Source organism: Aestuariivirga sp., from assembly GCF_041738905.1.
Lineage (GTDB): Bacteria > Pseudomonadota > Alphaproteobacteria > Rhizobiales > Aestuariivirgaceae > Aestuariivirga.
In genome coordinates, this window is sequence record NZ_JBGSOZ010000184.1 from 1 (window position 1) to 41,667 (window position 41,667).

A 41,667-nucleotide genomic window follows, 5' to 3' on the forward strand; every position below is an offset into this window, starting at 1 on the left:
CAGGCGCCTGAGCCTGGTCGAGCGGCCAGCGGGCGCGGGCGGCGACGCCCAGATCATCGACAAGACCAAGCGCCAGGCGTTCGGCTCCGGCCCAGGCGATCATGGCGGCATTGTCGGTACACAGCCTTGGCGGCGGCACGATGAGGTCGAGGCCGTGGCGCTCGGCCGCTTGCTCGAACACCGTCTTCAGCTTCGCGTTGGCCGCGACCCCGCCTGCCACGATCAGGGCTGGCCTTTCGACGGCTGGATGAGCTTCGCGGAAGAGTGTTACGGCCATCTTGAGCCGGTCGGTCATGGTCTCGGCCACCGCCGCCTCGAAGCTCGCGCAGATATCGGCGACATCCTGATCCGTCAGGGTGCCCAGATCATTCACCGTCTCGCGGACCGAGGTCTTGAGGCCGGAGAAGGAGAAATTGCAGTCCTTGCGGCCCTTCAGCGGGCGCGGAAACGCGAAGCGCTCCGGGTTGCCACGGCGTGCAAGCGCCTCGACCTGCGGCCCGCCCGGATATCCGAGCCCCAGAAGCTTCGCCACCTTGTCGAAGGCCTCGCCCAGCGCATCGTCAATCGTCGTGCCCAGCCGATGATAGCGGCCGACACCCTCGACGATCTGGAACTGGGTATGGCCACCGGAGATGAGCAGCAGGAGATAGGGGAAATTCACCTTCTGCAGAAGCCTTGCCGTCAGCGCATGGCCTTCGAGGTGGTTCACCGCCAGCAGCGGCTTGCCGTGAGCAAGTGCTATGCCCTTGGCCATGGTGAGACCGACGATGACGCCGCCCAGGAGCCCAGGCCCGGCTGTCGCCGCGATCCCATCGAGATCGGCGAATCCCGGGCCCGCTTCCTCCATTGCCCGGCTCACCAGCTTGTCGAGGTGCTCGATGTGGGCGCGGGCCGCAATCTCCGGCACCACGCCCCCATAGGGCGCATGGTCTTTCAACTGCGAGAGCACGATGTTGGAAAGGATTTCACCTTCGCCCTCCGCATCGCGGCGGATGACGGACGCCGCTGTCTCGTCGCAGGATGTCTCGATCCCGAGAATGTATGTGTGGCCTTGCTTCATGGAACGGGTGACGGCACCGGGGTTTGCGGCTAAAGATGCCCGACCCTGTAGCATCCGCCGGAACAGACTTGCAAATGCCGAAGCTGAAGATTGGTACCCGTGGCTCTCCCCTCGCCCTCTACCAGGCGAACGAAACGAAGAGCCGCCTCATGGCCGCCCACGGGCTTTCTGACGATGACATCGAGATTGTCGTCATCACAACGACCGGCGACCGCGTGCGCGACCGGCCATTGGCTGAGATCGGCGGCAAGGGCCTTTTCACCAAGGAAATCGAGGAGGCGCTGTTCGAGGGAAGCATCCACCTCGCGGTGCACTCGATGAAGGACATGCCGGCGCGTCTGCCCGATGGCCTCGTCATGGCGGCGCTGCTGCCGCGCGAGGATCCGCGCGATGCATTCCTGAGCCCCGTGGCGAAGTCGATCGATGATCTCGCCAAGGGCGCCGTTGTCGGCTCCTCCTCGGTGCGCCGCGCGGCACAACTGAAGCGGCTCCGGCCCGATATCGAGGTCATCCAGTTTCGCGGCAATGTCGAAACCCGGCTCAAGAAGCTCGAGGACGGTGTGGCGCAGGCGACATTCCTGGCCTCGGCAGGCCTCAACCGGCTGGGCTTGAAGGACAGGATCACCTCGCTCGTTCCCATCGACGTGATGCTCCCCGCCGTGGCGCAGGGCTGCATCGGCATCGAGACGCGCGCGGACGACGAGGCCACCCGCGCGCTGCTGGCGCCGATCAACCACGAGGCATCCGCCATTGCCGTCAATTGCGAGCGTGCCTTCCTCGCTGCACTCGACGGGTCGTGCCGCACGCCGCTCGCCGGTCATGCCTTGATCGAAAATGGACAGGTGAAATTCCGTGGCCATGCCCTGACACTCGACGGCGCCTTTTGCTTCGAGACTACGCGCGCTGGCTCTCCCGCCGATGCCGAACGCATGGGGCGCGAGGCAGGTGAACAAGTGAAGGCCGATGGCGGCGGCCTCATCGCCTTCTGATGCGGATCGCGGTCACGCGGCCGGAGGAAGACGCAGGGCCATTGCGCGCCAGGCTCGAAGCCTTGGGCCATGACGTGACGGTGACGCCGCTGCTGGCGATCAAACCGCGAGACAACGTCACGATCCCCTCCCTGCCGTGGCAGGCCGTCGCCGTGACCAGCGCCAACGGTATCCGCGCGCTTCCCGAAGCACACGGCCTCGCTTCCATCCGTACACTGACGGTCGGACCGCAATCGCTGAAGGCGGCCCTTGCGGCTGGCCTTGCTGCGGAAGCCCATGGCGGCGACGTCAACGGCCTCGCCGCCTTCATCCGCAATGAGCTTGACCCGGCTCAAGGTCCTATCCTCTATCTTTCGGGCGCGGAAACGGCGGGCGATCTCGAAGCGCAACTCAAGGAAGCGGGCTTTGCATGCCATCGGATTGTTCTCTATGACGCAGTGCCGGCTCAGGCACTGGGCGAAATCGGTGACGCGATCCGCAACGGCCAAATCGATGCCGTGATGCTATACTCTCCGCGCAGCGCGAAAATCTGGCGCGGCCTGGTCGAAGCTGAAATCCTCGGCACCCAGGCTGCAGAAATCCAACACCTCTGCCTCTCACGCAATGTTGCCGCAGTCCTGCCCGAGGCTTGGAAGAAAGTGGTCGCAACGTCACCCGATGAGGCTGCGATGTTGGCCCTGCTTGATCAAACGCGGTGAACCCTTTAGGCCGTTGAACATGACCGATCAGAAATCCGAAGACGACGGCAACGCGGCGAAGCCGCAGGTGATCGACCTCGTGGCCGAGGAGATCAAGCCGGAAGACATCAGGACCGGGATCGATGAGTCCCGGCCGGAGGTCGAGGATATCGCCCCCGACACCGTGGAGAACAAGCCCGATCCTGAAGAACCGGAGCGGGAGCGAGACGCAGACATTTCCGCGCCTCCACCCCCGCCGCCCCCTCCTCCACCCCCGCCGCCTCCTGTCCAACCCCGGAAAAAAGCCCGCGGCGCTGCCGGCTGGATCATCGCCGCGCTTATCCTTGGCGCGATCGGCGGTGGATGGCTCTACCGTGACGTGCTGTCGAGCTATTTCCCCACGAACGAGATCAAGGCCTTGCAGGTGCGTCTCGACACGCTGGAAGCGAATGGCAATTCCCTGAAGGACCAGATCGCCGCCGCCGACCAATCCGCCAAGGCTGCGGCGCAGGCTGCCGAAGCCCTGAAATCCGACGTCCAGTCCACGGCCTCCGGCCTCACGGATATCTCCGCGCGCATCGATGGCGTGGACCAGCGCATCGCCGCCGCCGAAGACGCGGTGAACAAGGCCAAGGCCGACCTCGATGCCCTGCTCAAGAGTGTATCGGCACCGGGTTCAGGAACAGGCACGGGCGGCACGGCCGATCCGGCAGCCTTGGTCGCCCTGGGCCAGCGCCTCGATGCGCTGGAAAAGGACGTGGCCAGCTTGAAAACCTCAGAGGGCGGCGGTGACAAGGCTTCCGTGACCGCGACGTTGTCGCAGGCGCTGTCCGACCTCAAGGCCAAGATCGCCGCCGGGACTGGCTTCGCGCCCGAGTTTGATCGCATCTCCCGCATGGTTCCGGCCGCAGCCGGGCTCGATGTACTTGCCACCAATGCGGCCGACGGCCTGCCCACGGCGGAAGGACTTGCCAAGGAGCTTCGCGCCGCTATCCCCGCCCTGCCGCAGCCCGAGGCCCCAGCACCCGCCAGCGACAGCTATTGGGACACGCTGCTCGAATCACTCTCCGGCATCATCTCGATACGCGAGATCGGCGAGGCCGACTGGCCGCAATTGGCCGAGAAGGCCGCGGCCTTCGCCGAGGCAGGCGACCTCACCCAGGCGATTTCGGTTGTGGACGCCGCCGAGGGCGAGAAGCCCATGGCACTGACCCAGTGGCGCGAGCGGGCCGCCGCCCGCCTGCAGCTCGAAGCCGCCGCCAACCAGGTCTCTGAGGCGGTGCTCCGCCAGATCACCGCGCTGGGAGGCAATCCATGATCAAGCTTCTGTGGCGCTTCCTGCTTCTGGTGCTGCTCGCCGCGGGATTTGCCTGGATCGCCGACCGGCCCGGCACCCTTACCGTCCGCTGGCTTGGCCGCGAGATCGAGATGAGCTTCATCGCCGGCGTGGTGCTGGCGGTTTTGGCCGTCGTCGCCATCTGGTTCGTGTGGAGCCTGTTCCGCCGGCTGTGGAGCAGCCCGCAGGCCGTCGGGCGCTACTGGACGTTCCGCAAGAACCGCAAGGGCTATGAATCGCTGTCACGCGGCATCATCGCGGCGGGTGCGGGCGATGCGGTGGCAGCCGCCAAGCACGCGGCCATCGCTGGTAATTCACTTTCCGATGAGCCCCTGGTCAATGTGCTGGCGGCACAAGCTGCCCAGTTGAAGGGTGATCGCGCCTCGGTAAAACGCATCTTCGAAGCGATGACGAAATCGCCCGACACCGAAGCGCTGGGTCTTCGCGGCCTGTTCGCGGAAGCCCGCCAGTCAGGCGACATCGGCACGGCGCGGCGGCATGCCGAGCGCGCTCTGGCTCTCAACCCGCGCCTGGCATGGGCCTCGACGGCGGTGCTGCAGCTTCAATCCGCCGCCAAGGACTGGAGCGCCGCATCGGCGACTTTGGCCCAGCAGGTGAAATCCGGCCTTCTGCCGGCACCCGAAGGCAACAAGAAGCAGGCCGCCATGCTGGCCGCGCAGGCGCTTGCACTTGAAGATTCAAACAAGCCGCAAGCTCTCGATCTGGCGCTGAAGGCCCACAAGCTCGATCCCGCACTGGTGCCCGCGGCGGTTGTCGCCGCGCGCGTGCTCGTGTCGCAGGCTTCGCAACGCAAGGCGTCCAAGATCATCAAGGAAACCTGGGTTGTCTCGCCCCACCCGGAGTTGGCCGATGTGCAGGCACACCTGTTGCCAGCGGACGGGCCGGACGCCCGGTACGAGCGTATCCGCGACCTCCTGAAGGAGGATAAAGGCGGCCTCGAAGGTGCCGTAGCGCTGGCAAGGGCGGCGGTGAAAGCGCAACGCTGGGACGTGGCCCGTGACGCTCTAAAGCCTTATGCCGAGAACCGCCCGCAAGCCCGCGTCTGCGCACTGATGGCCGATATCGAGGAAGCCCAGGGTGACAAGGGCCGGGCCCGCGAATGGTTGGCCCGCGCACTCCACGCGCCGCGCGACCCGATCTGGGTGTCAGATGGCGTTGCCAGCCCGCGCTGGACTCCCGTGTCTCCCGTCTCGGGCGAAATCGTGCCGTGCGAATGGAAGGCGCCCTTCGAGATGCCGGAACAGCTTGAAGCCGACGTGGCAGCGGCACCCGCCGCCATGCAGTCCGTTGCGATTGCAGCACCGCCAAAGGCAATCGAAGCACCGAAGATGGTGGTTCCGCAGCGCCCGCCCGACGATCCCGGCCTGCCAGAAGATTTCGATGCGCCGGAATCTGGCGCCCGAAAATCCCTTCCTGCAGACGGTTGAAATCGAAACCGAAACCGTCTATCGGTTCGCCGCACCAGACGGCGCCGCTTTAGCTCAGTTGGTAGAGCACCGCATTCGTAATGCGGGGGTCGCAGGTTCGAGTCCTGCAAGCGGCACCAGTCCACTGTTCGGCACCATTCGCCAACATCTATAATCCCAAACAATTTCAATCGATTATCGGATTTCTGCGTTCGCCAGAGTTCGGCATCATTCGCCTTCAATCGGAGGGAATGTCGATATATCTGTAGGTATGTGGTACCTTGGCATTTGAAGATACGACAAACGAGACGCCCACCTCACACGGATTCAGGGCCACTGCGTCTACATTCTTGAATGATAGCAACCTCTTTTCATCTGACGCGATCGAGCGGGAACTAGCCCACCAAGACGAAGACGCAGTTCGTCGAGCATATCGGCGCGGGGAGGCCATGACAGAAAGGGTCAAGATGATCCAATGGTGGGCCGACTACTTGGACGCTTTGAGAATCGAAGGACAGCCTAGATTTATAGCCACAGAAGTAGAGCTTCATGGTTCTTCACTCAAAGAAGAAAGCCAATAGAATCTATGTATTTCAATGGCTTGACACGATTCTCTCGATTTGCTAATGTGGTGACGCTAGGGTAGCTCGGCCCAATCTTGGCCACCCCTCGGCAAATCGCACAAATCACCACATCTTGAGGACAGTCGTGAACGGACAACCTGCAAAGGTTCTCCGCCCCACTGACGTGCGCCGCGCTCTCTCATGGGTCGCGAAGCATCGGCATGGGGCGAGGAACAAGACGATGATCTTGCTCAGCGTGAAGGCTGGGCTTCGAGCTGGCGAGATCGCCCAGCTCACATGGGCCATGATCACCGACAGCAATGGCGAGATCGGCGAAACCATCGAGCTCCCCGGTGCAGTGGCCAAATACGGCTCAGGGCGGCGGCTGCCGCTGCACGAGGACATTCGTAGAGCCCTCCAATGCCTCCAGCGCCAGACTGTGGGCAAGTCTATAGCCGAAGGGCCAGTCATCAGATCCCTGCGCGGCGGCCACATGAGCCCCAAGGCGGTTGTGAACTGGTTCCATGCCCTCTACGCTGAGCTGGGGCTCGAAGGGTGTTCGTCGCACTCGGGCCGCCGCACCTTTATCACCAATGCGGCGAAGCTAGTGCATCGAGCTGGCGGCTCCTTGAGGGACGTCCAGCTTCTTGCCGGTCACCGGTCAATCCAGACGACCGAGGGCTACATCGAAGGCGACGGCATTGCCCAGCGAAAGCTCGTACGGCTGATGTAGCCGCTTCCAAGGGTTCCAACCCTCGCTTCCTACCCATAGACGGCTCTTGAGGCCTTCTAGACCCTCCCACGCGACGGCTGACGCGTGTCGAAGGGAAATCGATCTCCCAGCCGATCCCTCCAACCCAACATCGTCAATAGGAGCATTCCATGACCAACATGGACAATGACAAACTGTGCCCTTCGTCAGAACAAATCACGAACGCTGGTCGGCGCCAGAATGGCTGCCAGTCCGAAGCATGCAAGGGCTACGGCAGCATGGGCTGCACATGCCGCATTCGCGAGCTCAACGACAGGCTCAGAACCACCATGAGTGGTGGCCTGGTCCATATGACCGATGGCATCGCTGTCCTCGGTCTTTCCACGGTGAACGCGATCTTCAAGGCCATCTCGACCTTCACAGACTTCACACCGGACAATGATCCTTGGGGCGAGCACGACTGCGCCGTCATGGAGGTCGGGGGTCACCGGATCATCTGGAAGATCGACTACTACGACCGACACAGAACCTACCACTCGCCGGATGCCGCCGATCCAAAGGTGACGGTGCGTGTCCTTACCATCATGCTTTCCCAAGAATACTGAGGTGGGTCATGGAGAGCGAAAATCACTACGCCAAACGCCTTAACATCAGCGCCGCGATCAGAGCTATTTGCTCAGACGCCGTCAACATCCCAGAAGCTCACCGGCGCGAACAGGTCCTGGCAGGCCGCCTTTACGAACGCCGTATCGAGCAGCAGATCGAGATCAAATGTTTGGGAAACAGACAGGCTGTTTGTAAACGACAGGTTGGACGTGAACATGATTGCGCTCCCGTTTGGCGTTGCGACAGACAACGGCTCAGCGCTCCCGATGCACACGCGGCAACAGAAGGAGTCGAGCCAGTTTGAATACTGATTGAGGAATAATGCAGGAACACGGAGGCAAGCTTAAACGCAATGCAAGCACCCAAAGGGCATCACATAGCAATCTTGCAACAAGCCGGTTCCGAGAACGGATTTATTTTGAGAGCTTGGCAGAACGAAGCCCGGATTACCGAGGTTCAGCCAACCGTTTTCATCTCATATTAGAAGTGTCCCTCAGAAAATAGCAAATGTCAAGTAAAATTCTTAATCAACTCGGAAGTTGGTATGGAGGTCAAGAGGGATGAAGAGTATTGAAGTCTGCCAGGACCGGGTTCGCTTCGTGCGTGCCGGCCATGAGCAAGCCTATCTTTCTTTCGTGGCGACCCCGCCTTATTGCCCCCCAGTGACGGTGGATGACGGCAGGCGGGGCGGGAAATAATCTGCGCGTTTCATTTCAGCGACATTTCAATGACAAGACCATCCCGACGATCCTGACCACGTCGCAGAAGCTTTCAACCGGCGTGGACGCCCGCAACATCGTGTTAATGCGCCCGATCCGCTTGATGATCGAGATCAAGCAGATCATCGGACATGACACCCGCACCAATGGCGGCATGATTGCCGCGAGCGAGGAGAAGGACATGAGCAGAAGTCCGCGCCGGAATCATAGCCCTGCATTCAAGGCGAAGGTGGCATTGGCTGCCTTCAAGGGCGAGAAGACTTTGATTGAGCTATCGCAAGAGTTCGATGTCCACCCGAACCAGATCAAGCAATGGCGGGACCAGCTGCTTATCCACCCTGTTCAGATTTGCCGAGCCACCTCTCAGAACAGTGAGTTGCATCACTTCGTAGCACTGGTATGACATGGTAGAAATGCCCAAATGCCAATTCGTAATGCGGGGGTCGCAGGTTCGAGTCCTGCGGGCGCACCATTCCCCTTCAAATCCAATCCGTCGATCAAGGCATGCTTTGGCCTTGATGTGTTATCGGGCTTGTCACGTCCGTTTTCAGCCGTGGGGCTAAGGGCGCAGGGTGATTACTGCCCGGCGATAATCCGGATGGGCGCGCCCAGGATGGCGCCGAGGGTGCCGCCTGCGGTTTGCTGGCGCTGGGCGGTGCTCTGGCCGAGTCCCTTCCCCAGCACCTTGCCGAGTTCGGGCCCAACCGTGGCGAGCTGCGCGAACTTGGCATGATTGGCTGCGTCGTCGCCCTCGAGGTTGGTCAGGTCGATGACCGTGACGCCGAGATCGGCCAGTTCTTGCGCATTGGTGGCATCGCCCACGCGCACTTGCCCGCCGGCGATGAATTTCGAGAAGCCAAGCGCCACGTCGTCCTTCGAGATGACGATGTAGACCGGCTTGTCGGGCCGGCCGATTCGCCGCATCTGGGTCTTGAACACATCCAGATCGATATCGGGAGAGGCCAGGAAGACGCTGCCGATCTTGCCGGTATTCTCCAGATTGCCGGAAATCTTGATCTGCCGGAATGCCTCGACCGCGACCCAGTTCCCCATCGAATGGGCCAGGATGTTGACCTCCTCGGCATTGCTCGCGAGGATCAGACGGAGCGTATGCTCGAGGTCGTCGCGCGCGGCCGTGGCGCTGTTGTTGTCATAGACATATTCAGAGACTTTTCCGCGCGAGGCCCAGGTGAACAGGACTGGCACGGCGACGGCCTTCGAATCGTGAACGACCTGCGTGAAGCGATAGAGGCCCTCGGCGAACATGGTGTTGTAGCCGTGGATGAACAGCAGCACGCGCCGGCTTCCCGGGGGGCGCTGGGCCAGTTGGGCGTTCAGGGACTGGATGAAGGCCTGATCGCCATCGATGTAGGCGGCATCGCGCACGACAAAGGAGGATTCCGGCTTGCCGGGCGCGGTGGAGGCCAATTCGACCTTGCCGGGCACATGGGTGGGCGGAACCGAGACGGTGATGCTCGCATGGTCGAGGCTGCTTGTCCGCTCGCCGTTGAACAGCGTTCCAGGCCGCATGTCGCGCTCGCGTGTCGTCGCCACCAGGATCGTGTGCTCGGACGTAACGGAACTGCTCCCGGCGACAGGCGTCAGGTAGCCACTCTCCGGCCGGCTCGCACAGGCGAAGAGCGGCCCGGTCACAATCAACAGCATCAAGGCCGATTGAAGCCGGCGCGAGGCGAAAAACAGCATCTGAACATCACACAACGTGGTTGGTACGGCAGAACGAGCCCGGTCCATACTACATTTGCGCCACATTTGGAAAAGAAGTGTGAGCCCTGTCCAAGACTCTGCGCCCCGTCGCCAGACGGGCAGCGAGGCCGCATTGCACCCTGACTGCGCCTAGAGAGCCCCCTCGTCGGTCAGGGAACTGACCTCGGCAACCTGGCCGTTCTTGACGAGGCACTTCCACTTGGCCTTGTTCGCCCCCACCCCGATGATGACCTCGTTGTTGGCCTCCGAGGACGAAGTTTGCAGAAGCGTCACGTCACCGTTGTTGGTCTGGATGGATACGGCCTGCAGGCAGGCCTGCTCGTCCTCGGACGGAATGCCGGCGCCGGCATTCGAAGCGGAGCCCGAAGACGCGCCGTGCTTGGACGAGACCGTGCAGACGCCATTGGCGCCGCCCTTGGCGGTGTAGGTCACGGTCGCCTCGGAACCTTCCTTGGCGATGCTGAGGATGAAATCGTTGTGCCTCGCTTCCCAATAGTTCTCGTTGAACTTCTTCACCGACGCCTTGTGGCCATTGATCAGAACGTTGGCGTGCTTGTCGGACTCGATCTTGACGCCCATCGGGCACGTCCCGTGAAACTCCGGCATGCTGGCCTGAGCCGTGCTCGCAAGAGCCATGAACAGGGTTGCGGCGGCTCCGGCCATCAGAATGGTCTTCATCGTCTTCTCCTTGGTTGAATTGAAACAGGCGGGCGACAAATCGTGTCGCGGACTGGCGAGACGGCGAAGGCGTGGCATCAGCCTCCATACACCACGGCATCCGGGATCTCGAACCGTTGATCACCGATGGTGATGATCGACAGGTCGGCGTTTCGCGTCACTTGCAGCGTTGCGCCGCCATCAGCTTGGGATTCGTCATAGCGGACCGCCGTGCCGTTCTCGAAGGCGATGACGCGGCTGCCGCCATCGGGCCACGTCACTGTGACAGTTGCACTACCATTGCCCTGCCGCTTCACGCCGAAGCCGCAGCTTCCCATTGGCTGGCCGGCGTCACGGGCGCAGGGAATGCTGCCGGTGGCGTTGAAGTCTGTGCCGGGAACGATTGCGTCCGTCGACTGGTTGGCGCCCTCGACGTAGCTGGACTCGCGGAGAAATCGCCCTGCGACCCAACCCTTGACGGCGGCATCATCGGCGCGCTCCACTGCGCACCAGCGCTCGCTGCCCGTCATGCGGCAGCCCTTGTTCCGCAGCACCATGCCATTGGCAAGTCGCGTGACCACGGCGTCGTTCACGGAAGGACCGGACCGCAAGTTGAGCAGCTTTCCGGCCGCGAGTCCCCTCACGTCCCAGAAATCCGGGCCGCCAGACAGACTGTCGGCAAAGTCATCCGACACCGCGCCAGTCTCGGCCGGCGCATCAGCGATTGCGATGTCGAGCGTATAGTCCGAGCGCTCGTTGCGGCGGGCAGCATTGCGATAGAGGTAGACCGAGACGATGTAGGTCCCGGTTTCGGGAAGCGTGCCCTTGAACTGGTTGAGGTCCGGCACCATCGGGCCCGTTATCTCGCTGACCGCAAGGGCTTCATCGCCAGGGCCCTTTCCCGGCGCGTAGACGTTGAAATAGGTGGCGGTGTTCTTCGCAGCGAGTCTGACCGACATGACCTGCCCCGCCCGGGCGGACAGCGTGTAGGAGACCGACTCGCGGCCTTTGATACTGTCGCGGATGACCGTGCCGCTCGCGCCCGGCGGGAACTGTACCTGCTCCGTCCGGATATCGCCATCTGCAAAAGCCGGTGCCGTTCCGGCCCACAAGCCGAATGCGACCATTGCCGCCAGAAAAAATCTCATGATCGAACCTCCTGGGTTGAATTGCATCAGTAGATGCCGTCGATGATCACGAAGTCTCCGCCGCTGCGGTGGACGTCGGTCGAACTCTCGTTGGTGGTCACCATTGTCATGCCGTGGTGCAGGCGCTTGCGCACTTCCTCGCGCACCCTGGGCTCGGCCTCGATGCGGCTCAGTTGCGCTGACATGTCCTCGCGGTCCGACTTGCCATAGCCGATCGATGTCCAGCGCAAGTCCTTCGTGCCGGAGTCGGCGCCATGCAGCATGTAGGCGCGGTTGGCCAGAGGCTTGTGGTCATCCACGATCTTGACGCCGCCAGAGGCCACGATCCTGTCGTCCTCGAACACGGTGATCCTCTTGTCTTTCGCACTCACCACCACGCTCGTCGCCTTGTGGCCGGAACTGCGGCCTTCGCTGTACTGACTCTTCTTCAGTGCCATGTCGACAGCGTCAAACTCGCTACGGGCATACTGGCCGAGCACCATGCCGGGATGGACAACACCCGATGGAAAGGACTTGTTGTCTGCAATGACGACGGTCATTCCCTTTCTCGTGATGCCGAACAGCATCTCGGAAAACTGCAAGGGAAGCCTGACGCAACCATGCGAGGCGGGATAGCCGGGCAGTTGCCCGGCATGAAGCGCTATCCCCGACCAGGTGAGCCGGTTCATGTTCGGCATCGGCGCATTGTTGTAGGTGGACGAGTGGTGATGCTTGTCCTTCTGGAGAATCTTGAACACACCCGTCGGCGTCGAGTGGCCGGGCTTGCCGGTCGAGCAGGTCGAGGCCGCAATGCGGACACCGTTCCGGTAGACATGAACCTTCTGGTCCGGAATCGACACGATGATCAGCATGGGTCCGGAGGCCGAGCGCTCCGGGAACCAGTTGAACTCACCGTTCTCGAGTTGATCGGCATGCTTGCTGACGAGCTGCGCTGGGGCTGACCCGGCACCGATGCCAAGCGAAACCAGCGAACCACCTGCCAGCTTGTAAAAGTCTCTCCTGTTCATGACGGCCTCTCCAAAGTGATTGAACGGCGGGCTGCAGTTGCGTTCGCAGTCATGGGCTGCGGCCTGTCCTCAGCGACCCGCGAGCGGAACCAGCGGGCGAGCGCCTGGAGCTGCGGTTCGTGCGCGCGGCTTTTCCTGAAGCACAGGTGATAGGTTCGGTGCGACGGCAGACGGACATCGGAAAAGGCAACGAGCGACCCGGCGCACAGGTCATGCTCGGCCAGAAAGTCCGGCACGAGTGCGATGCCCTGGCCGTTCTTCGCCATTTCAAGCGCCAGGAGGTAATGCGAGCACTGCCGCCATAGGCCCTGCTGAATATCGCCAAGTTTCAGATCTGCCCTCTTGCAGAAGGTGATCCAGTCCTGTCCCACGCGGCCCTTCTCGATGTCCGTCGTGATCAGTGCGAAGCGCTGATCCTCCCGGCGCCCCGGCAAAGGGGCGTGAACCGCGACCAGATGCTCGTCCTTGAGCTTCAGTGACGCGTGTTCGGGCCTCACCGGATAGGCGGTGACGAAGGCATCGGCCACCTCGTTGGTCAGCAGCGGGTCCTGCGCATAGAGGCGAAGCTGCAGGTCGATCTGGGGATGGGCTTCATAAAAATCATCGAGCCGGCCGATCAGCCAGCCGGGGCCGAAGCTGCTGCAGACGGCGAGCTGCAGCACATGCTCGCCGGAGCCGGCGAGATCGCTCACAAGGGATTCCAATCCTGCGAAGGCCTCGACGAGTTTCGCGGCCAGCCTCTCCCCCGTCGCGGTGAGTGCTATGCCGCGGCCTGACCTGATCAGGAGTTGCTGTCCGATGGTATCGGAGAAGCGCCGCATCTGATGGCTGACAGCGCTCTCGGTGACGCCAAGGTCCTGCGCCGCGCGGCGCAGCGAACGGTGCCGCGCCACGGCCTCGAAATACTGGAGGCCACGCAGGATGTTGGGGTCCTTGGTCTTCTGCACGCTGGTCACTTTCAGGCCTTGCAAATCATGAGCACATGGCAAACGGAGCGCGACGGTGTGCTGATGGCAATCGTCCGGGGACTGACGCCGCCACACAAAACATGCCCCGTTTCACAAATACATGACAGCTTGTCAAACGTGGAAATGGCGGAAATCGGGCGATCCGGCCACCTCCTGATGCGAACATGCGCATTCAGAGACACGTCCGCCACCATCGCGCGCATTCTTCTCCGATACTTGCTGGTTGGCATTCGCGCGCGGCGCGCGGCCTTCGTCACAGGCCCGAACAGGCCCGCTCAGAGTTGATCGTTTTCGCTCAGGCTGATTCTGACTTCCATGGCAAAGACGAAAAGGGAAAGGCAGAGCAGCGCCATCGACAGGGTGAAGGCCACGGCGGCGCCCCAGACATGGGTTATGGAGAGGAGTGCGGCGACGAAGGCGCCGATGATCAGCACGCCCGCGACAATGCCGCTCCAGATCGACAGGTAGAGTGAACTGTTCAGCAGATGCAGGCGCCGCTTCAACCGTGGAATGTCAGCCCTGAGCACGGACTTGGAATGTCCCTCCGGGGGAATGTCGTTGATGACACGCATCCGGTCCAGCACTTTCTCGACACGCGCCAGCAGGATCGACGTGAAGCTCGCGACGGCGCCCAGCAGGAAGGCAGGAGCCACCACATGCGACAGGATCTGTCCGAAATGCTCGATTGTTCCAGGCTCTACCATGTCCGACTCGACCTCTTGCCAATTGGTTCGGTGTAGCAAGGCGCATGCTTGCGCTCCACCCCCCGCCCCGATGTGCGGTTCGTTCAGTCCGGGAGAAGCTGTTCGACGCGCGCGAGGCAGGAGGTGCAGAGCGATCGGGCCCGCATGGGATTGTCCGATTCTGCAAAGCACCACGAATCTGGTGCGTTGCCAGAGGCCGGCTTGAAGACCTGAGGGACGATCAGGCGAGATTGCGGAAATAGGCGATCGTGCTCTTGAGGCCTTCCGACAGATCGACCTTCGGCTCCCATCCGAGCTTCACGCGGGCCTGCGTGATATCGGGCTGGCGCTGTTTCGGGTCGTCCGCAGGCAGCGGCTTGTGGGTGATCTTCGAAGACGAGCCCGTGAGCCTCAGGACCTGCTCGGCCAGTTCCAGCATGGTGAATTCGCCGGGATTGCCCAGGTTGATGGGACCAGTCACCGCCGTGTCGGAGGCCATGAGGCGGAGGAAGCCCTCGACCAGGTCGTCGGCATAGCAGAACGAGCGCGTCTGCGAGCCATCGCCATAGATGGTGAGGTCTTCGCCGGCCAGCGCCTGCGTGATGAAGTTCGACACCACGCGCCCGTCCCGCGGGTGCATACGCGGTCCATAGGTGTTGAAGATGCGCGCCACCTTGATGTCGACGCCGTGCTGGCGGTGATAGTCGAAGAACAGTGTCTCGGCGCTGCGCTTGCCCTCGTCGTAGCACGAGCGGGTGCCGATGGGGTTGACGTTGCCCCAATAGCTCTCGACCTGCGGATGAATTGACGGGTCGCCATAGACTTCGCTGGTCGAGGCCTGGAAGATCCGGCACTTGAGGCGCTTGGCCAGCCCCAGCATGTTCATCGCCCCGAGGAACGACGTCTTGATCGTGTAGACGGGGTTGTGCTGGTAGTGTGGCGGCGAGGCTGGGCAGGCGAGATTGTAGATCTCGTCGACTTCCACCTTCAGCGGAAAGCAGACGTCGTGACGGATGACCTCGAATCGCGGATTCGCGTGATGATGCTCGACGTTGCGCTTGGTGCCCGTGAAGAAGTTGTCGACGCAGATCACCTCATGGCCCTGGCCGATGAGCCGGTCGATCAGGTGCGACCCGAGGAAGCCCGCACCCCCGGTGACGAGGATGCGCTTCCGGCTTTCGTAAAGTCGCGGCATGTGCGGCTTACACCGTGCCCGACTTGAACGGGATGATGTCGGCCCTGCGGCTCTCCGGCGGCACCTGGCTGGTGCGGCCGATCGAATGATAGGCCATGGGCGAGCCCTTGACGTCATCCAGCGTGAAGAGATTGCGGAAGTCGATCATCACCGGCTGCCGCATGCCCTTGGCGAGGCGCTTCAGGTCAAGCCCGCGGAACACGTTCCACTCGGTGAGCACCACGACGGCATCGGCACCAATGGCCGCCGAGTAGGCGTCCGCGCACCATTGCACTTCGTCGAAGGCCTGGCGGCCGTTGTCCATGGCCACGGGGTCGAAGGCCGCGACTGCGGCACCGCGGCGCTGCAGTTCAGGGATGACGGTCAATGCCGCGGCATCGCGGATGTCGTCCGTCTCCGCCTTGAAGGCGATGCCGAGCAGCGCGATCTTCTTGCCGGCGAGCGTTCCGCCCACGACCTTCTGGATCCGGTCGGCAAGGTCGCGCTTGCGGGACTCGTTGGCCGAAATCACGTTCTCGACGATGGTGAAGGGATTGCCGTACTGGCGGGCGGTGGCAGCCAGTGCGCGGGTGTCCTTCGGGAAGCACGAGCCGCCGTAGCCGGGGCCGGGGCTGAGGAACTGGAGGCCGATGCGCTTGTCGAGGCCCATGCCGCGCGCCACGTCCTGGATGTCGGCGCCGACGCGCTCGCACAGATCGGCGAGCTGGTTGACGAAGGCGATGCGGGTGGCGAGGAAGGTGTTGGCCGCGTACTTGATGATCTCGGCCGCCTCGCAGGAGGTGGCGACGATCGGCACGTTCTTGGCCGCAAGCGGGCGGTAGAGCTGGCGCAGCGTCGCCTCGGCACGCTCGGAGCTGACACCGATGACCACGCGGTCGGGGCGCAGGAAGTCCTCGACCGCCGAGCCTTCACGCATGAACTCGGGGTTGGAGGCGACTTCGAAATCGCCGTCGGGGCGGGCCTTGGAAATGATCTCGCGGAGCTTCGCGGCGGTGCCCACGGGAACCGTCGACTTGGTGACGATGACGGTGAAGCCATTCATCGCCTTGGCGATCTCTTCGCCTGCGGCATAGACAAACGAAAGGTCGGCGGCGTCCTCGCCTTCGCGGGTCGGCGTTCCGACCGCGATCAGCACGACGTCGGCGGAGGCCACGGCCTCCTTTAGGTTCTCGGTGAAGACGAGACGGCCCGCCTGTCGGTTGCTCTGGACGATGGGCTCGAGGCCCTGCTCGTAGATCGGGATCTTGCCATTCTCGAGCATCGCGACCTTGCGCGCATCGCGATCGACGCAAGTCACCTCATAACCGAAATCCGAAAAGCAGGCCGCCGAGACAAGGCCGACATAACCCGCGCCGATGACAGTGATCTTCATGGTGCTTTCCGCTTTCTTGCCACACAGGGAGGCAGTTCAATTCAAATTGTATTTTCTATCTAACGCGTCTGGCGGCCAGCGAGAATAGCACCTCCGGCAAAACCCTCGGATGTAGTAAAAAGAATAGCTTAAGTTTCAGAGTAAACAAATGCTTAATGGCGACCGTGAGGCAGTCCGGCAGCTTCCTCCTTCAGATTTTTGCGGCCCTCAGCCGCAGCGCATTGCCGACGACGCTGACCGAACTCAGGGCCATGGCGGCAGCCGCAATGACGGGCGACAGCAGGAGGCCGAAGACCGGATAGAGGATTCCGGCAGCCACCGGCACGCCGGCGGCATTGTAGAGAAACGCGAAGAACAGGTTCTGCCGGATGTTCGACATGGTGGCCCGCGACAGGCGGCGGGCCTGCACGATGCCGCGCAGATCTCCCTTGAGCAAGGTGACGCCAGCGCTCTCCATGGCGACATCGGTCCCCGTGCCCATGGCAATGCCGACATCCGCGGCGGCGAGAGCGGGCGCGTCGTTCACGCCATCGCCAGCCATCGCGACAACGCCACCCGCCTTTCGGAACTTCGCCACCACGTCCGCCTTGCCATCGGGCAGCACATCGGCCTCGACATCCGATATGCCGAGCCTGCGGGCGATGGCGTTTGCCGTGGTGCGATTGTCGCCGGTCAGCATCACGATGCGGATGCCATCGGCGCGGAGCTGGTCGAGGGCCTCGGCGGCCGTGGCCTTCACGGGGTCGGCAATCGCAAGCGCGCCTGCGAGCTTGCCGTTGATGGCGACGAAGATCGCCGTGGCGCCGTCATGCCGCAGGGCCTCGGCTTCGGTCGCGAGGGCGCTGGCATCAATCTTCAGTTCATCGAGAAATCTGGCGTTGCCGAGCACAATGCGCTTGCGCTCGACCATGCCGATGGCGCCCTTGCCGGTCGGGGAATCAAATCCCATCACCTTGGCCAGCGGGATCGAACGCTCCTTTGCAGCTGCGACGATGGCCGCGGCCAGCGGATGCTCGCTGGCCTGCTCCACGCTGGCCGCAAGCCGCAGGACTTCAGTCTCCTCGAAACCCTCGGTGACGACGATGCGGGTGACGGCGGGCCGTCCTTCGGTCAGCGTTCCGGTCTTGTCGATCACCAGCGTATCGACCTTCTCAAGCCGTTCCAGCGCCTCGGCATTGCGGACGAGAACGCCGGCCTGTGCGCCGCGGCCGACGCCCACCATGATGGACATCGGCGTTGCCAGCCCGAGCGCGCAAGGACAGGCGATGATGAGGACAGCCACGGCGGCGACAAGGCCATAGGCGAGTCGGGGCTCCGGCCCCCACATGGCCCAGCAGGCGAAAGCAACCACGGCAACGAGAACGACCAGAGGCACGAACCAGCCCGAGACCTGATCGGCCAGCCGCTGGATCGGCGCCCGGCTCCGCTGCGCATCCGCCACCATCTGCACGATGCGCGCGAGCATGGTGTCGCGGCCGACCCGTTCTGCCGTCATCACGAAGGAGCCCGACGCGTTGAGCGTGCCGCCGATGACCTTCGATCCCGGTTCCTTGGTGACCGGCATCGATTCGCCCGTCACCATCGATTCATCGACCGCGACATGGCCCTCGACCAGCACGCCATCGACCGGGATTTTTTCGCCGGGCCTCACGCGCAGGCGGTCGCCCACGCCAATGAGGTCGATGGAGATGTCGTCCTCGGTGCCGTCGTCCTCGACCCGCCGCGCGATCTTCGGTGCAAGATCGAGCAACGCGCGGATGGCGCCCGAGGTCTGGTCGCGGGCGCGGAGTTCAAGGATCTGGCCCAAGAGCACCAGCACGGTGATGACGGCGGCGGCCTCGAAATAGACAGCCACAGACCCGTCATGCTGCCGGAAGGCATCGGGGAAAATGCCCGGTGCGAAGGTCGCAACGAAGCTGTAGGCATAGGCCACGCCGGTGCCCATGGCGATCAGCGTGAACATGTTGAGGTGCCCGGTTCTCACCGACTGCCAGCCGCGCTCGAAGAAGGGCTTGCCCGCCCACAGCACAACGGGCGTGGCGAGCACCAACTGAATCCAGTTCGACGTCTGCTGGGCGATCACGCCATGAAGATCGATAAGATGCCCGCCCATCTCCAGCAGAAAGACGGGAAGCGTGAGGGCCAGTCCGATGCGGAAGCGGTGCGTGAAGTCGATCAGTTCGTGATTGGGGCCCGCCTCGGCCGTGGCGAGCAAAGGTTCCAGCGCCATGCCGCAGATGGGGCATGACCCCTGCCCGACCTGGCGGATCTCCGGATGCATCGGACAGGTGTAGATCGTTCCCTCGGGCACGGGCACGGCCGCGGCATCGCCCGGTTCCAGATACTTGAGCGGGTTCGCAATGAACTTCGTGCGGCAGGACGGGGCGCAGAAGTGATAGGTGCGCCCGCCGTGGTCGGCCTTGAGAGTCGAGGTGTGCGGATCGACCTTCATGCCGCAGACCGGATCGATGGCCATGCCGTCGTCATGAGCGTGGCCATGACGGCCATGCCCGTGCATGCCGTGATCGCTGGTGCTTGTCATGTTGCTGTTCTCGTTCATTCCGACCTGCATAGAACAAGCCAGCCCAAGGCGGTCAAGGGCTGAACGCGAGACCATTGCGCGCAGATGCGAGACCGCAGGCAACACGCGGGTCAGAGGGCCAACTGCAGCTTGCAGACAAGTCCCGCGGGCTTGAACTGGCGTTCCACCTTGAGCGCACTGGTGGTGATGAGAAGCGTACCGAACCCTTCATATTCTGGCGGCGCGTCGATCACAGGCCCGTTGCATTCCCGCCAGCACAGGCTGAGCCTGGTCTTCGTGGCGGTCCACTCAATCTCGACATGACCGTCGGGGACTGACAGCGCACCATACTTCAGGGCATTGGTTGCAAGCTCATGGAGGACGAGACCGAATTGCGTGGCCGATTCGGCGGTCAGAGTCACGTCAGGCCCGCGCATCCTGAAGCGCGATCCAAAATCATTGTCCATTCCAGCAGTCTGGTTGCGGATGATCGCATCGACCCTTGCGCCACCCCAGTCGGCTTCCGTCAGCAAGCTGTGCGAGGTCGCAAGGCTGTGAATGCGGCCTTCGAAGGCCCTCACGAAATCTGCTGGACTGGCGCTCAGGCGCAAGGTCTGCCGGGACACCGACTGGATGACCGCGAGCGTGTTCTTGACCCGGTGTGAAAGTTCCCGCAGCAGGATGGCCTGCCGCTCTTCCCAACCCTTGCGCTCGGTGATGTCCTGGTCAATGCCACGGGCGCTGACGGGCCGGCCATTCACATCCTTGATGACGTCGCCCGCCAGTGCCGTCCAGATCTCCGAGCCGTCAGGCCTGATGATGGGAAACTCGAGCGTGAAGGAGCCACCTTGCAGCGTGGCCTTTGAAAACTCGGCCTGAGCGCGGCTTCTGTGGGCCGGTGCGATGCAGGCGGCCATTTCCTCACGAGTCGGCTGTCCCTTCGCAGGATCGAGCCCATAGAGCGCGAACATTTCCGGCGACCAATGGAGTTCGCCACGAACAAGGTCATAATCCCATGCTCCAGCACGGGCGCTCTTGAGAGCCAGCCGCAGCCGCGCCTCGTTCTCGCGCAGCCTTTCGTTCTGGAGCCGCCGCTCCGTCACGTCGCGCGCAATTGTCGAGGCCCCCACCACGTCGCCCCGCGCGTTCAGGATCGGCGAGACAGAAATCGAAACATGAATCATGCGGCCCGACTTGTGGCGGCGCACCGTCTCGTAGGGCGGAATAGACTGACCCGTCCGGATGGTGCTGAGAATGTTGATCTCCTCATGTTCAATTTCATCGGGAATGAGTTTCCGGATGGACTCTCCGGTCATTTCACCGGCGGTGTGGCCGAACAGCCGCTCCGCACTCCTGTTCCAGCTGGTCACCATGCCATACAACGTCTTGCTGATGATCGCGTCTTCAGACGACGCCACAATGGCCGCCAGCCGGGCTCCGGCTTCTTCCGAGGCCTTCCGGTCGGTGATGTCGATCATCACACCGTAGGATTCGAGGGGAACACCATCGATGTTTCGCACGATCTCGCCGCGTGACAGAAGCCAGCGCATGCCGCCGTGCCGGGGCATGACCCGGAATTCGATTTCCATCCGGCCACCGGGCGCGACGGTGCTCTCATGTGACCTCCGCCAGGCGTCGCGGTCACCGGGATGAATTGCCGCCTCGACGGCATGCGACGTATCGTCAAACCCAGCCCGGTCGATCTCAAGCAATTCCAGAAGTTCATCAGAACAGGTGAAGCGGCCCGTTGCCGCATCGAAATGCCATGCGGCCATGCGGCCAGCCTCGAATACGACAGTGCGCAGCCGCACCGCCTTGCGCAGTTCACGTTCGACGCTATGGCGAGCCGATACATCGATGATGGCGCCTGTGATGCTGACAAGCTTCCCGTCCGCATCGAACTCCGCCTGTCCGCGATCGAGCACCCAGAACTCGCGTGACGTCAGCGCATGGCGAACCCTGTATTCGACTTCGAACGCTGGAGAAGCACGAGACAACCGGCGTAGCGCGTCTTCATATTGCGAGCGGTCCTCCGCCGCGATCATCCTCGGCCACGCGGCCACCGTCCCGTTGGAGGCTATGCCAAGATCCTTCTCGCTGTTTCCCGATCTCTGAACCGTGCCGCTGGTGGCGTAGACCGTGTAAAGAACAGTGCGCGCTATGCTGACGGCTTGCGTCTCCCATACAAATTCTCGTGGAGGCCGCATGAATCCTCCACTGTCACTATTATAGTGCGTGCCTGCTGGCGACGACTCGCGCGACTCACTCATCTTCAACGCTGGGTGGCACCATTGGCACTGCTCCTGCTTCGCCGCTGGGCTATGCCCTGACGGAGATTCATTTTCCGGATGAAGGTCCTTTGCCGGATTGCCGACAGCCCCGGCGACACCAAGGAAACCCTCCTCACCGCGCTCCTCGACGGCAAATTGCTCCACCGCCAAACGTCATTGGAACAATGCGTCCCGAATGGCGATCATCAAACAATCAACGCCCGGATCAACAGGAAGTTCCATCCGCGGCCCAGGAGCCAGAGGGGTAGAACAAAGCCAGAATCATCACGAATGCGATGATGACGCCGCCGAGACCGAACAGCAGGACATACCGGACGTTATGGCCCGTCGCCCCCTGCCGGGCCTCCTCCTCGTCAACCCGGATGGCACGGCCGTAACCTTGCGGTCACAGCGGGGCTTTCATCAACGAACTGCCATCAGTTCATCTTCATGGCGTTCAACGGCCTTGCGCAGCATCTTTGCCATCGCGGGACGCCCGGCATGTTCACCGGTGGCCGGCAGCTGCAGGACGCGGGCGCGCTGGCCCACCTGCAGCATCGTCAGCTTGATGATTCGGCCGTCGGCGAGTTCGATCGAGTCATGATGCGTGTGAGGATTGTTGAGATCCACCTGCCGGAAGCGCGCCACCGTGCCATCATCAAGCGTGTAGCCGAGCCTGGCACGAACACGATCAACGATGAGGCCCCAGAGTCCACTGTGCCTGATGGGGCCTTCAAAGGCGAGTTCGGTGCCGGGCAAGAGGCACACGGCAATGCCTGGCTCCTTCTCGGCACAAAATCCGCGTGTCGGCGTCATCGGAAAGCTGCAAGTGACGAGCTTGTCGCCGACCTCTGCGGCTCGGCTGATCTTGTTCTCCAGGCTATAGTCGCACATCGAAACACCTCTGAGCGTTGACGCCGTCCGAACCGAACCTTTCCGTTCGTTCGATGTGAACGCCGTCCGTGAGTGAAGGTTCCGAAATTGCGTCGAGCGCCGTCAGGCAAGGCGGTTGCCGTCTGCGCCAAACAAATGAACCTGTTCGGGGTCGAGCGAAATGATTGCGTTGTCTCCGGTTCGGAAGCTCGGTTCGCCCCGTACTTCGGCGATCACCACGTGGCCAGTCGCAAGTCTCAGATGCGCGAAACCCGTCTCCCCCAGGCGCTCGATGAGATCAACCGTCGCATTGAGCACCAGGCCTCCACTCCCACCAAGACGTAAATGCTCGGGACGCACGCCCAGCGTGAGCCTGTCTCCGCTTCTCACCGATGAACGGGATGGCAAAGCCAGCTTTCCGGCTGCACCCAGATCGAGGCAGCCATCACCAACTGTTCCGGAGAGAAAGTTCATGGCCGGCGAGCCTATGAAGCCCGCAACGAAGAGATTGGCAGGCTTGTAGTACAGGTCTAGCGGCTTGCCCTGCTGCTCGATGCGGCCGCTGTTCATCACCACGATCTTGTCGGCAAGCGTCATAGCTTCGACCTGATCGTGGGTGACATAAACGATGGTGGCCTTCAGCAGCTTGTGGAGCTTGGCGATCTCGACGCGGGTGTTGATGCGAAGGGCTGCGTCAAGATTCGAAAGAGGCTCATCGAACAGGAATACTTGCGGCTTCCGAACGATGGCCCGGCCGATGGCGACCCTTTGGCGCTGGCCGCCCGACAATTCGCGCGGCTTGCGCTTCAACAGGGGCTCAAGCTGCAGGATGCGCGCGGCCTCGTTGACCCGGGCGTCGATCTCCGCCCTGGGCGTCCCGGCGAACCGCAGGCCGAAGCCCATGTTGGCGGCAACATTCATGTGCGGGTAGAGCGCGTAGGACTGGAACACCATCGCGATTTCGCGCTTGGCTGGCGGCAGGTCGTTCACCTGCCGGCCGCCGATGGTCATGGTGCCGGAAGAAACAGGCTCAAGCCCGGCGATCGAGCGCAGCAGCGTGGACTTGCCACATCCTGATGGGCCAACGAGGACCACGAATGATCCGTCCTCGACCACGAGATCGATATCCTTCAGCACCTCGACGGGACCAAAGGACTTCTTCAGCTTCTGGATTCGGACTTCGGCCATGGCGTTCTCACTTCACCGCGCCCGAGGTGAGGCCCCGGATCAGCTGGCGGGAAAAGATGACATAGAGGACGAGGACGGGCACGATGGCGGTGGAGAGTGCCGCCAGCACCGCGTTCCAGTCGGTGATGTATTGCCCGAGGAACTGCTGGACACCGAGCGTGATCGTCTGCTTGCCCCCGGTGGGCGCGAGAAGCAGCGGGAACCACAGGTCGTTCCACACCGGGATCATAGTGAAGACGGCGACGGTCGCCATGGCCGGGCGCAGCAGCGGCAGGACGATATAGAAGAAGATGTGATACTCGGTCAGCCCGTCGCAGCGCCCTGCCTCGCGCAAGTCCTTCGGAATCTGTGCGATGAATTCCGACAGGATGAAGATGGCAAGCGGCAGGTTCTGCGCCGTGTAGACGAGGACGAGAGCGGTCAAGGTGTTGATGAGATTGAGGTCCGCCACGATCTGGATGATCGACACGGAGCCCAGCCTGATCGGCACCATGATGCCGATCGAGAGATAGAGTGCCAGCACCGTGTTCCAGCGGAACTTGTATTCGGTAAGTGCCCATGCGGCCATGGCGCCGAATAGCAGCGTGAGCACAATGGTCCCGACCGTCACGATGATCGAGTTCATGTAATAGAGGCCAACAGCCCCGTCACCGAAAACCTTCGTGTAGCCGATGGGGTCGAAATTCCATGGCATCGGGGGCTGCAGCGGTGTGTTGAAGATCGCACGCTTGGCCTTGAAGGAGTTCATGATCACCAGCACGATCGGGAACAGTGCAAGCAGCGTATAGAGACCAAGGATCGTATGGACCGCGATGGCGGAAGCCGGCTTGCGCATCAGAAGCTGTACCTCTGCATGCGGCGCTGGATGAGGAAGAGATAGAGCATCACACCGATGAGGATGACGACGAACATCATGGTAGCGATGGTGGAGCCCATCGACGGATCGCCCAGCTGGAGCTGGTTGCCGAAAAAGGTGCGATAGAACAGCGTGCCCATGATGTCGGCCGAGAAATTGGGCCCGGCAAGCGCGCCCTTCATGGCGTAGATCAAATCAAACGCGTTGAAGTTGTTGACGAAGGTCAGGACCGAGACAAGCCCGATGGTGGGCCAGATCAACGGCAGCTTCACCCACACGAAAGCCTGGAACTGGTTGAGGCCATCGACGGTCGCGGCGTCGATCAGTTCTTCGGGGATGGCAAGCAGCGCTGTGTAGATCAGGATCATCGGAATGCCAACGAACTGCCAGACGCTGATCAGCGATATGGTCAGCAGCGCTGTCGATTCCTCACCGAGCCAGGGCCCGAAGAGGAACCCCAAGCCAATGAACTGCAGGAACATCTTTGCGATGCCCCAGAGCGGAGAGAGGATCAGCTGCCAGCTGAAGCCGATGACGACGACCGAAAGCATCGTCGGCATGAAGATCAGGGTGCGATAGGTGGCGCGGAGCTTCAGGCGAGGCAGGCTGAGGAGAGCGGCAAGCACGAGGCCGATCGGGTTCTGCACCACCATGTGAATGACGAAGAAATAAAAGTTGTTACGGAGCGCGTTCCAGAACGGGCCGGACCATGTCTCGTCGAAAAGCAGCGTCGCGAAGTTGCCGAGCCCGTTGAACAGAAAACTGCCGTCCGGCAGCCGCAGGTAAAGCGAATTGATGATGGTGGAGATCAGCGGATAGATCGAGAAGGTAGAGTAGATGATGAGGGCGGGAGCAAGGAAAACGGCCAGCAGCCGCAGGTAAGTCCCCCGCGACATGCCGACAAGTCCGCTTTGCTGCTGTGTTGACATGCTGCCGCCGTGGAAGGTGCCTCTCCCGCGTGATGCACGGGAGAGGCGTCATTCTAGAAGCAAGTTACTTCTGGTGCGGCGCATACCACTTCTTGAGGCCATCCTCGAGCTGGGCCGCGGCGGCGTCCGGCGTGAGGGTGCCATTGATGACCTGCGCGGAGACGTTCCACATCTCGTTTTCGAGATTTGGCGTGCCACGCGACAGGATCTGGTAGGAGTTGCGGATCGTCGACTTGCACTCGCCGCGCCAGTTCACGAAGGCCTGCGCCACATCGTCCTTGAGGCTCACCTTGGCGTTCGAGAGCGGGAAGAAGCCCGGAAGCTCGTTGCCAAGTATGTTGGCGAATTCCTCGGATCCGATCCAGTCGAGGAACACCTTCGCATCCGCCGCATTGGCCGACTTGGCATTCATGCCGATGCCGATGTCGGTATGGTCCGAGATATAGCAGTCGGTGGAGCCTGCTGGCACAGGCGGCTTGAAGGCGCCCATGTTGACGTTCTGGCCGCGGAACGTCGAGATGTCCCACGAGCCCGCCGCATAGATGGCACCCTTGCCCAGGCCAAAGAGGTTCTGGCTGTCGGGATAGGTCTGCGCCTTGTAGCCGTCGCCGAGATAGGGCGCCCACTTGGCGAGCGTTGCCAGCGTGTCGACATACGCCTTGTCGGTGAGCTTGCCGGAGCCGTCGATCAGCGCCTTGCGGCCTTCCTCGCCCTTCCAGTAATTGGGTCCAATGTTCTGGAAGCCCATGGTGGCGGCTTCCCACTGGTCATTGGTGCCAATCACCAACGGAACGTACGTGCCGTTGGACTTGATCTTCTCCAGCACCGCAAAAAATTCTTCCTCGGTCTTGGGTTCGGTGAGGCCCAGTTCGGTGAAGATGTCCTTGTTGTAGATGAAGCCATGAATCACCGAGGCCATCGGCACGCAGAAGGTGGTCTTGCCATCATCCGTCGTCCAGGCGCTCTTCGCGACGTCAGAGAAATTCGCCATGGAGGCGAGATCGTTCAGCGGGGCGAGGTGGCCCTTGTTGAACAGTTCGAGCGAGGCGTCGAAGGGGCGGCAGGTGATGATGTCGCCGGCGGTGCCGCCTTCGAGACGGGCGTTCAGCGCGGCGTTGTACTCCTTCGGCGCCGTCGGATTGAACTCGACGGTGATGTCCGGATGTTTGGCCTGGAAGGCGGGAATGATCTTTTCCTTCCAGATGGTGGCATCGTCGTTGCGCCAGCTCTCGATGGTGATCTTGCCTGCGGAGGCTGCTCCCGTGAGAGCAACCGTCGCCACGGCGGCGAGCAACAAGGTCTTCAGTCCGGTCTTCAGCATGGGGTCTTCACTCCTCCCGTTGGTTTTTCTGATTGGTGGCACTATGGCGCAGCAAGGCGCGCCAAGGCCAGACGCAAATTTCCCTTCGCGTCCCTCAGCAATCGCTGCGCTGCATCATGGTTTTCCGCGCCCGCGCAAATGAGAACGGCGGGCTTCACATGGCCGCCTGCGGCATTGAGGGCGTCCATGGCCCGCGCCTCGTCGACATTCGCGATCTTCGCCACAATCGCGGCGGCGCGCCGCTTCAGCTTGGCATTGCCCGTCTGCACATTGACCATCAGCCCATCGTGAACGGCGCCGAGCCTGATGTGGGTGAGGGTCGAGAGGAGATTGAGCGCTGCCTTCTGCGCGGTGCCAGCGCCCATGCGGGTCGAGCCCGCGATCACTTCGGCGCCCGACGCGAGCAGGATTTCGATGTCAGAAATGGCGGCGAGCGCCGAGCCCGGATTGTTGACGACAGCAATCACGAAGGCTCCCTTCTCCCGCGCGCGCCTTGCCGCTGCAATCGTGAAGGGGGTGGAACCCGAGGCGGCAACCGCCACCATCACGTCGCCCGGCTGGAAGATTTCAGCCTGAGCAGCCCCATCCACCGCATCATCCTCGGCTTCCGCGAGCGTGTCGAACATGGCGTTGCGGCCACCGGCGATGAGATAAGCGATCTTGTCTTCCGGCATGCCGAAGGTTGCGGGCAATTCGGAACCATCCTGCACCGCAATCCGGATCGAGGTGCCCGCGCCTGCATAAATGAGACAGCCGCCATTGGCGATGCGTTCCGCCACAACGGCAGCAGCCTCGGCAATGCGGGGCAAGACAGCCCGGACAGCTGCAATCGCACGCTCCTGTCCGGTGATGAGCGCATCGAGGATGCGTGCATCATCCCAGGTGTCCAGTCCTTCAAAGGCACCCGCAGCTTCGGTTTGGACATGTTCAGATCCCATGCCAAATCAATACCAACCTACTACCACTTGTCCAGAGAAAATTCTTGAGGGGCAATGTTCGGGCTGATTGTCCTACAGATACATAGTTTTTCCTGGTGGTTGCAAAAAGCTGAAGAAAGCCCTTCCTATTTGGTATTGTTTTGGTATTGTGAGTATATGAACGGCAAACAAGTCCATTTCCTCGGCGTAGACGGGGGCGGCAGCAAGTGCCGCGCGCGAATCCGGAGCAGCGGAGGCCAGGTTCTCGGCGAGGCTGTGGGCGGCGCGTCCAACATCTATCAGGACTTCGACGGCGCGATTGCCACCATCGTGGCAACAGCCGCGGAAGCCGCCAGGCAGGCGGGACTCGACATGCGGGCGCTTCATGCTGGCATGGGACTGGCGGGCATCGTGACATCGGTTGGAGCCGAGAAGATCGAAGCCGCCCGGCTCCCCTTTGCCAGCGTCACCGCCGACAATGATGCCTATGCGGCCTGCATGGGCGCCTTCGCAGGCGCTGACGGCGGCATCGTCATCGCCGGAACCGGTTCCATTGGCTTTGCTCTCGTCGGGGGCGAACGCTACATGGTAGGCGGCTGGGGCTTCCAATTGGGCGATCACGGCTCAGGTGCTTGGGTCGGCCATCACGCGGTCCGCCGCGCGGCGCTCGCCATAGATGGATTGCTGCAGCCCACACGCCTTATCGATAACATTCTCGCCCGGACGGGGCGCACACGCTTCGATCTCTCGCGCTGGTCTGAACAAGCAGCGCCGAAGGACTATGCAGAGTTCGCGCCCATCGTGTTCGAATGCGCGTCTCAGGGCGACGTGCAGGGCATGATGATCGTGATCGAGGGCGCAGCGGCCATATCGAATCTGGGCCGTGCCCTGCTTGCGCGCGGCGCCAGATCGGTCTGCCTCCTTGGGGGCCTGTCGAAAGTCTACCCGCCCTATCTCGATGCCGACGTGAAACGCGCATTGGCGGAACCGCGCTACGATGCCATGGATGGCGCCATCATGATGGCGAGGCGTGCAATGGGGCTGCCGGAGCGTTGGGCATGAGTCTCGCCTCGCGCATCTTTCAACCGGAACGCTTCCCGTCGGATGATCCAGCACCGCTCTATTCGCGCATCAAGCGAATGGTACAGGACGCCGTGACGGCGGGAGAATTGAAACAGGGCGATTCGATCCCCAGCGAGCGCGACGTGGCGGACATGCTGAAGGTATCACGCGTGACCGTGCGCAAGGCCTTTTCCGACCTGGTGACGGAAGGCGTGCTGGTGCAGCGGCGGGGCTCGGGCACTTATGTCAACGGGCAGGTCAAGCGCATCGAGCAACCCTTGTCGCGCCTCACCAGCTTCAGCGAGGACATGCAGCTCAGGGGCCTCAAGACCGACGCCGACTGGCTCGACAGGTCGAGCGGCCTTCCGACTCCTGAAGAGGCGATGAAGCTTTCGATCTCGCCTAATGAGCATGTCTCGCGCTTTCACCGCTTGCGCCGCGCGGCTGGCGTTCCGCTGGCGATCGAGCTTGCTGTCATTCCGCACCGCTACCTGCCAGATCCAGCGTCAGTCTCGGGATCGCTCTATGATGCATTAGGCGATCGCGGCGTGAGGCCGGTGCGTGCGCTCCAAAGGCTCCATGCCACGGCCCTGTCATCGAAAGAAGCGAAGCTGCTCGACCTCAAGGAGGGGAGCCCCGCCCTGTTCATCGAACGCATTTCGTTTCTGGGAGACGGACGCACAGTCGAATACACGCGCTCGCACTATCGCGGCGATTCCTATGATTTCGTGGCGGAGCTGACGCTGGCGCCGGAGGTAAGCACATGAGTCACATGGCAGACGAAGCCCGCGAGGCGCCTGAGGCCGCCGCGCGGTTTCTCGACCGCAATGCAGCAGCACTTGCCGAACTGGGCGCGCGGCTGCGCAACACTGAGCCGCCCGTCATCCTCACCTCGGCACGCGGCAGCTCCGACAATGCGGCGGGCTTCTTCAAGTACCTGACGGAAATCCTGCTGGGCGTTCCTTGCGCTTCCGTGGGGGCCTCAGTGGTATCTGTCTATGGCGGTTCGCTGAAGGCGCGCGGCGCGCTGGCCATCACCATATCGCAATCGGGCAAAAGTCCGGACATCGTGGCCTTGCAGGATGCGGCCAGGACTGCTGGCGCGCTCACGGTCGCCATGGTCAATGTCGCGGACTCGCCTGCGGCCCGCAATGCCGACATTTGCCTCGCTCTTCATGCCGGCGAGGAGAAAAGCGTGGCGGCGACCAAGTCTTTCATCGTCTCCTGCGTGGCAGGTGTCGCCATCGTGGCGTATTGGCTGAACGACGCGGCATTGCTCGGAGCCGTATCGCGGCTGCCGGAGACCCTGGCGGAAGCGGCAAAAATCACATGGCCCGGTTTTACGGCCTTCGCGAAAGATGCCGGTTCGCTCTATGTGCTGGGGCGCGGGCCATCCTTCCCCATCGCGCAGGAAGCCGCACTGAAACTGAAGGAAACCTGTGCCATTCACGCCGAAGCCTATTCCATTGCGGAAGTGATGCATGGTCCGTGGGAACTGATGGAGACGGGGTTTCCCGTGCTGGCCTATTCGCCTGATGACGCCGCCCGCGAGATCACACTCGAGGCGGTGGCGAAGATGCGCCATGCGGGTGCGGAAGTTCAGGTGGTGGGCGCGGGCGGTCTGCCCTTCGCAGGCTCGGGCCATGCACTGCTCGATCCCATTTCGATGATCCTGACCACATATCTGGCAATCGAGAAGGTGGCGGTGGAATTGGGCCGCGACCCTGACCGGCCACGTCTTCTCAAGAAAGTCACGGAGACGATGTGATGACGTTCGCGCTGACAGGCGCCCGCATCTTCACGGGCGAGACGTTTCTGGACAACCATGCCGTGGTGATCGACGGATCGCGGATCGCGGCAGTCATACCCCGAAAGGACATTGCGGCCGTTGAAGTGCGGGATCTCAAAGGTGGGATTCTTGCACCGGGCTTTATCGACGTGCAGGTCAACGGCGGCGGCGGGGCCTTGCTCAATGACAATCCGTCGGTGGAGACGGTTCGCACCATCGCATCATCGCATCGCAAGTTCGGTACCGTTGGACTGCTTCCGACGGTGATCACCGACGCGCCGAGCGTATTGACGAAGTCCGCCGAAGCCGTGCGTGCGGCGCTGACGCAAGGAACGCCCGGCGTGCTCGGCATCCACATCGAGGGACCGTTTCTCGATGTCGCCCGCAAGGGTGCCCATGCCCAGCGCTTCATTCGTGAAATGACAGCGGACGACGTGAAGCAGATTGCAGCCCTCGACTGCGGTGCCGTGATGCTGACGCTGGCTCCCAACCGCGTGGCGCCTGAACTCGTCAAGGCGCTGGCGGACAAGGGCGTACTCGTCAGCCTCGGTCACTCCGACGCGACCTATGCGGAGGCGGAGGCGGCACTCGATGCCGGGGCACGGGCCTTCACCCATCTCTTCAACGCGATGAGCCAGATGAACGGCCGCGAGCCCGGCATGGCGGGTGCGGCGATGGCGGATTCCACGAGTTACGTCGGCATCATCGCGGATGGCCATCATGTGCACGACGCTGCGCTGAAAGTTGCTTTCGCAGCAAAGGATCCTTCGCGCATGATGCTCATCACCGATGCCATGCCGACGGCAGCCGGCGGGCCTGAGCGTTTCGACCTGCAGAGCCGCGAGGTGGTGCTTGAGGACGGACGGCTCTCGCTATCGGATGGAACGCTCGCGGGGTCCAACCTGACGATGGATGCGGCGGTCCGCTATTGCGTGCACACATTGAAACTCGACCTCGCCCATGCCTTGCGCACGGCATCACTCAACCCGGCGGGATTCCTGCGGCGAAATCACGAACTGGGCCGCGTGGCCCCCGGTTACCTTGCAAGCCTCGTGCTTTTGAGCGAGGACCTTCGCGTGCTGGCAACATGGATCGATGGCCAATGAAGAAGAGTGGCGAGGCCATGAGGTTGCTCGGTTCAGTCACGCAGGGCAGCGGTGCCGTCAACGAGGACGGTTTTGGCGTTGTGGGAGCGACAGAGATATCCTCGGCATGGATCTTCGATGGTGTCACGGGCATCAATGCGCGGAACTATCTGCCCGCGGCGACCGATGCACAATGGCTTGTCACCCGCGCGCACAAACATCTGCTGGAACTCGCAGGCCAGGACATTGCGCTGCCCGATCTGCTGTCGCGGCTGGTGGAAGCAGTCGTTACCGATTGGAAGGCTGCCAGCGCCGGGTTGGATTTGCCTCCGAACTATGATCCGCCCGCCGCGTGTCTCATTCTCGCGAAGCGCTATGGCGATGGATGGAAGGCCTTGCGGCTCGGCGATTCCTGCCTGCTGGCACGAGACAGTGACCGCAGCCATCGCATCTTCGTGGCATCGCCCAACAATGCCTTCGACAACTGGCTGTCACGCGAGGCTCGCAAGCGCCGCGATGCGGGCGTCCTCGACATCAAAGCCCTGCTCGCCGAATTCCGCCCGCAGTTGCAGGCGGGACGCGCCAAGCGCAACCAGCCCGATGGCTACAGCATCCTCGAATGCAGCGAGGCGTCACTCGCCATGCCGGAGTATATCGACCTCGGACATCCTGCGGAAATCCTGCTGTGCACCGATGGCTACTACCGCGCCGTCGACCACTATGAGATGTGCGATGACGCAAGCCTTCTCGACGCCAGTGCCGCCAGCGTGGGCAAGGTGCTTGAAAAGCTTCGCGCCATCGAGGCAACCGACCACGACTGCCAGCGCTTCCTTCGATTCAAGCCTGCCGACGATGCGACAGCGGTGATGCTGGCGCTTCAAACCGAGGAGCAAGACCAATGAACTTTCGGGCAATCAAGCTGGCCGGTGTGCTGCTGGCATCCCCTTTGGCTCTCGCACCGCTCGCGGCCGAAGAGGCGATCACCACGATGTCCAGCGAGGACAGCAAGGACGGCATGGTGACGCGCAGCGTTCATTTCGCCGGGGCATGCGGTGACGAGTGCCTGCTCGCCAGCATCACCTGTGGCGGGTCACCCCGCCTCGAGGTGGAACTGATGGATATTCCCGCCGAGGAAGCCGCGAAGTCCATTGCGCAGGAACAGAGCGAGTTGATGCTCGCTGCTTCCGGGCAGACATACAAATTGCCAATCACAAATTTCGGCTACACCGAGATGAACGGAAGCTGGGATGCATCCGCCTATGGACCCGACCCCGATGCCGTGTTCAAGAGCCTTGCCAAGGCGAAGAAATTCACACTCTCCGTCAAGGGGCGCAGCGAGGCGCTTCCCGTGACCGCCGACGTTCGGGCCTGGGCGGAAGCCTGCCTGAAGTGATCCTCACGCCTTGCGGCGGCGCGACTTGGCGAAGGTGTCGAAGGCAACCGCCAGCACGATGATGACGCCGATGATGATCTGCTGGATGTAGGAGTTGACGTTCATCAGAACGAGGCCGTTGAGCAGCACGCCGATCAGGATGGTGCCGATCACGGTTCCGAAGATCGAACCCGAACCGCCGAAGAGGCTCGTTCCGCCGATGACGACGGATGCGATCACGGTGAGCTCATAACCGGTGCCGGCGACCGCCTCCGCTGAATTGAGCCGGGCCGAGAGCACGAAGGCGCCGAGTCCCGCGAAGAAGCCCATGATGATATAGACGCTGCAGATGATGCCGCTGACATTGAGGCCAGCGAGGCGCGCGGCTTCCGGATTGCCGCCCACCGCATAGACCCTGCGGCCATAGCGAGTGTAGCTGAGGACGATATGAGCGATCAAGGCCGCCACGAGAAAGATGATGACCGGAACCGGCACCGAGTAGATGCGGCCCTGCCCCCACCACGCAAAGTCCGGCTGGAAGCCGGAGATGGGGCCGCCCGCCGCGAACAGCAAGGCAGCACCCCGGAACACCGACATGCCGCCGAGTGTGACCACGAAGGCCGGCACCTTGAGCCTTGTGATGGCAACACCCTGCAACAGCCCGCCGATCAGCCCCACCACGATGGCCGCGAGCGCCGCCAGCGGCCAGCCGAAGCCGATGGCGTCGTCACCCACGGTGAAGCGATCCTGCAGGCCGCCCTTGGCAACGGCCGCGGCCACCAGTCCCGCAAAGGCGAGGAGCGAGCCCACCGAAAGATCGATGCCGGCCGTGAGGATCACGAAGGTCATGCCGATGGCGAGGAGGCCGGTGATCGAGACCTGCCGCATCACGTTGAAGAGATTGACGGACGACAGGAAGCGCGGCTCCAGGATGGCGAAGACAGCCATCAGCAGCAGCAGGAAGATCAGCGGGGCGAACTTCGCCAGGAAGGAGAAGGCATCGAAACTGTTGTCCGTCTGTCGCGCGGCGGCGTTTGTCATCGGCTTCCCTGTTCAGGCTGCGCGCTGCGACCCGATGGTCATCAGCGTCATGAGTTTTTCCTGCGTCGCATCGCGCCGCATCACTTCACCGGTCACGCGGCCCTCGCGCATCGTCACGATGCGGTCCGCGAGCGCCAGCACTTCCGGCAATTCGGACGAGATCAACATGATCGCAATTCCCGCCTCAGCCATCTGGAAGAGCAGGTTGTGAACCTCGACCTTGGCGCCGACGTCGATGCCGCGCGTCGGCTCGTCGACGATCAGCACCTTGGGGCGAAGCGCCAGCCAGCGCGCGAGAACCACCTTCTGCTGGTTGCCGCCCGAAAGGTTGCCGACGAGCTGGTCGGGCGAAGCCATGCGGATGTTGAGGAGCTTGCGGTATTCCTCGACCAGCGCGTCCTCTTTCGCGCCACTGATGAAGAACCCGGCGGTGGAAATGCGGTCATGCGCGGCAATCGAAAGATTGGTGCGAATGGCGAGCGCCAGAAACAATGCCTGCTGCTTGCGGTCTTCCGGCACCAGGCCGATGCCGTTCTGGATTGCGTCGTGCGGCGAGGCGATCGAAACGGCCTTGCCATCGATCGATACGGTTCCTGAATCCGACTGGTCGGCGCCAAATATGACGCGTGCCGTTTCGGTGCGGCCCGCGCCCACAAGGCCTGCGATCCCGAGGATCTCGCCCTTGTTCACATGGAAGGACACGCCATGAAGCTCGATGGCGCTGGCATCCGTCGCCTTGCGCATGCGCGAGATGTTCTCGACGGCGAGTGCCACCTCGGAGGTGGCGAAGGAGGTTTCGCGTGGCGCCAGAAGGCTGAGCTCGCGGCCGACCATCAGGCGGATGATTCCTTCCATCGAGGTATCAGCCACCTTGCCGCGTCCCACATGCCGGCCATCGCGCAGCACGGTGTAACTGTCGCAGATTTCGAAGACTTCTTCGAGCCTGTGGGTCACGAAAATCGTGGAGATGCCCTCGCGCTTCAGGCCGCGGATCATCGTGAACAGGTTTTCGACCTCGGTGCGGCTCAGGGCGCTGGTCGGTTCGTCCATCACGATGAGGCGGGACTTCATGGACAGCGCACGGGCGATTTCCACCATCTGCTGCTCGGCCACTGAAAGATCGCGTACCAATGCGCGCGGGCTGCGGTCGAGGCCGATCCTCTTGCAGAGCACCTGCGTCTGGTCTTCGAGCTGCTTGCGGCTGATGAAGAAGCGCGAGCCGGGCTCGCGGCCGATGAAGACGTTCTCCGCCACCGTCATGTCCGGAGCGAGGGTGAATTCCTGATAGATGGTGACGATTCCGGCGGCCTGTGCGGCTTGCGGGCTCGCGAAACTCATCGTGGCGCCGCCGAAGGAAATGGTTCCGGTATCGGGCGACTGTGCACCCGAAAGGATTTTCAACAACGTGGACTTTCCGGCACCGTTCTCACCGAGAAAGGCATGGATCTCAGCCTCGCCCACTTCGAAGTCAACGGAATCGAGGGCGCGCACGCCGGGAAAGGATTTTGAAATCCCCGTCATGCACAGAAGCGCCGGTGTCGCTGGTGATGAGGCCATGGTGGAAATGCCTTCCGGCCGGTGCTGCCACCGGCCGGAAGGCGATTGCCTTGCTGCTTACTTCACTTCGCCGAGGCGTTCGGCGATGTTCAGGTTATCCTTGGTGACAGCGACCGGCGTCAGCAGGAGTACCTTTTCGGCGGGCTTCGTGCCGTCCTTCAGGAAGGCGACGAGCGTCTGCACGCCAAGGGCGCTCTGCTGGCCGGGGAACTGCTCGATCGTGGCGGTGAGGCCGCCATCGCGCACCTGGGCCAGGGCTTCTGGCAGGGCGTCGAAGCCGATGATGGCGATGCCGGAGAGACCACGGGCCTTGACGGCTTCCATGGCGCCCAGCGCCATGTCGTCGTTGGCGGCGACGATCACCTTCGGTGCTTCAGCGAGGCCTGAGAGAGCTGCTTCCGTCACCGACAGGCCCTTGTCGCGGGCGAAGCCTGCGGTCTGCTCGAAAACGATCTTGTACTTGTCGTTGCCGTCCAGCACGTTGTGCAGGCCCTTGTTGCGGTCGATGGCGGGCGAGGCGCCCGACTGGCCCTGCAGGTTGATGATGGTGGCGCCATCGGGGAACATCGACATGATGAGGTTGCCCTGGGCTTCGCCGCCCTTCACATTGTCCGCGCCGACATGGGCGAGGATGCCTTCAACCGAGGGAACGCGGCGGTCGACCGTGACGACCGGAATACCGGCCTCGACAGCCTGCTGCAGCGCCGGCGCCATGGCGTCGACTTCGTTCGGGCTGATGACGATGCCCTTCACGCCCTGCGTGATGGCGGCTTCGACGTCGGCGGTCTGCTTGGGCGAGGAAACCTGTCCGTCGCTCTCGATCGCCTCGTAGCCCTGCTTCACGATCTCCGCCTTGAAGGCGTTCATCATGTGAACGAAGAAGGGGAAGCTGAGGCCCGGCACCGAGGCAAGGATCTTGTCGGCAGCAAGCGCGCTGCCCGACATCAGCGACAGCGCGACGACGCTGGCAACAACGGTTCTTCTGGTCATCTTGTACATTGGTGGTCCTCCCATGAAAATCTCTGTTGCAGTGCGCACGAGCAATGCTGGCGGCCCTGCGGACGGACTCTCTTGTTGTATTGATCAGCCCTGTCCGGGCGGCAACGTAGTTTGCTTTCCAGAGCTTGTCCAGAATGGACACTGCCTCAGAATGCATCATAGCACGCAGCATGGCCGTGCGCATTTATCATGGCAGGCCGTGTTGCCTCATCAAATGGCAGCGATGATTTTCAGGACAGGGACTTGGCCTTGCGGTCCTTCACATGCCAGTTCCAGGCGGAAGCGAGAACCTGGTCTATGCCACTGTTGCCGGCCTGCCAGTTCAATACCGAGCGCGCCTTGCCGACGGCCGCCACGAGTTCCGCCGGATCGCCCTCGCGGCGCGGCGACATGCGGTGCGGCACGGCCTTTCCGGTGACGCGCGCGGCGGCGTCGAGGATGTCCTTCACGCTGGTGCCGCGGCCGGTGCCGAGGTTCACCGCATCAGACTTGCCGCCATCCATGAGATAGAGCGCGCCCGCAATATGGGCGCTGGCGAGATCGTTGACGTGGATATAGTCGCGGACACAGGTGCCGTCAGGCGTCGGGTAGTCGGAACCGAAAATGTCGAGCGCGTCGATCTCGCCGTTCGCCGCCATCAGCGCGCGCGGAATGAGATGGGGCTCGGGGTCATGCCGCTCGCCCGTTTCGCCGTCCGGATCGCAGCCGCAGGCATTGAAGTAGCGGAACGCCATGAAGCGCAACCCGTGGGCGGCATCGAAGTCGCGGCAGATCTTCTCCATCATCAGCTTCGACTGGCCATAGGGGTTGATGGGGTTCTGCGCCGTCTCCTCGGTGATCGGCATGCGATCGGGCTGGCCATAGGTGGCGCAGGTCGATGAAACGATGAGGTTGCCGGCCTTGGCTTCCGTCATCGCCTTCAGGATCGACAGCGTGCCGCCGACATTGTTGTCGTAATACATGTGCGGGTTCGTCACCGACTCGCCCACATAGGCGAAGGCGGCAAAATGAATGACGGCATCCGGCCTGAACCAGCGCATCGCCTCGCGCAGCGTGACCGTATCGCGGATGTCGCCTTGCACCAGATGGCCCCACTTCACGAGGTCACGATGGCCGCGCGACAGGTTGTCGTAGACGACGACCTCATGACCCGATTTCGCCAGCATCTTGCAGGTGTGGCTGCCGATATAGCCCGCCCCGCCGGTGACCAGAAACCTGCCCATGACTTAGTCCTCGCATTGTGAGGCCGCCAAACTCCGCGAGAGAGGTTAAAAAACAGAAACAGGCAGGCGGGTGAAAGGACTGGCACCCCACGCGCCGTCTTGGAACGCGAAGCGTTCTGTGGGATGACCTTTGCAGGAACGGTACGAGAGGCGTCAGCGCAGTGAAGAGTCGTGGGTTCGGTTCGCCGGATGGATTGAATGCTTGAAACTTCTGCCGGCGGGCCTGCGTCCGATCCGAACTGGTCGCCGCAGATGGGGCCCGCAGCATTCCGCACGCTTTGCACCGATTGCGGGTTGTCGCGGTCCAGCGAGCCCAGCCGCTGCGGTCAGGCCTGCCAGTTCATCAAGCCGGACTATCCAGCTCTCGAAGCGAAGGTGCATGGCCGAAGCCGCGATCCGGCCCGGGCCGACGAAATCCACTTCGGCCCATTCAAGCGAATGGTGCGGGCCTCGCTCGCCGCACCACGCGAAGGCGCGCAATGGACCGGGATCACCACCCGCATCGCTGAGAGGCTGCTGGAGACCGGTACCGTCGACGCCGTGCTGACCATGGCGCCCGACCCTGAAGACCGCTGGCGCCCGGTGCCGGTGATCGTCACGAAGCCTGAGGGCATGGCCTTCTGCCGCGGCATGCGCATGGGCTATGCGCCCCTCCTGGGATTGCTGGAGCCTGCACGAGGGAGGGGTTACAAGAGACTCGCCGTGATCGGCATTCCCTGCCAGGTCTATGCGCTCCGAGCGATCGAGGACGAACTCGGCCTCGAACGGCTCTACGTGATCGGAACGCCCTGCTCCGACAACACGACGACGGAGCGCTTCCACCAGTTTCTTGCTCTCTTGGCGGAAGACCCTGATACCATCACCTATCTCGAATTCCGCGCCGACTATCATGTGGAACTGCGTTTCACCGATGGGCGGACAAAGGAAATTCCCTTCCTGCAATTGCCGATCTCGAAACTGCCCCGCGATTTCTTCCCGCTCACATGCCGCACCTGCGTCGACTACACCAACGTGCTCGCGGATATCACGGTGGGCTACATGGGCGGACAGGGCGAGCAATGGCTGCTGGTGCGCAACGCGCGGGGTGAAGAACTGGTCGAGCTGCTGGGCTCCGAAATCCGCACTGCCGCCCCGGGGAGTGCCGGAAAGCGGCAAGGTGCTGTGAAGGGTTTTCTCGCCAATGTGGAGCGTGCGGCAGGCGGGCTGCCCCTGCGCCGGATGCCGGAATGGCTCCGCCCCATTGTCGGCTGGCTGATGCCGCGGATCGGGCCACGCGGGCTGGAATTCGCGCGCGCGCGCGTCGAGATGAAGGCCGTCGAGACCATCGTCCATCTCCGCCGCGAGATGCCACGGAAGATGCGCAACATGGTGCCGGCGCATGTCTGGGCGCTGGTAAAACCATATGGGCTGGAACCCACGGAAACCGGGAACCCACCCGGCCCGGAAAAAGCGGACGTGCAGACGGGCGGCTGATCTCGGTAGTCTGCGGGCGTTGAAGGACAACATCGCCCGGTTCCATTTCCCGTTTGCCGAGCGCATCGAGAAGGGCCGCGCCGCTGGCTCTCAGTCCAGCATGACCACCTGTCCCTCGTGGATCGAGCGGTCGGCGGCGAGCACGATCTTGAGGCTCTTCACACCGTCGTTCATGTGATCGGTGAGATCGACGTTCTCGCGGATCGCCTTCAGCAGGTAGCGCTGCTCACGTTCGCAGAGATCGTCGTGGCTCGGCTCGTCGCTCATGTCGATGCGGGTGTCGGGCGTCTTCATGTCGGCATGGTGCCAGAGGATCTGGCTGGTCTTGGTGTGGGCGTTGATGTCGTCGGATTTCACATCACCCGCCGTCTCGGCCATGACGATCGATACCGAACCCTTGGGGCCGATGACGTCCTTCACGAAGAAGGCCGTCTCGCTCATCATCGGGCCCCAGCCCGCCTCGTACCAGCCGACCGAGCCATCGTCGAATATCACCTGCAACATGCCGTAGTTCTGCTGGCTCACCTCGTCGGAAAGCCGCGCACCGATGGCATGGACCCTAATGGGCCTGCCCTTGGTCATCTGGCACATCACGTCGACATAGTGCACGCCGCAATCGACGATGGGCGGGAATGAATTGAGCAGGCGCTTGTGCCATTCCCAGGTCTGGCCGTTGGACTGCTGGTTGAGGTTCATGCGGAACACCAGGGGCGTTCCCAATTGCTGTGCGATCTCGATGAACCTGATCCACGAGGGGTGATGCCTGAGGATATAGCCGATCACCAGCTTCCTGCCGGTGCGCTTCGCGGTCTCGACCACTTTCACGGCGTTCTCCGCATTGTCCGCCAGCGGCTTCTCGACGAACACATGGGCTCCCGCTTCCATGGCCTCGATAGCGAACTGCGCGTGGGTGTCGGGGAGCGTGTTGATGGAGACGACATCGGGCTTCAGCCCGGCCAGCGCCTTCTCGAAATTGTTGAACTTGCTTGCCCCCTGAAGAGCCTCGGGCAGTTTCCGTTCGGCGATGCGGCGCTCGCAGACGCCAACCACTTCAAAGCCGGGAATGCGTGTATAGGCGAGCGCATGGCTCATTCCCATGTTTCCCAGGCCCACCACCAGAACCCGCAGTTTCTTCTCGCCCATATTCCGTTTCCTATCCGATTCTGATCACATTGCCGGTGCGCGCCGCCGTGCACGCCATCGAACATCGTCCAGTAGGCCGTGCCCGGACTGTACAGCCTGCTGGCATCGACGTCTCCGGGATGGGGCAACGTTTCCTGATTGTGGATGATGCCCTCAGTGCCGATGATCTACATGCGCTCGTCAATATGGAAGCGTTGCCGACCCTTGTGTAGTGAGCAAGTTCGCTCTGGCAATTTCTTTCCAAAAGCAATGAACCTTCTCTAGACTGCGGCCCGACCAACGGAAAAGGCAGCATGGCCGACCAGACGCTTGCGCGATACGTCAACGAGTTCCGGATTCTCTCGCTCCTGCGCACGGGTGGCCAGGCAACGCGGGCCGATATCGCGCGGCGCTTGTCGCTCACCCCGGCGACGATCACGCGGCTCATCACCAATCTCGCCGCACGCGGCCTCGTCCGCGAGGTGAACGAGGAGCCGCGCCAGGGCCAGCCGCGCGAACCGGGGCGCCCGGGCGTGGGCGTGGCGATCAACCCCGGCGGCGCCTATTTCCTCGGTGTCGAGATTGGCGTCGGCCATCTCCGCATGGCGCTCATCGACCTCTGCGCAGCCACGGTGAATGCAGCGGAGTTCCGCGTGTCCAGGACCATATCGCCTGAAGAGGCGGTGAGGACCATCGCCGATCACCTGACGCTGCTCGAGCACGACATCCGCTTTCGGAATCGGATCAGGAGCCTCGGCGTGACCGTGCCCGGCCTCGTCACCAGCGATGGCCATGTCGTGAACCTTCCCATTCTCGGCTGGAAGGACGTGAACCTGCTGAACCTGCTGAAGGCGCAGGTCAACCTTCCGGCCTTCGTCGAGAACAATGCCAATGCCGCGGCCTTCGCCGCCGTCTACATGGAACCGGCGGGCGCCACGGACTCGGCCATTTTCCTGAAGATCGGCACCGGCTGCGGAGGTGCCGTCATCGTCAACGGCAGGCTGCTGGCGGGCAGCACGGGGACGGCCGGCGAATTCGGCCACATGCGGATCGCCCAATCGGGCACCACCTGCGACTGCGGGCAGGTTGGCTGTCTCGAGACTTTCGTCAATCTCCGCGCCCTGGCCCGTGCCTATCACGGCACCGAGGCCGTTTCGGAGGAGGAATTCGCGGCCCTTCCCGGCCTCGTCGCGGCGCGATGGGACGACGGCGATGCCACCGCGCA

The 41,667-nt window shown here is 62.5% G+C and carries 37 protein-coding genes, 1 tRNA gene and 2 pseudogenes; 17 read left to right on the forward strand and 23 right to left on the reverse strand.

What is annotated here, in order from left to right:
* Positions 1-1,060: tRNA (adenosine(37)-N6)-threonylcarbamoyltransferase complex transferase subunit TsaD (gene tsaD / locus ACEW8Q_RS17170; protein ID WP_373505277.1), on the reverse strand; the 1,060-nt coding region annotated here is incomplete at its 3' end.
* 68 nt (positions 1,061-1,128) lie between these two features.
* Here tsaD and hemC point away from each other — a divergent pair.
* The 7 genes from hemC to ACEW8Q_RS17205 all read left to right on the forward strand — a co-directional run bounded on the left by hemC (position 1,129) and on the right by ACEW8Q_RS17205 (position 7,369).
* Positions 1,129-2,049, forward strand: a complete 921-nt coding sequence (hemC, locus tag ACEW8Q_RS17175) for a hydroxymethylbilane synthase (RefSeq protein WP_373505311.1) — start codon at positions 1,129-1,131, stop codon at positions 2,047-2,049.
* A complete protein-coding gene (locus ACEW8Q_RS17180; RefSeq protein WP_373505278.1) occupies positions 2,049-2,747 on the forward strand; it encodes a uroporphyrinogen-III synthase in 699 nt (232 codons plus the stop codon). The genes hemC and ACEW8Q_RS17180 overlap by 1 nt, the downstream gene beginning before the upstream one ends.
* Positions 2,748-2,766: 19 nt before the next feature.
* Positions 2,767-4,044, forward strand: a complete 1,278-nt coding sequence (locus ACEW8Q_RS17185) for a COG4223 family protein (protein WP_373505279.1) — start codon at positions 2,767-2,769, stop codon at positions 4,042-4,044.
* Positions 4,041-5,510, forward strand: coding sequence for a heme biosynthesis protein HemY (locus ACEW8Q_RS17190; RefSeq protein ID WP_373505280.1), 1,470 nt, complete (start codon positions 4,041-4,043; stop codon positions 5,508-5,510). The genes ACEW8Q_RS17185 and ACEW8Q_RS17190 overlap by 4 nt, the downstream gene beginning before the upstream one ends.
* Before the next feature lie 43 nt (positions 5,511-5,553).
* Positions 5,554-5,629, forward strand: a tRNA-Thr gene (locus tag ACEW8Q_RS17195).
* Positions 5,630-6,197: 568 nt separating this feature from the next.
* Positions 6,198-6,785, forward strand: a complete 588-nt coding sequence (locus ACEW8Q_RS17200) for a tyrosine-type recombinase/integrase (RefSeq protein ID WP_373505281.1) — start codon at positions 6,198-6,200, stop codon at positions 6,783-6,785.
* Positions 6,786-6,934: 149 nt separating this feature from the next.
* Positions 6,935-7,369, forward strand: coding sequence for a DUF3768 domain-containing protein (locus ACEW8Q_RS17205; RefSeq protein ID WP_373505282.1), 435 nt, complete (start codon positions 6,935-6,937; stop codon positions 7,367-7,369).
* 71 nt (positions 7,370-7,440) lie between these two features.
* On the opposite strand, the gene ACEW8Q_RS17210 is transcribed toward ACEW8Q_RS17205, so the two are convergent.
* Positions 7,441-7,587 carry a hypothetical protein gene (locus ACEW8Q_RS17210; protein ID WP_373505283.1) on the reverse strand — a complete coding sequence of 49 codons (147 nt, stop codon included), beginning with the start codon at positions 7,585-7,587 and terminating at the stop codon, positions 7,441-7,443.
* Positions 7,588-8,008: 421 nt separating this feature from the next.
* On the opposite strand from ACEW8Q_RS17210, the pseudogene ACEW8Q_RS17215 reads away from it, so the two are divergent.
* Both ACEW8Q_RS17215 and ACEW8Q_RS17220 read left to right on the forward strand, forming a co-directional pair.
* Positions 8,009-8,243 (forward strand): annotated as a pseudogene (locus tag ACEW8Q_RS17215) (hypothetical protein); the annotation flags it as partial.
* 27 nt (positions 8,244-8,270) lie between these two features.
* A pseudogene (locus tag ACEW8Q_RS17220) lies at positions 8,271-8,420 on the forward strand (transposase); the annotation flags it as partial.
* A gap of 245 nt (positions 8,421-8,665) precedes the next feature.
* Here the strand turns inward: ACEW8Q_RS17220 and ACEW8Q_RS17225 are convergent.
* The 16 genes from ACEW8Q_RS17225 to ACEW8Q_RS17300 all read right to left on the reverse strand — a co-directional run bounded on the left by ACEW8Q_RS17225 (position 8,666) and on the right by ACEW8Q_RS17300 (position 27,740).
* Entirely contained in the window at positions 8,666-9,793 is a 1,128-nt protein-coding gene (locus ACEW8Q_RS17225; protein WP_373505284.1) for an alpha/beta hydrolase, read from the reverse strand.
* A gap of 150 nt (positions 9,794-9,943) precedes the next feature.
* Entirely contained in the window at positions 9,944-10,492 is a 549-nt protein-coding gene (locus ACEW8Q_RS17230; protein WP_373505285.1) for a hypothetical protein, read from the reverse strand.
* A 77-nt stretch (positions 10,493-10,569) separates the two neighbouring features.
* Positions 10,570-11,619: an SH3 domain-containing protein gene (locus ACEW8Q_RS17235; protein WP_373505286.1), complete on the reverse strand. Its 1,050-nt coding sequence runs from the start codon at positions 11,617-11,619 to the stop codon at positions 10,570-10,572.
* Positions 11,620-11,645: 26 nt separating this feature from the next.
* The gene (locus ACEW8Q_RS17240) at positions 11,646-12,626 is read right to left on the reverse strand and encodes a L,D-transpeptidase (protein ID WP_373505287.1); all 981 of its coding nucleotides are present in this window, start codon (positions 12,624-12,626) and stop codon (positions 11,646-11,648) included.
* On the reverse strand, positions 12,623-13,573 hold the full coding sequence (locus tag ACEW8Q_RS17245) for a LysR family transcriptional regulator (protein ID WP_373505288.1): 951 nt from the start codon (positions 13,571-13,573) through the stop codon (positions 12,623-12,625). The genes ACEW8Q_RS17240 and ACEW8Q_RS17245 overlap by 4 nt, the downstream gene beginning before the upstream one ends.
* A gap of 296 nt (positions 13,574-13,869) precedes the next feature.
* Entirely contained in the window at positions 13,870-14,298 is a 429-nt protein-coding gene (locus ACEW8Q_RS17250; RefSeq protein ID WP_373505289.1) for a DUF2721 domain-containing protein, read from the reverse strand.
* Positions 14,299-14,518: 220 nt separating this feature from the next.
* Positions 14,519-15,472: a UDP-glucuronic acid decarboxylase family protein gene (locus ACEW8Q_RS17255; protein ID WP_373505290.1), complete on the reverse strand. Its 954-nt coding sequence runs from the start codon at positions 15,470-15,472 to the stop codon at positions 14,519-14,521.
* 7 nt (positions 15,473-15,479) lie between these two features.
* Positions 15,480-16,844: a UDP-glucose/GDP-mannose dehydrogenase family protein gene (locus tag ACEW8Q_RS17260; protein WP_373505291.1), complete on the reverse strand. Its 1,365-nt coding sequence runs from the start codon at positions 16,842-16,844 to the stop codon at positions 15,480-15,482.
* 190 nt (positions 16,845-17,034) lie between these two features.
* Positions 17,035-19,386, reverse strand: a complete 2,352-nt coding sequence (locus ACEW8Q_RS17265) for a heavy metal translocating P-type ATPase (protein ID WP_373505292.1) — start codon at positions 19,384-19,386, stop codon at positions 17,035-17,037.
* A 110-nt stretch (positions 19,387-19,496) separates the two neighbouring features.
* Positions 19,497-21,572 (reverse strand): PAS domain-containing protein, encoded by a 2,076-nt coding sequence (locus ACEW8Q_RS17270; protein ID WP_373505293.1) that lies wholly within the window; start codon positions 21,570-21,572, stop codon positions 19,497-19,499.
* A gap of 486 nt (positions 21,573-22,058) precedes the next feature.
* Entirely contained in the window at positions 22,059-22,529 is a 471-nt protein-coding gene (locus tag ACEW8Q_RS17275; protein WP_373505294.1) for a hypothetical protein, read from the reverse strand.
* A gap of 102 nt (positions 22,530-22,631) precedes the next feature.
* A complete protein-coding gene (locus ACEW8Q_RS17280) occupies positions 22,632-23,696 on the reverse strand; it encodes an ABC transporter ATP-binding protein (protein ID WP_373505295.1) in 1,065 nt (354 codons plus the stop codon).
* Positions 23,697-23,703: 7 nt separating this feature from the next.
* Positions 23,704-24,531 carry a carbohydrate ABC transporter permease gene (locus ACEW8Q_RS17285; protein WP_373505296.1) on the reverse strand — a complete coding sequence of 276 codons (828 nt, stop codon included), beginning with the start codon at positions 24,529-24,531 and terminating at the stop codon, positions 23,704-23,706.
* On the reverse strand, positions 24,531-25,481 hold the full coding sequence (locus tag ACEW8Q_RS17290) for a carbohydrate ABC transporter permease (protein WP_373505297.1): 951 nt from the start codon (positions 25,479-25,481) through the stop codon (positions 24,531-24,533). Before ACEW8Q_RS17290 ends, ACEW8Q_RS17285 begins: the two co-directional genes overlap by 1 nt.
* Positions 25,482-25,545: 64 nt before the next feature.
* Positions 25,546-26,802: an ABC transporter substrate-binding protein gene (locus tag ACEW8Q_RS17295; RefSeq protein WP_373505298.1), complete on the reverse strand. Its 1,257-nt coding sequence runs from the start codon at positions 26,800-26,802 to the stop codon at positions 25,546-25,548.
* A 41-nt stretch (positions 26,803-26,843) separates the two neighbouring features.
* Positions 26,844-27,740 carry an N-acetylmuramic acid 6-phosphate etherase gene (locus ACEW8Q_RS17300; RefSeq protein ID WP_373505299.1) on the reverse strand — a complete coding sequence of 299 codons (897 nt, stop codon included), beginning with the start codon at positions 27,738-27,740 and terminating at the stop codon, positions 26,844-26,846.
* Between the two features lie 156 nt (positions 27,741-27,896).
* On the opposite strand from ACEW8Q_RS17300, the gene ACEW8Q_RS17305 reads away from it, so the two are divergent.
* Genes ACEW8Q_RS17305 through ACEW8Q_RS17330 form a run of 6 tightly spaced genes read left to right on the forward strand, consistent with a single transcriptional unit; the run spans position 27,897 to position 33,048 of the window.
* Positions 27,897-28,781 (forward strand): BadF/BadG/BcrA/BcrD ATPase family protein, encoded by an 885-nt coding sequence (locus tag ACEW8Q_RS17305; RefSeq protein ID WP_373505300.1) that lies wholly within the window; start codon positions 27,897-27,899, stop codon positions 28,779-28,781.
* Entirely contained in the window at positions 28,778-29,548 is a 771-nt protein-coding gene (locus ACEW8Q_RS17310) for a GntR family transcriptional regulator (protein ID WP_373505301.1), read from the forward strand. The genes ACEW8Q_RS17305 and ACEW8Q_RS17310 overlap by 4 nt, the downstream gene beginning before the upstream one ends.
* The gene (locus tag ACEW8Q_RS17315; RefSeq protein ID WP_373505302.1) at positions 29,545-30,549 is read left to right on the forward strand and encodes an SIS domain-containing protein; all 1,005 of its coding nucleotides are present in this window, start codon (positions 29,545-29,547) and stop codon (positions 30,547-30,549) included. The genes ACEW8Q_RS17310 and ACEW8Q_RS17315 overlap by 4 nt, the downstream gene beginning before the upstream one ends.
* On the forward strand, positions 30,549-31,676 hold the full coding sequence (gene nagA, locus ACEW8Q_RS17320; RefSeq protein ID WP_373505303.1) for an N-acetylglucosamine-6-phosphate deacetylase: 1,128 nt from the start codon (positions 30,549-30,551) through the stop codon (positions 31,674-31,676). Before ACEW8Q_RS17315 ends, nagA begins: the two co-directional genes overlap by 1 nt.
* Positions 31,673-32,557, forward strand: a complete 885-nt coding sequence (locus ACEW8Q_RS17325) for a protein phosphatase 2C domain-containing protein (RefSeq protein WP_373505304.1) — start codon at positions 31,673-31,675, stop codon at positions 32,555-32,557. Before nagA ends, ACEW8Q_RS17325 begins: the two co-directional genes overlap by 4 nt.
* Positions 32,554-33,048 (forward strand): hypothetical protein, encoded by a 495-nt coding sequence (locus tag ACEW8Q_RS17330; RefSeq protein ID WP_373505305.1) that lies wholly within the window; start codon positions 32,554-32,556, stop codon positions 33,046-33,048. Before ACEW8Q_RS17325 ends, ACEW8Q_RS17330 begins: the two co-directional genes overlap by 4 nt.
* 3 nt (positions 33,049-33,051) lie before the next feature.
* On the opposite strand, the gene ACEW8Q_RS17335 is transcribed toward ACEW8Q_RS17330, so the two are convergent.
* From ACEW8Q_RS17335 to galE, 4 genes are all read right to left on the reverse strand, one after another.
* The gene (locus tag ACEW8Q_RS17335; protein WP_373505306.1) at positions 33,052-34,068 is read right to left on the reverse strand and encodes an ABC transporter permease; all 1,017 of its coding nucleotides are present in this window, start codon (positions 34,066-34,068) and stop codon (positions 33,052-33,054) included.
* 12 nt (positions 34,069-34,080) lie between these two features.
* Positions 34,081-35,625, reverse strand: coding sequence for a sugar ABC transporter ATP-binding protein (locus ACEW8Q_RS17340; RefSeq protein WP_373505307.1), 1,545 nt, complete (start codon positions 35,623-35,625; stop codon positions 34,081-34,083).
* Between the two features lie 57 nt (positions 35,626-35,682).
* Positions 35,683-36,615, reverse strand: coding sequence for a substrate-binding domain-containing protein (locus ACEW8Q_RS17345; RefSeq protein ID WP_373505312.1), 933 nt, complete (start codon positions 36,613-36,615; stop codon positions 35,683-35,685).
* A gap of 239 nt (positions 36,616-36,854) precedes the next feature.
* A complete protein-coding gene (gene galE / locus ACEW8Q_RS17350; RefSeq protein WP_373505308.1) occupies positions 36,855-37,847 on the reverse strand; it encodes a UDP-glucose 4-epimerase GalE in 993 nt (330 codons plus the stop codon).
* A gap of 252 nt (positions 37,848-38,099) precedes the next feature.
* On the opposite strand from galE, the gene ACEW8Q_RS17355 reads away from it, so the two are divergent.
* Entirely contained in the window at positions 38,100-39,320 is a 1,221-nt protein-coding gene (locus ACEW8Q_RS17355; RefSeq protein WP_373505313.1) for a Coenzyme F420 hydrogenase/dehydrogenase, beta subunit C-terminal domain, read from the forward strand.
* A gap of 90 nt (positions 39,321-39,410) precedes the next feature.
* On the opposite strand, the gene ACEW8Q_RS17360 is transcribed toward ACEW8Q_RS17355, so the two are convergent.
* Positions 39,411-40,463: a Gfo/Idh/MocA family protein gene (locus tag ACEW8Q_RS17360; protein ID WP_373505309.1), complete on the reverse strand. Its 1,053-nt coding sequence runs from the start codon at positions 40,461-40,463 to the stop codon at positions 39,411-39,413.
* A gap of 293 nt (positions 40,464-40,756) precedes the next feature.
* Between ACEW8Q_RS17360 and ACEW8Q_RS17365 the strand changes: the two genes are divergently transcribed.
* The coding region (locus tag ACEW8Q_RS17365; RefSeq protein ID WP_373505310.1) for an ROK family protein at positions 40,757-41,667 on the forward strand (911 nt) is incomplete at its 3' end.

What these genes read in the sequence shown, in the direction of transcription:
- ACEW8Q_RS17180 (WP_373505278.1), top strand. Translation starts at nt 2,049, where the DNA reads ATGCGGATCGCGGTCACGCGGCCGGAGGAAGACGCAGGGCCATTGCGC.
- ACEW8Q_RS17185 (WP_373505279.1), top strand. Translation starts at nt 2,767, where the DNA reads ATGACCGATCAGAAATCCGAAGACGACGGCAACGCGGCGAAGCCGCAG.
- ACEW8Q_RS17190 (WP_373505280.1), top strand. Translation starts at nt 4,041, where the DNA reads ATGATCAAGCTTCTGTGGCGCTTCCTGCTTCTGGTGCTGCTCGCCGCG.
- ACEW8Q_RS17205 (WP_373505282.1), top strand. Translation starts at nt 6,935, where the DNA reads ATGACCAACATGGACAATGACAAACTGTGCCCTTCGTCAGAACAAATC.
- ACEW8Q_RS17210 (WP_373505283.1), bottom strand. Translation starts at nt 7,587, where the DNA reads ATGTTCACGTCCAACCTGTCGTTTACAAACAGCCTGTCTGTTTCCCAA.
- ACEW8Q_RS17225 (WP_373505284.1), bottom strand. Translation starts at nt 9,793, where the DNA reads ATGCTGTTTTTCGCCTCGCGCCGGCTTCAATCGGCCTTGATGCTGTTG.
- ACEW8Q_RS17230 (WP_373505285.1), bottom strand. Translation starts at nt 10,492, where the DNA reads ATGAAGACCATTCTGATGGCCGGAGCCGCCGCAACCCTGTTCATGGCT.
- ACEW8Q_RS17235 (WP_373505286.1), bottom strand. Translation starts at nt 11,619, where the DNA reads ATGAGATTTTTTCTGGCGGCAATGGTCGCATTCGGCTTGTGGGCCGGA.
- ACEW8Q_RS17240 (WP_373505287.1), bottom strand. Translation starts at nt 12,626, where the DNA reads ATGAACAGGAGAGACTTTTACAAGCTGGCAGGTGGTTCGCTGGTTTCG.
- ACEW8Q_RS17250 (WP_373505289.1), bottom strand. Translation starts at nt 14,298, where the DNA reads ATGGTAGAGCCTGGAACAATCGAGCATTTCGGACAGATCCTGTCGCAT.
- ACEW8Q_RS17255 (WP_373505290.1), bottom strand. Translation starts at nt 15,472, where the DNA reads ATGCCGCGACTTTACGAAAGCCGGAAGCGCATCCTCGTCACCGGGGGT.
- ACEW8Q_RS17260 (WP_373505291.1), bottom strand. Translation starts at nt 16,844, where the DNA reads ATGAAGATCACTGTCATCGGCGCGGGTTATGTCGGCCTTGTCTCGGCG.
- ACEW8Q_RS17265 (WP_373505292.1), bottom strand. Translation starts at nt 19,386, where the DNA reads ATGACAAGCACCAGCGATCACGGCATGCACGGGCATGGCCGTCATGGC.
- ACEW8Q_RS17270 (WP_373505293.1), bottom strand. Translation starts at nt 21,572, where the DNA reads ATGCGGCCTCCACGAGAATTTGTATGGGAGACGCAAGCCGTCAGCATA.
- ACEW8Q_RS17275 (WP_373505294.1), bottom strand. Translation starts at nt 22,529, where the DNA reads ATGTGCGACTATAGCCTGGAGAACAAGATCAGCCGAGCCGCAGAGGTC.
- ACEW8Q_RS17280 (WP_373505295.1), bottom strand. Translation starts at nt 23,696, where the DNA reads ATGGCCGAAGTCCGAATCCAGAAGCTGAAGAAGTCCTTTGGTCCCGTC.
- ACEW8Q_RS17285 (WP_373505296.1), bottom strand. Translation starts at nt 24,531, where the DNA reads ATGCGCAAGCCGGCTTCCGCCATCGCGGTCCATACGATCCTTGGTCTC.
- ACEW8Q_RS17290 (WP_373505297.1), bottom strand. Translation starts at nt 25,481, where the DNA reads ATGTCAACACAGCAGCAAAGCGGACTTGTCGGCATGTCGCGGGGGACT.
- ACEW8Q_RS17295 (WP_373505298.1), bottom strand. Translation starts at nt 26,802, where the DNA reads ATGCTGAAGACCGGACTGAAGACCTTGTTGCTCGCCGCCGTGGCGACG.
- ACEW8Q_RS17300 (WP_373505299.1), bottom strand. Translation starts at nt 27,740, where the DNA reads ATGGGATCTGAACATGTCCAAACCGAAGCTGCGGGTGCCTTTGAAGGA.
- ACEW8Q_RS17305 (WP_373505300.1), top strand. Translation starts at nt 27,897, where the DNA reads ATGAACGGCAAACAAGTCCATTTCCTCGGCGTAGACGGGGGCGGCAGC.
- ACEW8Q_RS17310 (WP_373505301.1), top strand. Translation starts at nt 28,778, where the DNA reads ATGAGTCTCGCCTCGCGCATCTTTCAACCGGAACGCTTCCCGTCGGAT.
- ACEW8Q_RS17315 (WP_373505302.1), top strand. Translation starts at nt 29,545, where the DNA reads ATGAGTCACATGGCAGACGAAGCCCGCGAGGCGCCTGAGGCCGCCGCG.
- nagA (WP_373505303.1), top strand. Translation starts at nt 30,549, where the DNA reads ATGACGTTCGCGCTGACAGGCGCCCGCATCTTCACGGGCGAGACGTTT.
- ACEW8Q_RS17325 (WP_373505304.1), top strand. Translation starts at nt 31,673, where the DNA reads ATGAAGAAGAGTGGCGAGGCCATGAGGTTGCTCGGTTCAGTCACGCAG.
- ACEW8Q_RS17330 (WP_373505305.1), top strand. Translation starts at nt 32,554, where the DNA reads ATGAACTTTCGGGCAATCAAGCTGGCCGGTGTGCTGCTGGCATCCCCT.
- ACEW8Q_RS17335 (WP_373505306.1), bottom strand. Translation starts at nt 34,068, where the DNA reads ATGACAAACGCCGCCGCGCGACAGACGGACAACAGTTTCGATGCCTTC.
- ACEW8Q_RS17340 (WP_373505307.1), bottom strand. Translation starts at nt 35,625, where the DNA reads ATGGCCTCATCACCAGCGACACCGGCGCTTCTGTGCATGACGGGGATT.
- ACEW8Q_RS17345 (WP_373505312.1), bottom strand. Translation starts at nt 36,615, where the DNA reads ATGACCAGAAGAACCGTTGTTGCCAGCGTCGTCGCGCTGTCGCTGATG.
- galE (WP_373505308.1), bottom strand. Translation starts at nt 37,847, where the DNA reads ATGGGCAGGTTTCTGGTCACCGGCGGGGCGGGCTATATCGGCAGCCAC.
- ACEW8Q_RS17355 (WP_373505313.1), top strand. Translation starts at nt 38,100, where the DNA reads ATGGGGCCCGCAGCATTCCGCACGCTTTGCACCGATTGCGGGTTGTCG.
- ACEW8Q_RS17360 (WP_373505309.1), bottom strand. Translation starts at nt 40,463, where the DNA reads ATGGGCGAGAAGAAACTGCGGGTTCTGGTGGTGGGCCTGGGAAACATG.